This window comes from Aeromonas sp. SG16, assembly GCF_024436135.1.
GTDB classification, from domain to species: Bacteria; Pseudomonadota; Gammaproteobacteria; order Enterobacterales; family Aeromonadaceae; genus Aeromonas; species Aeromonas jandaei.
This window is the reverse complement of record NZ_JANFNW010000002.1, coordinates 573,511-631,181: the sequence shown is the minus strand read 5'-3', so window position 1 is coordinate 631,181 and position 57,671 is coordinate 573,511. Positions and strand designations below refer to the sequence as shown.

The 57,671-nt window shown below is 60.4% G+C and carries 49 protein-coding genes (2 of these 49 only partly in view); 30 read left to right on the top strand and 19 right to left on the bottom strand.

Annotated elements, in window-relative coordinates:
• Window positions 1-1,739, bottom strand: the 5' portion of a protein-coding gene (locus NOM67_RS09990; RefSeq protein WP_156852130.1) for an autotransporter assembly complex family protein. The gene continues 37 nt to the left of window position 1, outside the view; only the first 1,739 of its 1,776 coding nucleotides appear in the window; it begins with the start codon at window positions 1,737-1,739; its stop codon lies beyond the left edge, outside the window.
• 497 nt (window positions 1,740-2,236) lie between these two features.
• Here NOM67_RS09990 and NOM67_RS09985 point away from each other — a divergent pair, with 497 nt between their 5' ends.
• The 10 genes from NOM67_RS09985 to mltB all read left to right on the top strand — a co-directional run bounded on the left by NOM67_RS09985 (window position 2,237) and on the right by mltB (window position 11,938).
• The gene (locus NOM67_RS09985) at window positions 2,237-2,620 is read left to right on the top strand and encodes a hypothetical protein (RefSeq protein WP_255936511.1); all 384 of its coding nucleotides are present in this window, start codon (window positions 2,237-2,239) and stop codon (window positions 2,618-2,620) included.
• Between the two features lie 45 nt (window positions 2,621-2,665).
• Window positions 2,666-2,944: a peptidylprolyl isomerase gene (locus tag NOM67_RS09980; protein WP_042032429.1), complete on the top strand. Its 279-nt coding sequence runs from the start codon at window positions 2,666-2,668 to the stop codon at window positions 2,942-2,944.
• Between the two features lie 189 nt (window positions 2,945-3,133).
• Entirely contained in the window at window positions 3,134-3,808 is a 675-nt protein-coding gene (locus NOM67_RS09975; protein ID WP_071911737.1) for a DUF1499 domain-containing protein, read from the top strand.
• Window positions 3,809-3,819: 11 nt separating this feature from the next.
• Entirely contained in the window at window positions 3,820-4,398 is a 579-nt protein-coding gene (locus NOM67_RS09970) for a carboxymuconolactone decarboxylase family protein (protein ID WP_255936506.1), read from the top strand.
• On the top strand, window positions 4,398-6,566 hold the full coding sequence (locus NOM67_RS09965; protein ID WP_255936503.1) for an FAD-dependent oxidoreductase: 2,169 nt from the start codon (window positions 4,398-4,400) through the stop codon (window positions 6,564-6,566). Before NOM67_RS09970 ends, NOM67_RS09965 begins: the two co-directional genes overlap by 1 nt.
• Window positions 6,567-6,571: 5 nt before the next feature.
• Complete coding sequence (locus tag NOM67_RS09960; RefSeq protein ID WP_255936500.1) at window positions 6,572-7,756, top strand: ABC transporter substrate-binding protein; 1,185 nt, start codon at window positions 6,572-6,574, stop codon at window positions 7,754-7,756.
• The gene (locus NOM67_RS09955) at window positions 7,756-9,432 is read left to right on the top strand and encodes an ABC transporter permease (RefSeq protein ID WP_255936497.1); all 1,677 of its coding nucleotides are present in this window, start codon (window positions 7,756-7,758) and stop codon (window positions 9,430-9,432) included. The genes NOM67_RS09960 and NOM67_RS09955 overlap by 1 nt, the downstream gene beginning before the upstream one ends.
• A 23-nt stretch (window positions 9,433-9,455) precedes the next feature.
• A complete protein-coding gene (locus NOM67_RS09950; protein ID WP_255936539.1) occupies window positions 9,456-10,094 on the top strand; it encodes an ATP-binding cassette domain-containing protein in 639 nt (212 codons plus the stop codon).
• A 14-nt stretch (window positions 10,095-10,108) separates the two neighbouring features.
• Window positions 10,109-10,723 (top strand): CDP-alcohol phosphatidyltransferase family protein, encoded by a 615-nt coding sequence (locus tag NOM67_RS09945; RefSeq protein ID WP_139395199.1) that lies wholly within the window; start codon window positions 10,109-10,111, stop codon window positions 10,721-10,723.
• A 132-nt stretch (window positions 10,724-10,855) separates the two neighbouring features.
• Window positions 10,856-11,938: a lytic murein transglycosylase B gene (gene mltB, locus NOM67_RS09940; RefSeq protein WP_042032420.1), complete on the top strand. Its 1,083-nt coding sequence runs from the start codon at window positions 10,856-10,858 to the stop codon at window positions 11,936-11,938.
• Between the two features lie 89 nt (window positions 11,939-12,027).
• Here mltB and pgm read toward each other — a convergent pair whose 3' ends face one another.
• Both pgm and seqA read right to left on the bottom strand, forming a co-directional pair.
• Window positions 12,028-13,677 carry a phosphoglucomutase (alpha-D-glucose-1,6-bisphosphate-dependent) gene (pgm, locus tag NOM67_RS09935; RefSeq protein WP_106843191.1) on the bottom strand — a complete coding sequence of 550 codons (1,650 nt, stop codon included), beginning with the start codon at window positions 13,675-13,677 and terminating at the stop codon, window positions 12,028-12,030.
• Between the two features lie 58 nt (window positions 13,678-13,735).
• Complete coding sequence (gene seqA, locus NOM67_RS09930) at window positions 13,736-14,251, bottom strand: replication initiation negative regulator SeqA (protein ID WP_071911750.1); 516 nt, start codon at window positions 14,249-14,251, stop codon at window positions 13,736-13,738.
• Between the two features lie 292 nt (window positions 14,252-14,543).
• Between seqA and NOM67_RS09925 the strand changes: the two genes are divergently transcribed.
• Genes NOM67_RS09925 through fldA form a run of 4 tightly spaced genes read left to right on the top strand, consistent with a single transcriptional unit; the run spans window position 14,544 to window position 16,465 of the window.
• A complete protein-coding gene (locus tag NOM67_RS09925) occupies window positions 14,544-15,308 on the top strand; it encodes an alpha/beta fold hydrolase (RefSeq protein ID WP_255936538.1) in 765 nt (254 codons plus the stop codon).
• A gap of 55 nt (window positions 15,309-15,363) precedes the next feature.
• Entirely contained in the window at window positions 15,364-15,585 is a 222-nt protein-coding gene (locus NOM67_RS09920; RefSeq protein ID WP_005334296.1) for a DUF2788 domain-containing protein, read from the top strand.
• A gap of 19 nt (window positions 15,586-15,604) precedes the next feature.
• Complete coding sequence (gene ybfE / locus NOM67_RS09915) at window positions 15,605-15,901, top strand: LexA regulated protein (protein WP_005334297.1); 297 nt, start codon at window positions 15,605-15,607, stop codon at window positions 15,899-15,901.
• 39 nt (window positions 15,902-15,940) lie between these two features.
• Window positions 15,941-16,465: a flavodoxin FldA gene (gene fldA / locus NOM67_RS09910; protein WP_255936485.1), complete on the top strand. Its 525-nt coding sequence runs from the start codon at window positions 15,941-15,943 to the stop codon at window positions 16,463-16,465.
• Window positions 16,466-16,534: 69 nt separating this feature from the next.
• On the opposite strand, the gene NOM67_RS09905 is transcribed toward fldA, so the two are convergent.
• Complete coding sequence (locus NOM67_RS09905) at window positions 16,535-17,008, bottom strand: DUF4442 domain-containing protein (RefSeq protein ID WP_033113452.1); 474 nt, start codon at window positions 17,006-17,008, stop codon at window positions 16,535-16,537.
• A gap of 243 nt (window positions 17,009-17,251) precedes the next feature.
• Between NOM67_RS09905 and fur the strand changes: the two genes are divergently transcribed.
• Window positions 17,252-17,680 carry a ferric iron uptake transcriptional regulator gene (fur, locus tag NOM67_RS09900; protein ID WP_033113453.1) on the top strand — a complete coding sequence of 143 codons (429 nt, stop codon included), beginning with the start codon at window positions 17,252-17,254 and terminating at the stop codon, window positions 17,678-17,680.
• Between the two features lie 115 nt (window positions 17,681-17,795).
• Here the strand turns inward: fur and glnS are convergent, their stop codons facing one another.
• From glnS to nagE, 3 genes are all read right to left on the bottom strand, one after another.
• Complete coding sequence (glnS, locus tag NOM67_RS09895; protein WP_042032417.1) at window positions 17,796-19,457, bottom strand: glutamine--tRNA ligase; 1,662 nt, start codon at window positions 19,455-19,457, stop codon at window positions 17,796-17,798.
• Between the two features lie 343 nt (window positions 19,458-19,800).
• Window positions 19,801-22,464 carry a beta-N-acetylhexosaminidase gene (locus tag NOM67_RS09890; RefSeq protein ID WP_255936479.1) on the bottom strand — a complete coding sequence of 888 codons (2,664 nt, stop codon included), beginning with the start codon at window positions 22,462-22,464 and terminating at the stop codon, window positions 19,801-19,803.
• Between the two features lie 122 nt (window positions 22,465-22,586).
• Entirely contained in the window at window positions 22,587-24,065 is a 1,479-nt protein-coding gene (gene nagE, locus NOM67_RS09885; RefSeq protein WP_043851328.1) for an N-acetylglucosamine-specific PTS transporter subunit IIBC, read from the bottom strand.
• A gap of 272 nt (window positions 24,066-24,337) precedes the next feature.
• On the opposite strand from nagE, the gene nagB reads away from it, so the two are divergent.
• The 3 genes from nagB to NOM67_RS09870 are packed head-to-tail and all read left to right on the top strand — an operon-like array spanning window position 24,338 to window position 27,512.
• Window positions 24,338-25,138 carry a glucosamine-6-phosphate deaminase gene (nagB, locus tag NOM67_RS09880; RefSeq protein ID WP_255936476.1) on the top strand — a complete coding sequence of 267 codons (801 nt, stop codon included), beginning with the start codon at window positions 24,338-24,340 and terminating at the stop codon, window positions 25,136-25,138.
• A 9-nt stretch (window positions 25,139-25,147) separates the two neighbouring features.
• Window positions 25,148-26,293 carry an N-acetylglucosamine-6-phosphate deacetylase gene (gene nagA, locus NOM67_RS09875; RefSeq protein WP_255936474.1) on the top strand — a complete coding sequence of 382 codons (1,146 nt, stop codon included), beginning with the start codon at window positions 25,148-25,150 and terminating at the stop codon, window positions 26,291-26,293.
• A 4-nt stretch (window positions 26,294-26,297) separates the two neighbouring features.
• Window positions 26,298-27,512: an ROK family protein gene (locus tag NOM67_RS09870; RefSeq protein ID WP_255936471.1), complete on the top strand. Its 1,215-nt coding sequence runs from the start codon at window positions 26,298-26,300 to the stop codon at window positions 27,510-27,512.
• 69 nt (window positions 27,513-27,581) lie between these two features.
• Here NOM67_RS09870 and NOM67_RS09865 read toward each other — a convergent pair whose 3' ends face one another.
• Entirely contained in the window at window positions 27,582-29,198 is a 1,617-nt protein-coding gene (locus tag NOM67_RS09865; RefSeq protein WP_255936469.1) for a phosphoethanolamine transferase, read from the bottom strand.
• A 230-nt stretch (window positions 29,199-29,428) separates the two neighbouring features.
• On the opposite strand from NOM67_RS09865, the gene NOM67_RS09860 reads away from it, so the two are divergent.
• The 9 genes from NOM67_RS09860 (at window position 29,429) to NOM67_RS09820 (ending at window position 40,381) form a co-directional block, all read left to right on the top strand.
• Complete coding sequence (locus NOM67_RS09860) at window positions 29,429-30,664, top strand: HD-GYP domain-containing protein (RefSeq protein ID WP_042032413.1); 1,236 nt, start codon at window positions 29,429-29,431, stop codon at window positions 30,662-30,664.
• Between the two features lie 353 nt (window positions 30,665-31,017).
• Window positions 31,018-32,688 (top strand): sensor histidine kinase, encoded by a 1,671-nt coding sequence (locus NOM67_RS09855; protein WP_255936466.1) that lies wholly within the window; start codon window positions 31,018-31,020, stop codon window positions 32,686-32,688.
• Entirely contained in the window at window positions 32,685-33,389 is a 705-nt protein-coding gene (gene btsR, locus NOM67_RS09850) for a two-component system response regulator BtsR (protein ID WP_156852141.1), read from the top strand. The genes NOM67_RS09855 and btsR overlap by 4 nt, the downstream gene beginning before the upstream one ends.
• A gap of 140 nt (window positions 33,390-33,529) precedes the next feature.
• Window positions 33,530-34,951, top strand: a complete 1,422-nt coding sequence (locus NOM67_RS09845) for a carbon starvation protein A (protein ID WP_041208399.1) — start codon at window positions 33,530-33,532, stop codon at window positions 34,949-34,951.
• Between the two features lie 210 nt (window positions 34,952-35,161).
• A complete protein-coding gene (locus tag NOM67_RS09840) occupies window positions 35,162-35,500 on the top strand; it encodes a DUF3302 domain-containing protein (RefSeq protein WP_033113465.1) in 339 nt (112 codons plus the stop codon).
• Between the two features lie 3 nt (window positions 35,501-35,503).
• Complete coding sequence (locus tag NOM67_RS09835; protein WP_033113466.1) at window positions 35,504-36,541, top strand: HlyD family secretion protein; 1,038 nt, start codon at window positions 35,504-35,506, stop codon at window positions 36,539-36,541.
• Between the two features lie 104 nt (window positions 36,542-36,645).
• A complete protein-coding gene (locus NOM67_RS09830) occupies window positions 36,646-38,406 on the top strand; it encodes a DEAD/DEAH box helicase (protein ID WP_124243377.1) in 1,761 nt (586 codons plus the stop codon).
• A 132-nt stretch (window positions 38,407-38,538) separates the two neighbouring features.
• Complete coding sequence (gene dacB / locus NOM67_RS09825; RefSeq protein ID WP_156852142.1) at window positions 38,539-39,975, top strand: D-alanyl-D-alanine carboxypeptidase/D-alanyl-D-alanine-endopeptidase; 1,437 nt, start codon at window positions 38,539-38,541, stop codon at window positions 39,973-39,975.
• 139 nt (window positions 39,976-40,114) lie between these two features.
• A complete protein-coding gene (locus NOM67_RS09820) occupies window positions 40,115-40,381 on the top strand; it encodes a GrxA family glutaredoxin (protein ID WP_033113477.1) in 267 nt (88 codons plus the stop codon).
• Between the two features lie 76 nt (window positions 40,382-40,457).
• Here the strand turns inward: NOM67_RS09820 and NOM67_RS09815 are convergent, their stop codons facing one another.
• Window positions 40,458-41,303, bottom strand: coding sequence for an endonuclease/exonuclease/phosphatase family protein (locus tag NOM67_RS09815; RefSeq protein WP_042032407.1), 846 nt, complete (start codon window positions 41,301-41,303; stop codon window positions 40,458-40,460).
• 105 nt (window positions 41,304-41,408) lie between these two features.
• Between NOM67_RS09815 and NOM67_RS09810 the strand changes: the two genes are divergently transcribed.
• Window positions 41,409-41,633, top strand: coding sequence for a hypothetical protein (locus NOM67_RS09810; protein ID WP_005337874.1), 225 nt, complete (start codon window positions 41,409-41,411; stop codon window positions 41,631-41,633).
• Here NOM67_RS09810 and yciA read toward each other — a convergent pair whose 3' ends face one another.
• From yciA to NOM67_RS09785, 5 genes are all read right to left on the bottom strand, one after another.
• Window positions 41,634-42,038, bottom strand: a complete 405-nt coding sequence (yciA, locus tag NOM67_RS09805) for an acyl-CoA thioester hydrolase YciA (protein ID WP_033113469.1) — start codon at window positions 42,036-42,038, stop codon at window positions 41,634-41,636.
• A 59-nt stretch (window positions 42,039-42,097) separates the two neighbouring features.
• Window positions 42,098-42,946 (bottom strand): NAD-dependent epimerase/dehydratase family protein, encoded by an 849-nt coding sequence (locus NOM67_RS09800; protein ID WP_255936453.1) that lies wholly within the window; start codon window positions 42,944-42,946, stop codon window positions 42,098-42,100.
• Between the two features lie 392 nt (window positions 42,947-43,338).
• Window positions 43,339-44,172, bottom strand: a complete 834-nt coding sequence (locus NOM67_RS09795) for a hypothetical protein (protein ID WP_201967484.1) — start codon at window positions 44,170-44,172, stop codon at window positions 43,339-43,341.
• 310 nt (window positions 44,173-44,482) lie between these two features.
• Window positions 44,483-48,058, bottom strand: a complete 3,576-nt coding sequence (nifJ, locus tag NOM67_RS09790) for a pyruvate:ferredoxin (flavodoxin) oxidoreductase (RefSeq protein WP_255936449.1) — start codon at window positions 48,056-48,058, stop codon at window positions 44,483-44,485.
• On the bottom strand, window positions 48,055-49,701 hold the full coding sequence (locus NOM67_RS09785; RefSeq protein ID WP_255936447.1) for an NAD(P)-binding protein: 1,647 nt from the start codon (window positions 49,699-49,701) through the stop codon (window positions 48,055-48,057). The genes nifJ and NOM67_RS09785 overlap by 4 nt, the downstream gene beginning before the upstream one ends.
• Before the next feature lie 428 nt (window positions 49,702-50,129).
• On the opposite strand from NOM67_RS09785, the gene NOM67_RS09780 reads away from it, so the two are divergent.
• Entirely contained in the window at window positions 50,130-51,932 is a 1,803-nt protein-coding gene (locus tag NOM67_RS09780) for an MOSC N-terminal beta barrel domain-containing protein (RefSeq protein ID WP_255936445.1), read from the top strand.
• Between the two features lie 80 nt (window positions 51,933-52,012).
• Here the strand turns inward: NOM67_RS09780 and htpX are convergent, their stop codons facing one another.
• From htpX to bioB, 5 genes are all read right to left on the bottom strand, one after another.
• The gene (gene htpX / locus NOM67_RS09775) at window positions 52,013-52,885 is read right to left on the bottom strand and encodes a protease HtpX (protein WP_041208392.1); all 873 of its coding nucleotides are present in this window, start codon (window positions 52,883-52,885) and stop codon (window positions 52,013-52,015) included.
• 111 nt (window positions 52,886-52,996) lie between these two features.
• Window positions 52,997-53,677 carry a dethiobiotin synthase gene (bioD, locus tag NOM67_RS09770; RefSeq protein WP_255936536.1) on the bottom strand — a complete coding sequence of 227 codons (681 nt, stop codon included), beginning with the start codon at window positions 53,675-53,677 and terminating at the stop codon, window positions 52,997-52,999.
• 58 nt (window positions 53,678-53,735) lie between these two features.
• Window positions 53,736-54,551: a malonyl-ACP O-methyltransferase BioC gene (bioC, locus tag NOM67_RS09765; RefSeq protein WP_255936442.1), complete on the bottom strand. Its 816-nt coding sequence runs from the start codon at window positions 54,549-54,551 to the stop codon at window positions 53,736-53,738.
• Entirely contained in the window at window positions 54,544-55,740 is a 1,197-nt protein-coding gene (gene bioF / locus NOM67_RS09760) for an 8-amino-7-oxononanoate synthase (protein WP_255936440.1), read from the bottom strand. Before bioF ends, bioC begins: the two co-directional genes overlap by 8 nt.
• Complete coding sequence (bioB, locus tag NOM67_RS09755; protein WP_156852152.1) at window positions 55,737-56,825, bottom strand: biotin synthase BioB; 1,089 nt, start codon at window positions 56,823-56,825, stop codon at window positions 55,737-55,739. Before bioB ends, bioF begins: the two co-directional genes overlap by 4 nt.
• A 221-nt stretch (window positions 56,826-57,046) precedes the next feature.
• On the opposite strand from bioB, the gene bioA reads away from it, so the two are divergent.
• A protein-coding gene (bioA, locus tag NOM67_RS09750) for an adenosylmethionine--8-amino-7-oxononanoate transaminase (protein ID WP_198037926.1) crosses the window boundary here: on the top strand, window positions 57,047-57,671 show its start. It continues 650 nt past the right edge of the window; only the first 625 of its 1,275 coding nucleotides appear in the window; the start codon lies at window positions 57,047-57,049; its stop codon lies off the right edge, out of view.

Here is a 57,671-nt window from a genome sequence, read left to right as displayed (position 1 = left end):
GGCTTGTCCTCTTCCGATACCCCGACCGCCAGATCCAGCCTGACCTGACCGATAGGGGTCACCCAGCGCACACCGACACCGGTACCAATCTTCCACGGCTCGCTGTAGTCGTTGGTGGCGGTACCGCCATCCACAAACAGGGCTCCCAGCCATTTGTCGCTGAAGCGGTAGTTGTACTCCATGCTGGCGACGCTGGTGTAGCGGCCACCGGTCAGCTTGCCGTCCGAGCCGGTCGGCGAGATGGTCTCGTAGCCAAAGCCGCGCACCGTCTGATCACCACCGGTAAAGAAACGCAACGACGGCGGCACCAGCGAGAAGCTGTCGCCTATGATGGCCCCCTGCTCGGCACGCATCAGGAATCTGTGGTTATCCCCCAGAGTACGCAGCCATTTGCTGCGCCCCCACACCCGCATAAAGCTGATGTCGGAGCCCCAGGTGGGGTCGGAGAACTCCAGCGTCAGCTGCTGGCGATCCCCCCAGTCGGGCACCAGACCGCCACGCACCCGCAGCCGCGACCAGGAGACTCCGGGGATCAGCAGCAAGCTGTTCCCCTCGTCGGCACCCTGGGTATAGATTTCGTTTTCCAGCCGGATAAAGACGTCACGGTCCCAGCTCTCCGGCCGCCGCGTCCAGCGGTGCACACCGACGGTCGTCAGGTCAGAGCGGGTATCGTTGTTGTCCTTGTACTGGTAACCGGTCTGGATCGAGTAGTAGTCCCGCAGCGGGTTGCCCACCGGGATCTGGTAGTCGAAGCTGAGCTCGGCCTCCGGCTGGGAGACCTTGGCGGTGGCAAAGAGGCGGTGGCCATAGCGGTTGACCCAGGGCTTCTCCCAGGTGGCGCTCATCCGCGGCCCCACGTCGGTGGCGTAGCCGATACCGGTCTCGATCTCGTGATCGACCCGGTTGTCCAGCGTCACCGAGATAGGCACCCGATAGTTGCTCGCCTCGCTCAGCACCGGCTTGATATCGACCTGACGGAACAGCTTGGTGGAGGAGACATCCTGCGACATCTCGGCCAGACGAATGGCGAGATAGGGGTCACCGCTCTTGATGTTGATAAGCGGCCGAATAAGATGGAGCGCCTCGGGGGTGGCGTCGTAGCGGATCTCGCCAAAGTGGTAGCGATGGCCTGACTGGAAGAGGATGTAGATCTCCGCCGTCCCCTTGTCCGGGAACACCTTGACCTGACTCTTGCCCAGCTTGGCATCGAAGTAACCGCGGGCCAGCCCGAGGCTGCCCAGATCCGCCTTGATCGACTCATATTTGGCATGGTTGAGGGGGTCACCCTCTTTGAGCGGCAACTGATCGAGCAGGGCGCTGTAGACCTCGTCGCTGCCGGCATCCCCCTCCAGCAGAATATCGAGGCGCGAGACGATGACCGGTTCCCCCTTGTCCACCTCAATCATCACTTTGGACGGGGCTTTCTTGTCGCGGCTCAGGGTGATCTTGGGCTGGTAGTAGCCATACACCTGCAGCGCCTTTTGCACGCTCTCGGTGATTTTGGCGCGAGCCGGGCGGTATTGCCGCTCCTGATAGACGGGCAAGGCGTTGAGGTAGGCTTCAACGTTATCCTTGTTCTCCCCTTTCAGCCCCTTGACCTGATAGGTGAGCTTGGCAGCCAGTGCGGGGGTGGCCATCAACGACAGCATAAGGCCCAACCCGAGCACCAGGAGGCTACGTCGAAGGGCTGAGCCAAAGAGCGAACTCCCTGTCAGCAGGGACGGATTGCATCCTGTCAAAGGTCAATATTCCTGAAAATTGGTTAAGATGGCGGAGCGGCTCACGGCACATCGGAAGCAGAGAAACGGAGCGCCCCAGCAAATTGCGAGCCCTATCCTAACATAGGCACCGGCTGGCAACAGTGCGGCATCCGTGGCAAATTCACCATATCTTTGAAGGCGTTGGCTACAAATCATCCGCTCTGGCGCACATCGCCGGGTTAAAAAACGCCGACCCCAGCCTTCATTTCACCCCAATGCCGCGCTTACCAGTTCCACATACCCGCTACGTCCGGATTCCCGCCAGCAATGGAACGTAAAACAACATGCGACAGGGTTTGTCGGCAGCCGGGTTCCATAGCGCGCTTTTGCGGCAGAATCTCGTCGAATGGGTGTGCCCCGGAGCACACAACCCATTTCGGTTAAGAAATGCTCGTTCAGGGCAATCGAATTATCCCGCTCCCCTTGTCGCCCCCCCTGCCCCACACTTGAAGTCAGCAATTTAAAGGAGACACATCATGCATGCACGTAGCGAACAGATGGCTGACTATATTGCCGATCGTCTCGAGTTCATTACCTTTCTCGCCTGTTGCAGCGCCCTGCTGGCCCTGCTGACCGGCATGAGTGGCCAGCAGGCGCTGGCCTTTACCGCCCTCAACCTGCCGTTTGGCCTCGGGATCCTGCTAGCCATGGCTCTGCTGGCACCGCTGCCCGCTTACTGGCGCCTGCCGGGGATCACCCTGCTGCTGGCAGCCGGCGCCCTGATGACCCTGCAACTGGGCGGCAAGTGGCTCAATCCGCTGGCCATCTGGAGCCTCTACGCCCTGCTCGGGCTGGAGATAATCTGGCAGGCACGGCCCAAAGCTGCACTGGCGGCTGACGGACGCGGCCAATTGAGGTAACCTTGCGCCCCCGATTTGCCAACCCCAATACCCGAGGAGCGCCCGATGAAAAAAGCCTGTGCCCAGCACATTCTGGTCAAGACCGAAAAACAGTGTCTGGAGATCAAGGAGAAGATCGAAAAGGGCGCCGACTTCGGCCAGATGGCCAAGCGCTTCTCCACCTGTGCCTCTGCCAAACGCTGCGGCGATTTGGGGGAGTTCAACAAAGGGGATATGGTCAAGCCCTTTGACGATGCGGTATTCAAGGGCGAGCTGCTCAAGGTACTGGGGCCAGTGCGCACCAAGTTCGGCTTCCACCTTATCAAGGTGCTCTATCGCAACTGATCAATCCCGTCAGCGCGACCCAATCCCCTTCCAGCGAGGCCCGTTTGCAACGGGCCTCGCGCTGTTTTACCGTCTCCCTTGACTCATGGGCCAAAAGCCCCCTGAGCCCATACGAATTTACTAACGTTATCAGGCTATTAAGTTTATTCTTCTCGGCACGTTCCGCACTTCGAGGATGGATCCCGCGCTATGCCCAGCTTATACAGGTGGCCACTGCTGGCCTGGTTGCTCCCTTTGGCAGGGGCTCTTGGCAGCCGCTTTCATCTCTGGCCCTGGTGGCTCGGGTTTACCCTCTGCCTGCTTGGCGCCATCATCTCTCTGGTGTTGCTGGTGCGCCTGCCCTGGTGCCGCAGCCGACACGCCAATGGCTGGGGCGCCGTGCCGCTGCTGTTGCCTCTGGCCTTTGTGGTACAGGCGCTGCGCGTACCGCTGGTCAACGATGTCAGTACGGATCCTTACAACCCACCCCTGTTGCGCTGGGCCAGCGAGCTCAGAACGGCGCAGGATCTGCCGATTAATCCGGCTCCGTTGAAAGCATTTGAGGGTAAACCCGGTCCTCTCTATACCAAGGCCTCCCCGGCCGAGGTGATCACCGAGGCCCACGCCCTGATGGAGCAGCTCGGCTGGCAGGTGCGGCCAAGCCCTGATGGCCTCGATGCGGTGGCCACCACCGGCTGGTTCGGTTTTCAGGATGATGTGGCGCTGCGAGTCTTTGTCGGCCCCAGCGAAACCCGCATCGACATGCGCTCAGCCTCCCGTCAGGGCCAGAGCGACCTGGGTACCAACCGGGCACGGATCGAAGATTTTCTGATCCGCCTCAACGAGCGGCTGGGTCAGGCCTACAAACCCAATTTGAAGCAATAAGAAGGTCATCAATGCGCGTCGAGGTGAAACCCGATCGGGAATATGCCTGGTTTATCCGCCCCTTTTTCTGGCTGCAACAGCGCAACTACGGTCAGGTGCTGATTCCGGGCAAGTGCTGGGGCCGATCGCCACGCCTGTTTGCCGCCGTCGCCACCCTCTATGGCGTCATCAACCGCAAGCGCTCTCCCATCGATCCCGTGCTGCGCTCTCTGGTGACGGTGCGGGTCTCCCAGCTCAACTGGTGCCGCTTTTGCGTCGACATCAATGCCATGACCCTCATCAAGCGCGCAGGCTCCAGCGAGAAGGTGGAGGCGCTCGCCAACTGGCGCGAAAGCCCGCTGTTCGACGAGCGGGAGCGGGCCGTGCTCGACTACACCGAGGCGATGACTGGCCTCGATGGGGTCAGCGATGAGCAGGCCGCCCGTCTCAAGCCCTGGTTCGACGACGACGCCATGGTGGAACTGACCGGCCTCATCGCCTTCCAGAACATGTCGGCCAAGTTCAACGCCGCCCTCGATATCGCCCCGCAGGGATTCTGCCAACTGCCTGTGCAGCCAGTGCGTCCGCAACCGGATAGCAAGGACGCCTGATGAGAGGAGCCCGCCTGCTGCTGGTGCTGATGATGGGCTGCCTCATCGGCGCCTTTTTCGCCTTCGACCTTGGTCACTACCTGAGCCTGCCCCAGCTGCAGGCCCGTCAGGCCGAGCTGGCCGCCCTGGTCGACCGCCATTTCGTCAGCGCCACCCTGCTGTTCGTCGCCGTCTATGTGGTGAGCACAGCCCTCTCCCTGCCCGGCGCCAGCCTGCTCACTCTGGCCGGCAGCGCCGTGTTTGGCGTTGCCTGGGGGCTGCTGTTGGTCTCCTTTGCCAGCAGCATTGGCGCGACCCTGGCCTTTCTCATCGCCCGCTTTCTGCTGCGCGACTGGGTCGAGCGGCGCTTTGGTGACAAGCTGGCCAACTTGCAGGCCGGCATGCAGAAGGAAGGGGCGCTTTATCTGCTGAGCCTGCGCCTCATCCCCATCTTCCCCTTCTTTCTGGTCAACCTGCTGATGGGGCTCACCCCTATCAGAGTCAGCACCTACTACTGGGTGAGCCAGCTTGGCATGCTGCCCGGCACCTTCGTCTATGTGCTGGCAGGCAGCGAGCTTGCCAACCTCACCAGCACCGGCAATATCCTCTCCCCCGGCCTGATGGTGGCACTGACCCTGCTCGGCCTGATGCCGATGTTGCTCAAGGGCCTGCAGCGGCGTCTCGCCCTGCATCGGCTGCACGCCCCCTACCGCAAACCGACCCGCTATGACTACAACCTGCTGGTGATTGGCGCCGGGGCCGGCGGTCTTGTGACCAGCTATATCGCCGCAGCGGTGAAGGCCAAGGTGGCGCTCATCGAGAAGCACAAGATGGGCGGCGATTGCCTCAACAGCGGCTGCGTCCCCTCCAAGGCGCTGATCCGAAGTGCCCGCTTTGCCGCCGAACAGCGACGAGCCAGTGAACTGGGCTTTGGCCCAAGCCTAGCCAGCGCCGATTTCGCCGCCGTCATGGAACGGGTCGCCCGCGTCATCAAGGAGGTCGAACCCCACGACTCCATCGAGCGCTATCAGGGGCTGGGGGTGGAGTGTATCCAAGGGGAGGCAAGCCTGGTCTCCCCCTGGGAGGTGGAGGTTAACGGCCAACGCCTTGCCAGCCGTCATATCGTTATCGCCACCGGCGCCCGGCCGCTGGTGCCCAAGCTGCCGGGCCTTGAGCAGGTGCCTTGGCTCACCTCCGACACCCTCTGGCAACTGCGCACTGCGCCGCGCCAGTTGCTGGTGCTGGGCGGCGGCCCCATCGGCTGCGAGCTGGCCCAGAGTTTTGCCCTGCTTGGGGTGCCCGTGACCCTGGTAGAACTCTCGGATCAGCTGCTGCCCCGCGAAGAGCGGGAGGTGGCCGAGCTGCTGACGGAACAGCTGGCCCACGACGGCGTACGGGTGCTCACCGGCTGGCGCGCCGAGCGAGCCGACTATCTGCCTGCGGCTGAGGGGGATCTCCCCATCCGGCTGCAACTGCGCCGGGGCGACGAGATGCAAACCATTGCAGGGGATCAGCTGCTGCTGGCACTGGGTCGGGTCGCCAACGTCAGCGGCTTCGGGCTCGAAGAGCTGGGGGTGGAGCTGACCCCGCGCGGCACGGTGGCGGTTGATGATTTCCTTGCCACCAACTACCCCAGCATTCTGGCGGTGGGGGACGTAGCGGGCCCTTACCAGCTCACCCATGCCGCCGCCCATCAGGGCTGGTATGCGGCGGTCAACGCCCTGTTCAGCCCGTTCAAGCGCTTTCGGGCTGACTATCGGGTCATGCCGGCCGCCATCTACACCACGCCAGAAATCGCCCGGGTCGGCCTCAACCAGAAAGAGGCCAGGGTGCAGGGCATCCCCTTCGAGCTGACCCGCTTCGAGCTGGCCGAGCTGGACAGAGCCATCGCCGATGGCGAGCGTCAGGGCTTTATCGAGGTGCTCACCGTACCCGGCAAGGATCAGATCCTGGGTGCCACCATAGTGGGCACTCACGCCGGCGAGCGGATCGCCGAGTTCGTACTCGCCATGCGCCACCGCCTCGGCCTTGGCAAGATCCTCGCCACCATTCACGCCTACCCCACCCTTATGGAGGGGAACAAGTATCTGGCGGGCGAGTGGCGACGGGCCCGTCAGCCCGCCACCCTGCTGGCTCTGCTGACCCGTTATCACCGCTGGCGCCGCGGCGCCAGACCCAACTCCAGGTAACCCGGATGCGACACTCATTGCCCTCGTTCAAACAGCTGTTGTGCGCCCTGCCCCTGCTGGCAGGCACTCTTCTCGTCACTCAGGCCAACGCCGCCGGCAACCCGCTGTGGCAGCAGACCCTTGATGAGGCCAAAGGGCAGACCGTCTACTTCAATGCCTGGGGCGGCAGCCCGGAGATCAACGCCTATCTGGTGTGGGCCGGGCAGGAGCTGGCGCGCGACTATCAGGTCAAGCTGGTGCAGGTGAAGGTGGATGACATAGCCCAGAGCGTCAGCCAGCTGCTGGCCAACAAGCAGGCGGGCAAGCAAACTGGCGGCCCCATCGACCTGCTCTGGGTCAACGGCGAGAACTTCAAGGCGCTCAAGGAGCAGGGGCTGCTCGGAGCCCCCTTTACCTGGGAGCTCCCCAACATGGTGCTGGTAGACAACAGCCTGCCGGTGAGTGAGGACTTCACCCTGCCGGTGGACGGGCTGGAAGCCCCCTGGGGCATAGGCCAGCTCAATCTGATGGTCGACACCGAAGAGGTCACCAGCCCCCCCACCTCGGCTGCAGCCCTGCTTGCGTGGGCCAAGGCCCACCCCGGCCGCTTCACCTATCCCAAGCCGCCCCAGTTTCACGGCTCCAGCTTTCTCAAGCAGATCTTGCTGGAGCTGACGCCGGATCCCGCCCCTCTCTATCGGGAGGCGACCGATGCCGAGTTCATCAGGGTCACAGCTCCACTCTGGGCCTGGCTCGATGAGCTGCACCCGGCACTCTGGCGCAAGGGCAAGCTGTTTCCGGCCAGCGCCGCCGAAACCCGCCAGCTGCTCGATGATGGCGAGCTGGCGATGGCCATCAGCTTCAACCCGCAGGAGGCGCAGAGCGCCGCCCAGATTGGCGCCCTGCCCCCCAGCGTCGAGGCGGTCGCCATGGCAAAGGGGTCGCTCACCAACAGCCATTTTCTCGCCATCCCCTTCAACGCCAACGCCCGCGCGGGGGCCAAGGTGGTCGCCAACTTCCTGCTAAGCCCAGCCGCTCAGGCGCGCAAGGCTGATCCGGCGTACTGGGGTGATCCCAGCGTGCTGCGCAGCGATGCCCTGCCGGACTCCGCCAAGGGACAACCGGCTCTGCGCTTCAAGGCCGTGGCAGAGCCCCACCCCAGCTGGCAGCTCAAGCTCGAAGCCGCCTGGGCCGAGCGCTACGGCCACTGATGAGCCGGTTTGGCTACGCTCCCCTCGGTTGGCGCCCCCTGTTCACCGCAGGGTGTGCTCTGGTTTTTGGCCTTCCATTGCTGGCGGGGGGTTGGCTGCTGCAGGCTGAGGGGCTGACCCAACCCCATCTGCAATTGCTGCTGGCCCAACCGGGCCTGTGGCACTCGGCACTGCTGAGCCTGTGGATTGGCGCCGCCTCGACCCTCACCAGCCTGCTGCTGACCGCCCTGCTGCTGGCCCACAGTGACAGCCGGGCCTTCGGCTGGCTGCGTCGGTTGCTCTCGCCCTTGCTGGCGCTGCCCCACGTCGCCTTTGCCATCGGCTTTGCCTTTCTGCTCGCCCCCTCCGGCTGGTTGCTGCGCCTGCTCTCGCCGACCCTCACCGGGTTTGAACTGCCCCCCGACTGGCAAACCCTGCGCGATCCCGCCGGGCTTGGGCTCATTCTCGCCTTGACCCTCAAGGAGACCCCCTTCCTGCTGCTGATGGCGCTCGGTGTGCAAGACCCCGCCAGGGTGGCGCGCCAGCAGTGGCTGGGGGCGAGTCTGGGTTTCAGTGCCCCACAGATCTGGTGGCGCCTGCTGCTGCCGGCGCTCTGGCCAGCCCTGCGTCTGCCCCTCTACGCGGTGGCCGCCTACGGGGTAGCCGTAGTGGATCTGGCCCAGCTGCTCGGGCCCGATCTCCCCGCCCCGCTGGCCGTGCGCCTGTGGCTCTGGTATCAGGATCCTGATCTTCTCTGGCGCGGCGCCACAGCCAGCGGCGCTCTGCTGCTGCTCGCCATTACGGCGCTGCTGCTGGCCCTGCTGCGGCTGCTGGAGCTGGCCCATCGAACCTTTGGCAAACCCGGCTGGCTCGATGGCAGACGTTCAAAACCAAGCGCTCTTGGCCGCACCCTTGCCACGGGTAGCGTGGTGACCCTGTGCGCCATCAATCTTGCGGTATTGGGGGCGCAGCTGATCTGGTCGCTGGCCCGGCGCTGGCCTTTTCCCGCCCTCTGGCCGAGCCAGTGGAGCGGCCGTTATTGGCTCGACCTGCTGCCGACCCTGTCGCCGCTGCTGGCCACCAGCATCCTGCTGGCGCTGGCGAGCGGTGCTATTGCGCTGGCGATGGCGGTGCTGAGTCTGGAGGCACAGGCGCGCCGCCGCCCCTGGCCGCTCTGGCTCATCTGCCTGCCACTGCTGCTGCCGCAGGCCAGCCTGCTGTTCGGCATCCGGCTCGGGGTGGACTGGTTCAGTCTCGGATGGGGGGGCGATGGCATCGGCTGGGGCTGGGTGCTCTGGAGCCAGCTGCTGTTTGTCTCTCCCTATGTCTATCTCTGCCTGCACGGCCCCTATCGCCAGTTCGACCCGCGGATCACCCAGAGCGCCCTGCTGCTTGGGGCAACCCCGTGGCGAGCCTGGTGGCAGGTGAAAGGGCCGCTGCTGGCCCGTCCGCTATTGTTTGCTTTTGCGGTGGGGGCTGCAGTAAGCCTCGCCCAATACCTGCCGACCCTGCTGTTTGGCGCAGGCCGGGTGATCACCATCACCACCGAGGCAGTGGCCATCGGCAGCGGCCTCAACCGGCGGTTGGCGGGCCTCTACGGCCTGCTGCAACTGCTGCTGCCGCTCGTTATCTATCTGCTGGCGCTCTGGCTGCCGGCGCAACTCAATCCGGCGCTCAAGGGGGGCGGCTCACGATGAACAACAACCATGACAACAGCCCCATGCTGAGCACCACGCCTCTTCGCCTCTATCTGGAGGAAAACCTGCTGTTTTCGCTGCCCGCCCTGCAGGTGGCGCCGGGTGAGGTGCTGACCCTGATGGGCCCCAGCGGCTGTGGCAAGAGCTCACTGTTGGCGGCGCTGGCGGGGGTACTGCCAGCAAGCGGCCCGATCCGGCTGGAGGGGGACGTGATCCTTGGCGAGCGCCGGCTCACCCATCTGCCGCCCCAGGCGCGGCGCATCGGCATGCTGTTTCAGGATGATCTGCTGTTCGACCACCTGACGGTGGCGGAGAACCTGATGTTTGGCATGCCGGCCAGCGTGAAAGGGCACAGGGCGAGGCGAGAAAAGGCGGTGGCTACGCTGGCGCAGGTGGATCTGACAAGTCAGGCGGACAAGCTGCCGGGGGCGCTCTCAGGCGGCCAGAAGGCTCGCGTCAGCCTGTTGCGGGCCCTGCTGGCCGAGCCCGAGGCATTGTTGTTGGACGAACCCTTCTCCCGCCTCGACAAGCCGCTGCGGGCCGCCTTTCGCGAACTGGTGTTCGCGCAGATCAAGGCGCTGGCCATCCCCGCCATTCTGGTGACCCACGACGAAGAGGACGCGCCGGGCACCATACTTCAGCTCACCGAATCCCGTTTTTGACCGAGGAGTTCACCTTGTTTGACCGCCACCTGATCCCCGTTATCCGCAGCCCCCTCACCCGGCTCGCCAAACCGCTCTGCCGCGCCGGGGTCAGCGCCAACCAGATAAGCCTCACCGGCTTTGCCATCGGCATGCTGGCGCTGCCGCTGCTGGCCTTTGGCTGCTATCAGTGGGCGCTGGCGGCGATCCTGTTCAACCGGCTGCTGGACGGGCTCGACGGCGCCGTGGCGCGGGAGACCGGCATCACCGACTGCGGTGGCTTTCTCGACATCACGCTGGATTTCATCTTCTACGCCGCCGTGGTGCTGGGCTTTGCCCTCGCCGCCCCCGCCAATGCGCTGCCCGCCGCCACCCTGCTGTTTGCCTTTATGGGCACCGGCTCGAGCTTTCTGGCGTTTGCCATCATGGCGGGCAAGCGGGGCATCGACAATCCGGTCTACCACCACAAATCCCTCTACTATCTGGGCGGCCTCACCGAGGGGAGCGAGACCATCGCCCTGTTCGTGCTGATGTGCCTGTGGCCCGCCGCCTTCGCCCCGCTCGCCTACGGCTTTGCCCTGCTCTGCGCCATCACCACCCTGACCCGGCTCTGGAGCGGCTACCACACGCTACGTTCCCCCCGGCGCTAACCAGTGCCGCCCTCACCGGAGGGCTAATCCATCACGCGATGAATTGGCGATGGGTGCAGCGCACGGAACACTTGCGCCCGGATGACAATGTTTTACCATGGCGGCACTTTTATCAGTCTCCTTGAGAACCCTATGCGTCGCCTTGCCTCTCTTCTCACTCTGTCGTTGTTTCCTCTGCTCGGTGGCTGCAGCAGCACGCCGGCTGCCAAGCCCGTGGTCGTCCCCCAACCCAAGAGCGCCTTCATCAACCAGACGCCGTCGCGCAGCCCCGTTTACAGCCAGGGGGTGAGCAAAGGGGACTTCGCCAATCGCACCAATGTGGACAGATTCGTCCAGAAGATGGTCGAGAAGCACGGTTTTGACAGCGCCCAGCTGCATCAGGTGCTGGCGCAGGCAGAGCGCTACGACTGGATCATCCGTCTGATGGATGCCCAAGCGCCGACCACCGCCAAGCCCACCGGCCCGACCGGCGCCTGGAACCGCTACCGCGCCAAGTTCATCACCCCGGACAACGTACAGAACGGCGTCAACTTCTGGCGCGAATACGCGAGCGAACTCAATCGGGCGGAGCAGATCTACGGAGTGCCGCCCGAGATCATCGTCGGCATTATCGGGGTCGAGACCCGCTGGGGCCGGGTGATGGGCAAGACCCGCATTCTGGATGCGCTGGCCACCCTGGCGTTTGATTACCCGCGCAGAGCCGAGTTCTTCACCAGCGAACTGGAAGCCTTCTTGGTGATGACCCGCGATGAGGGGATGGATCCCACCGAACCCAAGGGCTCCTACGCCGGTGCCATGGGCTACGGCCAGTTCATGCCCTCCAGCTTCCAGCGCTATGCGGTGGATTTTGACGGCAACGGCCACACCAACCTGTGGGATCCGGTGGATGCCATCGGCAGCGTCGCCAACTACTTCAAGGCCCACGGCTGGGAGAAGGGGCAACCGGTGGCGGTGCGTGGTCAGGGCCAGCTGCCCGGCTATGAGCACGGCTTCCAGACCCGCTACCCGGTGGCTTCCCTGCGTCGCGCCGGGCTGACCCCCACCAGCAGCCTTGGCAACCACAGCGAGGCGAGCCTGCTGCGCCTCGATGTCGGCACCGGCTACCAATACTGGTACGGTCTGCCCAACTTCTACGCCATCACCCGCTACAACCACAGCACCCACTACGCCATGGCGGTGTGGCAGCTGGGGCTGGCGGTGAAGGCGGCGCGCTGACAAACCGCGATCAGCAGATAAAAAAGGAGCCTTAACGGCTCCTTTTTTATATCAATTACTTTATTTATTCACGGCAGATTGACCGGAAATCAGACCCCGGCCTTGGCTAGTGCCGCGGAGACGATCTGCTGGGCCTCCTGCTGGATGAGGTCGAGGTGCGCGTCGCCCTTGAAACTCTCCATGTAGATCTTGTAGATAGACTCGGTGCCGGAGGGGCGCGCCGCGAACCAGCCGTTCTCGGTCACCACCTTGAGGCCACCAATGGCGGCATCGTTGCCCGGCGCCTTGGTCAGCTTGGCGATGATGGGCTCACCGGCCAGAGTGGAGGCTTCCACCAGCGCCGGATCCAGCTTGGAGAGCACCGCCTTCTGGGCACTGTTGGCCGGGGCGTCGATACGGCGGTAGCTGGAGCGGCCAAATTTGGCTTCCAGTGCGTCGTAATGAGCCTGCGGATCCTTGCCGGTGACCGCCAGAATTTCCGCCGCCAGCAGCGCCAGAATGAAACCATCCTTGTCGGTGGTCCAGACGGTGCCATCTTTGCGCAGGAAAGAGGCGCCCGCGCTCTCCTCGCCACCAAAGCCGAACTCGCCGCTGTAGAGGCCATCCACGAACCACTTGAAGCCGACCGGAACCTCTTTCAGAGTACGGCCAATCTCGCCGGCAACCCGGTCGATCATGGAGGAAGAGACCAGCGTCTTGCCGACGGCTGCATCCGCAGACCAGCCGGTGCGATGGGTAAACAGATACTGGATTGCCACCGCCAGATAGTGGTTCGGGTTCATCAGGCCAGACTTGGTAACGATACCGTGACGGTCGTAGTCAGGGTCGTTGCCAAGGGCGATGTCGAACTTGTCCTTGAGGGCGATCAGGCTGGCCATGGCGAACGGGCTGGAGCAGTCCATCCGGATCTTGCCGTCTTTATCCAGGGTCATGAAGGAGAAGGTCGGGTCGACCTTGTAGTTCACCACCTCGATATTCAGGCCATAGGTCTTGGCGATGACGTCCCAGTAGGCGACGCCGGAGCCACCCAGCGGGTCGACACCGATCTTGATGCCCGCATTCTTGATGGCATCCATGTCCAGCACGTTCTTCAGATCATCCACATAGGGGGTGACATAGTCGTGCAAGGCCACGAACGGGCTCTTGAGCGCCTCGGCGAACGGCATCCGTTTCACGCCGGCCAGACCCGCCTCCAGAATGGCGTTGGCACGGTCCTCGACCCACTTGGTGATCTCCCCTTCAGCGGGGCCACCATGGGGCGGGTTGTACTTGAAGCCACCATCTTCCGGCGGGTTGTGGGACGGGGTGATCACCACGCCGTCGGCACGGGCAGCCGGTTTGCCGGCATTGTGGCGCAGGATGGCGTGAGAGATGACCGGGGTCGGGGTAAAACCGAGGCCGGCCTGAATGCGGGTTTCAACGCCGTTGGCCGCCAGCACTTCGACGGCGCTGGCAAAGGCGGATTCGGACAGAGCGTGAGTATCCATGCCGACAAACAGCGGGCCAGTGATGCCGGCCTGCTGGCGATACTCTACCAGGGCCTGGGTCACCGCCAGAATATGGGATTCGGTAAAGGCGCTGTGCAGGGCGCTGCCGCGGTGGCCGGAGGTACCGAAGGCAACTCGCTGCTCGGGGCGGCTCATGTCCGGCTTGTTGAGGTAGTAGGCGCTGACCAGACGGGGAATGTTGGTCAGGTCGCTTAAACGGGCCGGCTGACCGGCGTGGGAATGCTGAGCCATGGCGTTTTCCTTGCGTAATGGCGGCCTTGCCTAGCAAGGCCTGAGTCTTGAAAAACCGTTAGATTGCGCCGCACACCTGCGCAATCACCTCGTCGCCGTAGCCCATGCTGCTCATCAGCTGGGCCACCATGTTCTGCTTGCGACTGGTATTGGTGTTGGTGATCACCCAGAACGGGGTTTCCGGTACCGGCTTGGGCTTGGTGGTGCTGCCACTGGCGCGCAGAGCCTCGGGATCCCGCGAGAAATAGACGCGCTTGCGCCCCTTGATTTCGGTGGCCTGGGTAAACCCGACCGGATCATCCCGGTAGAGGGTACTCAGCACCTGCATGAAACGGTTGATGGACTTCTCTTCCTGCTGCAACTCGCCTGAGTCGAGCAGGGCTTGCAGCCCCTGCGGCGCGGCAACGGCACGGTGTGGTGCCGCCAAGGCTGGCTCGGCAACGGCGGCTGACGCTGCCCCCTGAGCAGGCTGTTCCAGCAGACGGCGCAGGATGTCGGAGGCACTCTCACCGATGTGCCGGGTCTGGCTGGCGATATAGAAGTAGAGATCGTCATCAAGCTCGATGGTTTTCATAGGGATGCGCTGGACTCGTCGAAATTCGGATGCGGCGATTATACATAGGCAAACCCGACAGCCCAAGGGAGGGGCTGGCAGATGTACATGAATCTCATCGAGAATACGGCATAATAGCGGCCCAAGTGTGTGATCGGCCGCACTGATAGCCGATCTGAACGGGATTTTTTAGAAAAAAAACCACACAAATTTCCCCTTCATCACACGAAATCCTTTTCTTTCCAGTGCGTTAAATCATATCGGCAACGCACTCATGACCGAACAAGGTGTCATTTTGCAACAAAAGAGCGTAGTGAACTTCAAAGAGCAGGGTCAGGGTCCGGCCGTCATTCTGATCCACGGGCTGTTCGGCAGCCTCGATAACCTGGGCCTGCTGGCCCGCGCCCTCGGCGAGCACTATCGGGTCATCAGCGTCGATCTGCGCAACCACGGCACCTCGTTTCGCAGCGACGACATGAGCTATCCGGCGCAGGCCGCCGACATACTCGCGCTGATGGATCACCTTGGGCTGGATCAGGCGGCGCTAGTCGGCCACTCCATGGGAGGCAAGGTCGGGATGCAGCTTGCCAAGCTGGCGCCCGCGCGGGTGAGCCGGCTGGTGGTGGCCGACATGGCGCCGGTCGCCTATCCCCACTCCCGCCACCAGAATGTGTTCGCCGGCCTCAACGCCACTCTGGCGGCACAGCCCCAGAGCCGCAGCGATGCAGAGCGCATTCTGGCCGAACATATCGAGATCGCCGGGGTGCGCCAGTTTCTGCTCAAATCCTTCGCCAAAGGTGACGATGGCTGGCAGTGGCGCTTCAATGTGCCTGCTCTTGAGGAGCACTACGCCAACATCATGGGCTGGCCCGAGGATGAGCGCCGCTTCGAGGGGCCAGTGCTCTTTATCAAGGGGGGGGATTCCGATTACATGCAGCCGCAATACAGCGAGGCGGCACTGGCCCAATTCCCGGCAGCAAAGGTGCGCGTCATCGCCGGAACCGGCCACTGGCTGCATGCGGAAAAACCGATGTTGTTCAACAAACTGGTTGTGGATTTCCTGTCCACAGGCGGTTAACAGTTCCAAATCCTTTGTGATATAGTGCGCCCGTCATAAGGAGTGTGCGCAATCCATGCTAAGTGAACATATCGACCTGATCGAAAGTTTGGGCCTCAAGTTATTCTTTGTGGCCATTTTCATATTGATTGGCCTGGCCATTCAGGACGTTCTCAAACGCGGCAACGTGCCCCGTTTCGGTCGTTTCATCGTCTGGTTGGTACTGTTTCTGGGTTGTGCAGGTTTTGTCGCCAAGGGGCTGATCGAACTGGGCTGGGAAGGCTCAGGACTAGGCTAACAATTTTCATCTGTGATGTATGGCCAAACAGCAAACTGATCGAACAACACTGGATCTGTTCGCAAACGAGAAGCGCCCCGGCAGGCCAAAGACCAACCCACTCCCCCGCGAGACCCAACTCAAGATCAACAAGCGTAACCAGCTTAAGCGCGATCGGGAGAATGGGCTGAAGCGGGTAGAGTTAAAGGTGGAGGCCGAGTTGCTGGAGCGCCTGAACCAACTTGCGTTGCAACAGAACATCAGCCGAGCCGAGCTGATCCAATCTATCCTGAAGCAACAGATTGAGTCCGCCTTTGCGGTGGATATTGCAGTCTGAGCGTCAAGCATTAACACCAAATACGGGTAACTAAACACTATGGCAAGTGTAGGTCTGTTTTTTGGCAGCGATACCGGTAACACCGAAGCTGTCGCCAAGATGATCCAGAAAGAGCTGGGCAAAAATCTGATTGAAGTCCGTGACATCGCCAAGAGCAGCAAGGCCGACATCGAGAGCTTCGATCTGCTGATGTTCGGCATCCCGACCTGGTACTACGGCGAAGCACAGGCCGACTGGGACGACTTCTTCCCCGATCTGGGCGAAATCGACTTCACCAACAAGCTGGTTGCTATCTTCGGTTGTGGCGATCAGGAAGACTACGCCGAGTACTTCCTCGACGCCATGGGTACCCTGCGCGACATCGTTGAAGCCAAAGGCGCCATCATCATCGGTCACTGGCCGACTGCCGGTTACGAATTCGAAGCCTCCAAGGCGCTGGTAGATGACAAGCATTTCGTCGGTCTGGGCATCGACGAAGATCGTCAGCCTGAATTGACCGCTGAGCGCGTCAAAGGCTGGTGCAAGCAGCTGCACGAAGAGATGTGCCTGGGCGAGCTGGAGTAATCTCCTCCCCCTGCTTGAAGCAACAAGGGCCCCGTCGGGGCCCTTGTTCTATCTGCAATTTGCGCTCGTTCACTCTCCCCTGTGCTCGGGCTTGGCCCGTACATAGAGGGTGCGCTTGACCTGCGCCACCAGCTCCCCCTGACCGTCCTGCACCGTCACCTCGAATTCGGGAAAGTACTTGATACCCCCCTCGGTCGCCGCCACGATTTCGGCCAGCTTGCCGTCGCTCAGGTTGAATTCCGCCACCAGCTTGCCCTTGCCCGGTTTGATGTAGTTGATGCTGCCCGCCTTGTCCCAGACGTAATAACGGTTCTTGAAGTAGCCCATCAGCATCAGCGGATAGATGGGATCTGTCATGGCAAACATGCTGCCGCCAAACTGGGTGCGGTTGGCATTCTTGTTCCACCAGCGGGATTTGAGGGTGACCCGGCAGTAGCGAAAATCATCGCTCAGGGTCTCTATCTTGATGCCGGCGCCCCAGAAAGGGGGCCAGGCATTGAGGGCGCGGCGCACCCAGGCCGCGTTGTCAAAAAGCCAATCCATGGATCTCATCCGACCAGACATGTGAAAGTTACATCTTATCAACATCTGCCATCCCGGCAAGTCGATCAAGGTGATTGATTATTTCAATCCAGACCCGGATGAGTGGCTAAACCCTTTGAATTTGCGGGTTTATTTTTAGGGAGGCTACGACCTATAATGACAGGCCAAGCGAGTTGAAGGTTGCCATTCCCGCGGCAGTCCATCAGAATAAACCCCACCTTCGAGAATGCGAATAAGTAGAATATGGCAGACAACAACCAAGCGTTAAAAAAGGCCGGGCTCAAGATCACCTTGCCCCGGGTCAAGATCCTGGAAATCCTGCAACAGCCGGACTGCCAACACACCAGTGCCGAAGATCTCTATAAACGCCTGATCGATCTGGGTGAAGAGATTGGCCTCGCCACCGTCTACCGCGTTCTCAACCAGTTTGACGATGCCGGTATCGTGACCCGCCATCACTTCGAAGGGGGCAAGTCGGTATTCGAACTGGCGACTCAGGAGCACCACGACCATCTGGTTTGCCTGGACTGCGGCAAGGTGATCGAGTTCTCCGACGAGGTGATTGAGCAGCGCCAGAGCGAGATCGCCAAAAAGCACAATATCCGTCTCACCAACCACAGTCTCTACCTCTACGGTCACTGTGCCAGCGGTGAGTGCAAGCACGACGACTAAGTCGGCTGCAACATCAGATCACGGACAATAAAAAAGCCAGCATCAGCTGGCTTTTTTATTGTCCGAAACAGGATAGAAGCACAACGGAGGGCAGAGTCTCCCCTGCCCCACGGTATCAGCCTTCTACCTTGCCCCAGGAGTCGCGCAGGGCAACAGTGCGGTTGAATACCAGATGCTCCGGGCTGGAGAGCTTGTTGTCGGCGCAGAAGTAGCCTTCGCGCTCGAACTGGTAAGCCTGCTCCGGCTTGGCGTTCTTCAGGGAGGCCTCGACACGGGCACCCTCGATGATCACCAGGGATTCCGGGTTCAGGGCCGCTTCGAAGTCCTCTTCGGCGCCCGGGTTCGGCACCTTGAACAGACGGTCATAGAGACGTACTTCTGCCGGCAGGGAGTGAGTGGCGCTGACCCAGTGGATCACCCCTTTCACCTTGCGGCCATCGGCCGGATCCTTGCCCAGGGTCTCGGGGTCGTAGCTGCAGTAGATGCAGGTAACCTTGCCGTCGGCATCCTTCTCGATGCGCTCGGCCTTGATGACGTAGGCATTGCGCAGACGCACTTCCTTGCCCAGCACCAGACGCTTGAACTGCTTGTTCGCCTCTTCTTTGAAGTCCGCTTCGTCGATAAAGATCTCGCGGGTAAAGTTCAGCTCGCGAGTACCCATCTCGGCGTTGCTCGGGTGAGCCGGGGCGGTCAGCACTTCATCGGCAGCCAGGTTCTCGATCACCACCTTCACCGGGTGCAGCACGGCCATGGCGCGCGGCGCATTCTCGTTGAGGTCTTCACGGATGCAGGCTTCCAGCATGCTCATCTCGACGATGTTGTCCTGCTTGGTCACGCCGATGCGCTTGCAGAACTCGCGGATGGAGGCCGGAGTGTACCCACGACGACGCAGACCGGAGACGGTCAGCATGCGCGGGTCGTCCCAGCCATCGACGTGCTTCTCGGTCACCAGCAGGTTCAGCTTGCGCTTGGACATGACGGTGTATTCGAGGTTCAGACGAGAGAACTCGTACTGACGCGGGTGGCAGTCGATGGTGATGTTGTCCAGCACCCAGTCGTACAGACGACGGTTGTCCTGGAACTCCAGAGTACAGATGGAGTGGGTGATCCCTTCCAGGGCGTCCGAGATGCAGTGAGTGAAGTCATACATCGGGTAGATGCACCACTTGTCACCGGTCTGGTGGTGGTGGGCAAACTTGATGCGATAGATAACCGGATCGCGCATCACCATGAAGGGAGAAGCCATGTCGATCTTGGCGCGCAGGCAGACGGAGCCCTCGGCAAACTCGCCGTTCTTCATCTTCTCGAACAGGGCCAGGTTCTCTGCCACGCTGCGGTCACGGAACGGGCTGTTCTTGCCCGGCTCGGTCAGGGTGCCGCGGTACTCGCGCATCTGCTCGGGGGAGAGCTCGTCCACATAGGCCAGACCCTTTTCGATCAGTTCAACGGCGTAGCCGTGCAGCTTGTCGAAATAGTCGGAGGAGTAGCAGATCTCGCCGTTCCACTGGAAGCCGAGCCACTGCACGTCCTGCTTGATGGACTCAACGTACTCGATATCTTCCTTCGCCGGGTTGGTATCGTCAAAGCGCAGGTTGCACTGGCCCTGATAGTCGCGGGCGATGCCGAAGTTCAGGCAGATGGATTTGGCGTGGCCGATATGGAGATAACCGTTCGGCTCGGGCGGAAAACGGGTATGCACGCTGCTGTGCTTACCGCTGGCCAGATCTTCATCAATGATCTGACGAATAAAGTTAGTTGGGCTGTTCGCCTGACTCATGGCTCACCTCAAAAAAGCGTCACTGGCGGAAGTTGTGCCGGCTGGCACCCTCATCCCCCCGCCGTCAAGCCGGATATGATCCCTCATTACGCGCCCTGCCTCAACCTGAATTTGGCAGTTCCGGGCTATTGGCGTGCTAAAAAGCGGGTCAAAGCAGCCTCGTCATGCCGGATGTATAAAAAAGCCCCGCACTGGGCGGGGCTGAAAGTGATGAAAAACAAAACAGACAATACACACACAACAAAGGCTCACACGCACAGTCAACCTTTCCCAAATCCGATAGACCATCGCCCTTGGGAAAGGCGGGTCTTGCGACCCACCTTGCGTTACGACATCTGTACTATCAGTTCAGCTCGGTGACGCGGCTGGTGCGCTTGCCATCGAAGCTGGTGGTACGCAGGTAGACCTTGCCATCCACGGTCGGCTTGGCGGCAGCGTCGTAGGCGCTCCAGCTCTTGCCATCCAGGCTGTACTGGATAGGCAGGCCCGGCAGATCCACGTTCGCTTCCAGCACACCGTTCACCACTTTGGCACCCGGTACGGAGAGGCGGTATTCAACACCGGCCTGATCCAGTTTCGGCAGGACGCGCTGACCCAGCACGTTGGCGAACTGGTTCCACTCTTTGTTCAGAGTGGCCTTGTTGACATGCTTGGTCTCGCCGGAGAACTCGCGACCTTTCACATAGTTCAGCTCGAAGCCACCCTTGTGCCATGCGCGCTCGGCCATGGAGAAGATACGCGGGTAAACCATGTACTCGTACTGAGCGTCGGTACGTACGGTTTCACTCCACTGCTGACCGGAGATCCCCTTGAACTTGACCGGATCCTGGTCACCCTTGGCCACGAAGGCGTTGCCATCGCGGTCAACCGAGGTCTCGGCGTTCTGCGGCAGGTTTTCCGGGGCGAAGGCGAACACCTTGCGGGTGTCGTTGAAACGGGTTGCCCAGTAGTAGCCACGCTCAGCCGGGTGCACCTCGTTCGGGAAGTCGAAGTAGAGGTAATCCGGGTTGGAGAGGACCACTTCGTAACCCTTGTGTGCCCACTTCATCGCTTCGTTGAAGCCACCCCAGTAGAGGGTTTCCCAGAAGTTGACACGGGTGTTGTCGGTGGCGAAGTCCTTGGCGCTGTTGGCGTACTTCAGACCATCTTCCCACGCCTGCAGGGTGGAGAAGCCGTGGCCCTTGACCATCTCGCCCACTTCCTTGGCGAAGTAAACCGGCAGCTCGGCTACGTCCTTGATCTTGCCATCGTCGATCATCTTCTGGCACATCGGGGACTTGCCAAACGGCTTGTCCTGCTTGCTGGAGTCGACGTTGCCTTTCCATGCCACCAGCTCTTCTTTCTTGGTGACAGCCGGATCCTGATAACCACCGCCCTGCATGATGTTCTTCGCTTCGTCACCACCGTAGTGCCATGCGGTCAGCGGCTGGCCGGCGGCCTGGTGCATCTGGGCAACTTCATCCATTACCTTGGCCACGAAGGTGGCAGCACCCGGCTGGCAAGGGTTGATGAAGGACATCTTGTCGTAGAACTGGACTGAGGTAACGTTGGAGGTATCAGCCGGGTCAGTCAGGCGGAACTGGTTGGCTTCGGCTTCTTTGCCCTCAGCCATCAGACGCTTGTAACGCGCTTCCATGGAGACCACGGCGGCACGGGCGTGGGCCGGCATGTTGATCTCGGGGATGACGGTCACACCGCGCGCTCTGGCATAACGCACCAGGTCGATATAGTCGGACTTGCTGTAGAAGCCGGAGCCCTGGTTGTCGCTGGTCGGGCCGGAGCCCAGTTGCGGCAGCAGGCACTTGGTTTCGGAGAGATCGTGGCAACGCTGGCTACCGACCTGAGTCAGCTCCGGCAGGCCCGGGATCTCGAGACGCCAGCCTTCATCGTTGGTCAGGCCCAGGTGCAGCACGTTGAGCTTCATGGCAGACATCTGGTCAACCAGCTTCTTCATGGTGTCCAGGCTGCGGAAGTGACGAGCCACGTCGGTCTGCATACCACGGTATTCAAAGCGCGGCGCATCTTCAACGGTCATCTGGCTAACCAGCTTGTCGTTGACCCCCAGGAGGGAGATCAGGGACTGAGCACCCCAGTAGGCGCCTTCGATGTCGTGACCCTGGATAACAGTGCCTTTCTTGCCGATGGTCATGTCATAACCTTCGGCCTGCTTGAGCTTGCTGCCCAGCTTGATGGTGACCGGGTAGCCGGTGTCGGAGAGGGTAACGCCCAGCTTGGTCAGTTGTGCTTTCAGGGCTTCGGCGCGATCGCTCGGCAGATCCAGGGCATTGAGCTTGATGGTAGAGAAGTCAACCTGCGGGCCAGCCTTGACCACCTGCTTCATCGGGGTCGGCAGGATCTGGTTGTCGACCTTGCCAGCCGGCAGCAGGGTGCTGGTCTGGTTGGCAGCGAAACGGGTCTCGCTGTTCATCAGGATGTTCTTGTCATCCTTGATGCGCTTCCAGCCATCAGCCGGCATCGGCTTCTCGTAGGTGGTGGCATCATCGATGTTGCTCATGCTGGCCAGCACTTTCGGCTCGGCACCTTCGCTGGCGACATACCAGTTCGGCATGATGTCAGATTCGAACAGTACCCAATACTCGACCACCAGCGGTACTTCGACGGTGGCATCCTTGGCGAACCCCTGGAACTTCTCGGTTGGCGTCAAACGATAGAGGTCGCCGGTCAGGTGAGTGATGGTGAACTGGTCGTTGTCCACACGCTGGATGCGGCGGATGGAGGAGACATAGATGCTCCAATCCTTGGAGGTGACGTCAGCACCGGTGTTGGTCAGGTGCAGCTTGGCAACGCCACAGCTCGCCCACTCGGAGCCCAGCGCCTGGCAATCGAGACCGGCACCGGCGCCATCGTTGGTGACCACTTCATACTTGACCACCAGGTTGTTGGCGAGGGAGTCGACCACGGCTTGCTTGGCGGCATCGGCTGCCTGGACCTGGCTGACGAAAACGGTAGACATGGCAATGGCTAACAGAGAATGTTTCAAGTTCATAACTGCTGCTCTCATTTGAAGTAAAGGTTGGATTTTCTTGGCTTTTTTTATATGGGGCCCCGAGGCGGGGCCCTTAGTTATGTCAACAATGGACTTAGACTTGAGGTGAGCGAGTCGCTCGATTAACGCAGGGCTTTCATCTCACCGGCGATGATTTCGGCCAATGGGCCCAGAATCACCTGCAGGTTCTGCTCACCGAGCTTGACCACACCGGCCGCACCCAGGGCTTTCAGCTTGCGCTCATCGACGATGCTGCGGTCTTTCAGGGTCAGACGCAGACGGGTGATGCAGGCATCGATGGTAACCAGGTTGTCCTGACCGCCCAACACTTCCAGATACTGCTTGGCCAGCTCGGTACGGTTGGTGGACTGGGCAGCAGCCGGAGCAGCAGCTTCATCATCTTCACGACCCGGAGTTTTCAGGTTCAGCTTGGCAATGACTACGCGGAACACTGTGTAGTAGAGGCCGAAGAAGACCAGACCCTGAGGGATCAGCATGTACCAGTTGGTTGCCAGCGGGTTGCGGCTGGAGAGCACCATATCCACCAGACCGGCACTGAAACCGAAACCGGCCATCCAGTGCATGGAGGCAGCGATGAACACGGAGATACCGGTCAGCACGGCGTGGATGACATACAGTACCGGAGCTACGAACATGAAGGAGAATTCGAGCGGCTCGGTTACACCGGTGAAGAAGGAGGCAAAGGCAGCAGCGATCATGATGGACGCAACTTTCTCTTTGTTCTCTTTCTTGGCGGAGTGGTAGATGGCCAGAGCGGCACCCGGCAGACCGAACATCATGATGGGGAAGAAGCCAGCCTGGTACATACCGACCACGCCTTTCACCTGATCCAGGCTCTTGCCAGCGGCCAGAGCGGCATCGATGGTAGCCTGACCACCCAGGAAGTTCGGGATGTCGTTGATACCGGCCACGTTGAACCAGAACACGGAGTTCAGGGCGTGGTGCAGACCAATCGGGATCAGCAGACGGTTGAAGAAGGCGTAGATACCGGCGCCGGTGGAGCCCAGGCTCACGATGGACTCACCGAAGGAGACCAGACCACCGTAGATTGCCGGCCATACTGCCATCAGGATGAAAGATACGACGATCATCACGACGGAGGTTACGATCGGTACCAGACGACGACCGGAGAAGAAGGAGAGTGCCTTGTGCAGTTCTACACTGCTGAAGCGGTTGTACAGCTCAGCGGCGATAACACCACACAGGATACCCACGAACTGGTTGCTGATCTTGGCAAACGCGGCAGGAACCTGCTCCACCGGGATGCTCTTGATCTGGGCCACAGCGCCCGGGCTCAGCAGGGTGGTAACGACCAGGAAGCCGACCAGACCGGCCAGCGCGGCAGAACCGTCTTTATCCTTGGACATACCGTAAGCAACACCGACTGCGAACAGTACGGACATGTTATCGATAATGGCTGCGCCCGCTTTAATCAGGAAGGCGGCCAACGCGCTCTCACCACCCCAACCATTCGGGTCAATCCAGTAGCCAACCCCCATCAGGATCGCGGCGGCAGGCAATACCGCTACCGGCACCATCAGGGCACGGCCGATCTTTTGCAAATAACCGAGAATGTTCACGGTTCCTCTCCTTAGTTAATGTTTTTCTAGAAATTAAGTGCTTATCACGTTTGACGCATAAGCCATCAAGGCTTGATTTGCAGTCTAGGGCTTTTATTTCGCTGCGCAAATTAATAAACCGATAATCGTGATCGTTATCACCCAAACAAGATAAAGGTGGTGGATAGATGTGGCTTAGTTCGCAATCTTTATTTACGCTATAAAACAACTTAAATTCGTCTTAGCCCATTGCCACCGTCAAGCCGGTCGCAACCCGACACAGAGGTATCCATATGCGCCTAATCCCGTTGAAGTCCGCCAGCCAAGTAGGCCTGTGGTCTGCCCGTTACATCGTTGACCGTATCAATGCGTTCAAGCCGACAGCAGACCGCCCCTTCGTACTGGGCCTGCCCACCGGTGGCACTCCGCTCAATACCTACAAGCGTCTGATCGAGTTGCACAAGGCTGGCGAAGTGAGCTTCCAGAACGTGGTCACCTTCAACATGGACGAGTACGTCGGCCTGCCGGAAGATCACCCGGAGAGCTACCACAGCTTCATGCACAACAACTTCTTCAGCCACATCGACATCCGTCCCGAGAACATCAACATTCTCAACGGCAATGCCGAAGATCTGGTGGCCGAGTGCAAGCGCTACGAAGACAAGATCAAGTCCTACGGCAAGATCAACCTGTTCATGGGCGGCGTCGGCAATGACGGCCACATCGCGTTCAACGAACCGGCCTCTTCCCTCTCCTCCCGTACCCGGGTCAAGACCCTGACCGAGGATACCCGCATCGCCAACTCCCGCTTCTTCGGTGGCGACATGGAGCTGGTGCCCAAGCTGGCGCTGACCGTGGGTGTCGGCACCCTGATGGATGCGGAAGAGATCATGATCCTGGTGACCGGCCACGGCAAGGCACTGGCTCTGCAGGCCGCCGTAGAAGGCAGCGTTAACCACATGTGGACCATCTCCACTCTGCAACTGCATCCGAAGGGAATGATGGTGTGCGACGAGCCCTCCACCATGGAGCTCAAGGTCAAGACCGTTCGCTACTTCCAGCAGCTGGAAGCCGCCAACATCGGCCGTCTGTAAGGAGCGCCCATGTACGCATTGACCAACTGCACTCTCTATACCGGCAGCTGCGTGCTGACCGGTTACGGGGTGCTTATCGAGGGCGACAAGATTGTCGCCATCTCCCGCGAGGCCGAGCTGCCTGCGGGTACCGAACAGATTGACCTCAAAGGCGCCAATCTGACCGCCGGTTTCATCGACGTGCAGCTCAACGGCTGTGGCGGCGTGATGTTCAATACCGACATCACCACAGAAACCCTGGCCACCATGCAGGCGGCCAACCTGAAATCCGGTACCACCAGCTTCCTGCCGACCCTGATCACCAGTCCGGATGCGGACATGAAGCAGGCCGTCGCCGTCACCCGCGACTACATGGCGGCGCACCCCAACGAGGTACTGGGCGTCCATCTGGAAGGCCCCTACACCAACCTCAAGCGCAAGGGTATCCACCCTGCCGCGCAAATCCGCCAGCCAGCGGACGAGATGATCGACTTCTTCTGCGCCAACGCGGACGCCATCGCCAAGATCACTCTGGCACCGGAGCGCAACGATCCGGCCCACGTTCGTCGTCTGGTGGATGCGGGAATCCTTGTCTCTGCCGGCCACACAGCCGCCAGTTATGACCAGGCGATGACTGGCTTTGACAACGGCATTCGCTTTGCCACCCACCTCTACAACGCCATGACCCCAACCCTCAACGGTCGCGAGCCGGGTGTCGTGGGCGCCATTTATGACCGCAAGGATGTCTACGCCGGCGTCATCGTCGATGGCCACCATGTGCACTGGGCCAACGTGCGTCTGGCACACAAGATCCTTGGTGAGCGACTGGTGCTGGTTACCGATGCCACTGCTGCGGCAGGGGCGCCGGAAGGGTTTGAGAAATTTGATTTTTGTGGCACCACCGTCTTTTTGCGCGATGGTCAGTGCATTGACGAGAATGGTACACTCGGCGGCTCCTCCCTCACCATGATTAAAGGGGTGGAGAATCTGGTCAAGCAGGTCGGATTACCGCTCGATGAAGCACTGAGAATGGCCAGCCTCTATCCCGCGCGCGCCATTGGATGGGACTCACGTCTCGGTAGTATCCAGGTCGGTAAAGTAGCCAACCTCACTGTCTTCGATCAGGACTTCACGGTCCGTGGGACCGTGGTTAACGGACACTACACACAACAGTGACATCATGACTGGCGGACAAATAGCAAACGTAGATCTTATCAAGCAGGTCAACAGTGCAGCCGTATATCGGCTCATCGACCTGCAAGGCCCCATCTCGCGGGTCAAAATTGCCGAGTTGAGTCAGCTGGCCCCGGCCAGCGTGACCAAGATAACCCGGCAACTGATCGAGCATGGCCTGATCAAGGAGACCTCTCCGCAAGCCTCCACCGGCGGGCGGCGAGCCATCTCGCTGACCACCATCAAGCATCGCTTTCAGTTTGTCTCCGCCAAGCTGGGCCGTGGCTACCTGCAGCTGAGTCTCTATGATCTCGACGGCAAGGAGCTCGACCAGCACGTCATTCAGGTGACCGAGATCGACCAGCAGCCCGTGGTCGACATGCTGCTGCGGGAAATTGGAGCCTTCATCGACACCAACGCCGAGCGCAGCCGCAATCTCATCAGCATCGCCCTCACCATGCCGGGTCTGGTCAATCCGGAATCCGGCATGGTCATCTATACCCCCAAGTACCAGATCCGCAATCTGGGACTGGCCAAGCTGCTTGAGAACCACTTTAACCTCCCCTGCTATGTTGGCAACGACACCCGCTCGCTGGCGCTGGCCGAACACTTCTTCGGCGAGTCCCGCGACTGCATGGACTCCATTCTGGTGAGCGTCCACCAGGGCACCGGCTCCGGGATCATCACCAAGGGTCAGGTGTTCCTCGGCCAGAACCGCAACGTCGGCGAGATCGGCCATATCCAGGTCGAGCCGCTCGGCAAACGCTGCCACTGCGGCAATTTTGGCTGCCTTGAGACCATCGCCTCCAACGAAGCGATCATCGACAAGGTGAAGGAGCTTATCAGCCGCGGCCACCAGAGCTCGCTGCAGGAGAAGCACATCACCATTCAGGAGGTGTGCAAGGCGGCGCTGGCGGGCGACGAACTGGCTCGCAGCGTCATCGAGAACGTCGGCGAACATCTGGGACGGGCGGTAGCCATCACGGTCAACCTGTTCAACCCGCAAAAGGTGCTGATCGCCGGCGAAATCACCGCTGCCGAAGAGATCCTCTTCCCGGCTATCCGCCGCTGCGTTGAGCACCAGTCCCTGCCTAGCTTCCACCGTGGCCTGCCCATAGTGAAAGCGCGCTTCCAGAACCAGCCAACCTATGGCGGATTTGCCTTGGTCAAACGTGCCCTGCTGGAGGGAGACCTGCTGCAGATCATCATGGAGCAGAAGTAAGTTATCTTTTGCAATAAAAAACGGCAGCCAGTGGCTGCCGTTTTTTATTGGGCGAATCTCGCCCCCTTATCACTGACTTCTGCAGGCTTTGAAAAGATCCAGATCCCCATCGTAGACCTTGGTCTGCACATCCATAATCCCCAGCATCGAGTGGAACAGGTTGTCGTGGGAGAAGCGCTTGCTGCTTGCCTCCCCGGCCAGGCAGCTCATATCCAGCTGACGGGCGGCCACCATTTGCGGAGAGAGCCAGGTCAGCAGGGGGACCTTGGTCTGATCGTCCGGCGCGAACTTGTAGGGTGTGCCGTGCAGGTAAAGTCCCATGGCACCCAGCGATTCGCCGTGATCCGAGAGGTAGAGCAGGCCGGTATTGTACTTGCTCTCCAGAGCCTTGAGCTTGTCGATAAGCTGCGCCACCACCTTGTCGGTATAGCGGATAGTGTTGTCATAGGTGTTGACCAGCTCCTCGTCGCTGCAGTTTTCAATGTCGCTGCGCGGGCAGTCGGGCACGAATACCCGATCACTGGCTGGATAGCGGCGATAGTAGGTCGGGCCGTGACTCCCCATCAGGTGAAAAACCACCAGCTTGTTGCCCTTCATTCGGGCGATCTGCTGATCCAGCCCCTCCAGCAGTACCTCGTCATAACAGGCCCCCCCCTTGCAGAAGGCCGGATAATCCTTTGGCGATATATCGATGGTCGGCACATTGCGGCATACCCCCTTGCAGCCGGCATCGTTGTCCTTCCAGAGCACCGAGATACCGGCATGCTGCAGCACATCGAGCAAGCCATCCTGAGCGTTCGCCTGCTGCTCGTCATAGCCACGGCGAGTCAGGTTGGAGAACATGCAGGGCACCGAAACCGCGGTGGCGGTGCCGCAGGAGCGCACATCCCGAAACGAGACGATCCCTTCCTCTTTGTCGGTAAAGCTGTTGGTCGGTTTGCCATAACCGTTGAGGGAGTAGTTTTTGCTGCGCGCCGTCTCCCCCACCACCAGAAACATCAGGGTCGGTTTATCCCCTTTGGCGATGACTTTGGCATCAGTCCCCAACGGTTGATAAGGAATGGGGGTAGCAAATACCACGTCGCGGGCATATTTGTAGATGCCGTTGACATAGTTGGCCGGCACGATCTGCTTGCCCAGGATCCGGTGATTGCGGCCGATCGAGACGTAATCCTGATAGTAAAGAGCCGCCACGCCTCCCACGAACAACAGCGAGAGGACCAGTGTGCCAGCCCTGATGGCCAGCCCCTTGTACCAGTTTGCTGGATAGCGCACCTTCAGCGACCAGAGCACCACCATGGGCAACACACCGGTCAGCAGGAACCAGAGCACGACCGGCACATTCAGGTAGGAGGTCGCCTCGCTGTTGTTGGTCTCCACTATGTTCTGGATCATACTGGCATCGAAGATGACGCCGTACTTGAGCATGGCGTAACTGACGATGGAGCCCGTCAGGATCAACAGCGAAAAGAAGGGTTTGAGCAACCAGCGGAAGGTAAAGGGGATAAAGACGGCGTTGAGTGCGGCAAGCAGCACCAGAGGAACCGAGATAACGAAACCGGCCCGGACATGCTCCAGACCACTGATGACAGAATAAAAACGAAGAAAGAAAGGCCAGTTCAGCACCAGTGCGAAAAAGAGCACCAGCAACAAATTCACCTTCATCACACCGAGCGTGATGCGCATAGAAGACTCCTGAATGCCGGACGACACAATAAATGGCGGGGCAACACTACCAGAAACAGTGCCGCCAGCGTAGAAGGCAAAAATTAAGCGCGAATTAAGAGATAACGCAGCGCTCCGTGCGCATCATCACAGCCTCGCGTCCAGTCAGCCGTTACCTTGGTTTTTTTGTTGTCTATCCATCGGATTTTGCTAGCTTGTTGGGTAGGCATTCAAGAAATGCGAGTTGATCAATGGCACTGATCGAAGCCTCTATAGAACAGCTGAGGGTTGGCCACTTTATCCATCTTCCCACCGGATGGACAAACCATCCTTTTATGTTCAATGCCTTCAAGATCAAGGATCAGCAACAGCTGGACATCATTCGCCACCTTGATCTGAACCTCATGATGGTAGACCCCGACAAGAGCGATCTACCGATCGAGCCGCTGTTGCGCGGCGATGTGCCCGATGCCGGCCCCGACCTAGAAGAGCTGGAAGAGCTGATCGCCTCGGGCCCGCCCCCCTTTGACGAAAAAGCCTTCCGCCGCTCCATGCGTGCCGCCGACAAGGCATTTGGCCAGTCGATGAGCGAGTTGCGCGATGCATTGGGCTCCCTCAACCTGAAACCGGACGAGGGGCTGGCCAATACCGCCCAGATTGTTCGCAATGCCGCCCTCCAGCTCAGTCAGCATGAAGGGCCGCTTGGACTGCACCTGATCCGCAACCCCCACACCGACATTTTGCTGCAACACAGCCTCAACGTGGCCTTTATCGCCATGCTGATGGCACGCGAGCTGGGCATGAACCCCATTGAACTGGAAGAGACCGGTCTGGCCGGACTTATCCACGATATCGGCGAGCTCAAGATACCGAGTCAGATCATCCAGAAGCGTGGGGAGCTCAGCAAGGCAGAGCAGAATTTTCTCAATATGCACCCGCAATACGGTCTAGACATGCTGACCCAGCTCAATGCCTTCGAGCCCAAGATCCGTCAGGTGGCACATCTGCATCATGAACGGCTCGACGGCAGCGGCTATCCGCTGGGGATCAAGGGAGGGGAGATACCACCGCTGGCACGTCTGATCGGACTGGTGGACTTTTATGACGAGCTGCTGCATCCGCGCAGCAGCGCCAATCCGGCGGCGCCCAGCCAGGCCATCAGCCAGCTCTACAAACTTTCCCAGAAGAAGTTCGATCAGACGCTGGTCAAGCTGCTGGTCAAGGTGCTGGGGGTTTATCCACCGGGATCGCTGGTGAAACTCTCGGACGAAACGGTGGCGCTGGTGTTGTCCACCGAACCGACCATGCCGCTCAAACCGAAAATTCTCACCTATATCAAGGGGCAGCGCCCGGAAGCCGTACCGATGATCGATCTGCGCGAAGATGAGCGCACCATCACCGCCTTTATCAAGCAGGAAGAGCTGGATGAGGGGCAACGGCTCTTCTTCAATCTGACCCGTCGCTTCTGTTACTACTTTGCGTTTTGAGTTATCCCCAGAAGCTGGGGATAACTCATTGGACAAACCGGAATAATTGCTCGAAGACCCGCCGAAAGGTTGTCATCTGACCATGTATAAAAAACGCCCAGCCATTGGGCCGGGCGGAGCATGCCACCTCCGTGTGGCGTATCCAGCGGATACATTCATGCTCCATCCACCAATACCAACCCCGGTGCGCTTACACAAATATCAATTTAACTTGCTGATTTAATATGGTTTTATCCAGCCGTTCTGGCAAACTGGCAGACCGTGCTGCCCCGTTCGGCAGCCAGAACAAGATCCTGATCACACTTATGCACGGACTGGCGATTATTTCACCCGACTTATGAGGAGCGTTTTTTATGCAGTTGGTTCTCTCCTTGCTGCAACAGATGAGCGTCAGTCTGGTGATCGCCTACCTCTTTTCCAAAAGCCCGCTGCTGCGCCCGCTTGCCAACTATTCTGTCAGACTACCTCACAAGGTACTGATATACATTATTTTTTCCAGCTTTTGCATCCTTGGCACCTATGTCGGCCTAGACATTGATGACGCCATCGCCAATACCCGGGCCGTCGGTGCCGTACTGGGCGGTTTGCTGGGTGGTCCGCTGGTGGGATTTCTGGTCGGGCTGACCGGGGGTTTGCACCGTTATACCCTGGGAGGATTTACCGATCTCGCCTGCGCCATCTCCACCACTTGCGAAGGGCTCTTGGGCGGCATAGTGCATTGGCGTCTGATGCGGGCCGGCAAGATGGATGCACTGTTCGAGCCGCGCATCGCCTTCTTTACCACCCTCTATGCCGAAATCCTGCAGATGGTCATCATCCTGCTGGTGGCGACCCCGTTCGACAAATCCCTGCTGTTGGTGCGCACCATCGCCACCCCGATGATTTTGGCCAACTCCTGCGGTGCAGCGCTCTTTATCAGCATGATCCGCGATCAGCAGCAGATGTATGAGAAGTTCTCCCGGGTCTTCTCCGCCAAGGCGCTCAATATCGCCAACCGCACCGTGGGGATCATGAGTCAGGGCTTTACCCCCGAGGCAAGTCACAAGATAGCCCGCATCATTCAGGAGGAGACAGGCGTCGGCGCAGTGGCCATTACGGATACCGACAAGATCCTCGCCTTTATCGGCACCGGCGAAGATCACCACTTACCGGGCACGCCCATCACCTCAGCCATCACCATGCGCGCCATAGAGCGCAACAAGGTGTTGTTCGCCGATGGCAATGCTCAGCCCTATCGCTGCAGCCTTTCGCCTCAATGCCAGTTGGGCTCGGTACTGGTGATCCCGCTGCAGGGGCACAAAGGGGTGATCGGCACCATCAAGCTCTACGAGCCCAAGAAGCGGCTCTTTCTCAAGATCAACCACACCCTGGGAGAAGGGATCGCCAACCTGCTGTCACAGCAGTTGCTGGCCGGTCGGCTGGAGCAGCAGCAGCGGCTGCTGGTGCAGTCCGAACTCAAACTGATCCAGGCCCAGATCAATCCCCATTTTCTGTTCAATACCCTCAACACCATCAGCGCCATCACCCGACAGGATCCGGGCAAGGCGAGGGATCTGCTGCTGCATTTGTCGCGATTTTTCCGCAAGAATCTCAAGCGCCAGAGCGGCCTTACCACCCTGCAGGAGGAGCAGGAACACTGCCGCTCCTATCTGGAGATCGAGCTGGCCCGCTTTGGCGATCGACTGACGGTGCAAAACGATATTCCGGCCCATCTGGCCACGCTGCAGTTGCCAAGTTTCACCCTGCAGCCCCTTATCGAAAATGCCATCAAGTACGGCATATCCACCCTGCTGGATAAGGGGTGCCTGCATCTCTACACGGAAGAGACACAGGAGACAGTAACCATCCATGTGGAGGACAACGCCGGTGCCTGGCAGCCACGACCGGCCGGGGATGGACTGGGAATGACCATAGTTGATCGGCGTCTCAAGAGCGCCTTTGGCGAACGCTACGGGGTGACCGTGAGCTGCGAGCCGGAACAGTGGACGCGCGTCTCCGTCACCTTGCCCAAGGAGCAACCATGATCCGGACCCTGATTGTCGATGATGAACACTACGCCCGCGAAGAGCTGAAACAGCACCTTGCCTGTGATCCCGCCATCGAGATAGTGGGGGAAGCAGGCAATGCCATCGAGGCGCTGCCGCTTATTCAGCGCCTCAAGCCAGACGTGGTCTTTCTCGATATCCAGATGCCCAAGCTGAGCGGTATGGAGTTGGTCGCCATGCTTGACCCCCTGCCCCGCATCGTCTTTGTCACCGCCTTTGACGAGTACGCCATTCAGGCCTTCGAGGAGAACGCCTTCGACTACCTGCTCAAGCCGGTAGAACCGGCCCGGCTGGCTAAGACCCTCACCCGTCTCAAGCAGGATATCTCCCCGCAACCGGTTGAAGCGCTGGCCCCCGCCATCCGCCATATTCCCGGCTATCTGCACAACCGGGTACGGCTGCTGCCCATCGAGCAGGTGGAGTATGCCTTCTCCGATCTGGGCGGCGTCCATGTCGCCTGTCAGGGCGAACTGTTCCACACCCAGCTCACCCTCAAATCCCTGGAGGAGAAGAGCCCGCTGCTGCGCTGCCACCGTCAGTATCTCATCGCCCCCGACGCCATCTTCGAGATCCGGCTGCTCGATAACCAGCTGGCGGAGATAGTCACCCCGAGCGGCGCCCGGGTGCCGGTCAGCCGCCGCTACCTGAAAGAGCTGAAGGAGCGACTAGGGCTGGAGTGAACCGTGGAGTGTGCGCCTGATCACAGCCGCCGACCGCTCGGCACGCCATGGCGCCGCTCATCTTTTTTCACCTGCCATTAACAGCCCAACGTCCTAGAGTGGCTGCGCACACCTAAAAATAACAATGCAGGAGCGTAGCAATGATCTGGTTCTTCCTCTGTGTCGGCTTACTTGTGGCCGGCTACTTCATATACGGCAAATTCATCGAACGGATATTCGGCCCGAAACCGGAGCTGAAAACCCCCGCCATCACCATGGCTGACGGGGTGGACTATGTCCCCATGTCGGACAAGAAAGTCTATCTGGTTCAACTGCTCAACATCGCCGGCGTCGGCCCCATCTTCGGCCCCATTCTGGGTGCCCTCTATGGCCCGGTCGCCATGCTCTGGATCGTCTTCGGCTGCATCTTCGCCGGTGCGGTTCACGACTACTTCTCCGGCATGCTGTCGGTGCGCGCCAGAGGTGCCTCGGTACCGACCGTAGTCGGTGAGCATCTGGGCAATGCCGCCAAACACTTCATGAACCTGTTCGCCGTGGTGCTGCTAATGCTGGTGGGCGTGGTGTTCGTGCTGAGCCCGGCAGGGCTGCTCGCCAACCTCACCTCCACCGATCTGGTCTACTGGATCATGGCGATTTTTGCCTACTACATCCTCGCGACCATAGTCCCCATCGACAAGATCATCGGCCGTTTCTACCCCATCTTCGGCGCCCTGCTGGTCTTCATGTCGGTCGGCCTTATAATCGGCCTGATTGTCTCCGGCAAAGGCTTCTACAACACCGGGATGGACTTCTCCAACCTGCACCCGACCGAGCTGCCGCTCTGGCCGCTGCTGTTCATCACCATCGCCTGTGGCGCGGTATCCGGCTTCCACGCCACCCAGTCACCGCTGATGGCGCGCTGCATGCAGAACGAGAAGTCCGGCCGTTTCATCTTCTACGGCGCCATGATCGGTGAAGGGATCATCGCCCTTATCTGGTGCACCCTGGGTCTCTCCTTCTACGACAGCACCGAAGCGCTCAACGCCACCATGGCCAACGGCGGCCCGGCTGCCGTAGTGCACGAAGTCTCCACCAGCCTGCTCGGCACCGTGGGCGGAATTCTGGCCATTCTCGGTGTGGTGATCCTGCCTATCACCTCCGGCGACACCGCGTTTCGCAGTGCACGCCTCATCGTGGCGGACTTCCTGAAGTTGACCCAGAAACCGATGGCCAAGCGTCTGCTGATCGCCATCCCCATGTTCATCCTTGGTTTCATCATTTCCAAGGCCGAGTTCGGGGTGATCTGGCGCTACTTCGGCTGGGCCAACCAGACCACCGCCGTCATCATGCTGTGGGCCGCAGCCGCCTTCCTCATCAAAGAGGGCAAGCTGCACTGGGTCTGCACCATCCCAGCCATGTTCATGACCGCCGTGGTGTTTACCTACCTGGCCAACGCCCCCATCGGGTTCGGGCTGGAGATGGGGATCTCGACCATCATTGGTCTGGCCGCCACTACCGTGATTACCGTGGCCTTCCTGGTGAAATTCCGTCAACCGCTGGTCAGCAACCCCAGCGAAGGGTGATGCCGGTATCCGGTTGTAAAAAAGGGGCCAGCTGGCCCCTTTCACATTGACAAAAAAGCCAATAAAACAACTCGTTATTCCCTTAAGCTCCTATACAGCACAAGCCCTTAAGATTCCGTGCGGCCTGACGATAAATATGTGATTTTCAATTGCTTTCCCGAATATATGAATCAATGATAAAGCTGTGCTTGAAGCCAGTGGAGGTTATGCATGTTCCTTGATTACTTTGCCCTTGGCCTGCTCGTCTTTGTCGCGCTGGTCATCTTCTACGGAGTCATCGTGATCCACGATATTCCTTACGAAATCGCCAAACATCGGAATCACCCTCATCAGGATGCCATCCATGTTGCCGGCTGGGTCAGCCTGTTTACGCTGCACGTGTTGTGGCCGTTCCTCTGGATCTGGGCCACCCTCTACCGCCCGGATCGGGGCTGGGGCTTTAACCAGCGCCTGCAAAAAGATGAAGATGATATCGCGGCCCTCAGAGAGGAGCTGGCTGAGCTGAAAGGCCGTCTCAACCATATCGAACAGCAAGAGCAACAGGGATAAATCATGGACCTGCTACTGATCCTGACCTACACGGCACTCTGCGTGGCCATCTTCAAAATCTTCCGGATCCCGCTCAACAAGTGGACTGTTCCCACCGCAGCGCTGGGTGGCGTGATCCTCATCGGCACCCTCATCATGCTGATGAACTACAACCACCCCTACTCCGAGATGGCACGTAACTACTACCTTTCCACCCCCATTGTGCCGCTGGTCAAGGGCCGGGTGGTCGAGGTGCCGGTACAAGCCAACCAGCCGGTGAAAAAGGGTGACGTGCTGTTTCGCCTTGATGACGAGCCCTTCAAGCTGAAGGTGGAAAGCCTGACTGCCCGGCTCAATGCCAACAAGGATCAACTCAAGTCGATCGATGCCAGACTGCGCTCCGCCAAGCTGGATCGGGATCGCGCCAGCGACCTGATGCGCCGTGGCGTCGGCAAGCAGCGCGACCTCGACGTAACCCAAGCGAGCGTGGACGAGATCGCCGCCCAGATGGATCAGCAACGCGCCATGCTGGAAGATCTGCAGGCCCAGCTCGATGAAGCCAAATACCAGCTGGCCCAGACCGTGGTCTATGCCCCGAGCGATGGCCATGTGGTGCAGCTCGCCCTGCGTCCCGGCATGATCGCCACCCCCTTCATGTATCGTCCGGTGATGACCTTCATCCACAAGGATGAGACCGCCTATGTCGGCTGGTTCTGGCAGAACAGCATGCAGCGTCTGGCGGTGGGTGACGAGGCCGAAGTGGTGATCGACGGTATCCCCGGCAAGATCTTCAAGGGCAAGGTAACCGCCGTGATCCCGGCCATTGCCGCCGGCAACGTGCAGGCCAACGCCATGCTGCTGGATCAGACCAGCGCTATCCGCCCGGGCCGCATGCCGGTGCTCATCTCCATCACCGACCCCGAGTGGGCCAAGTATCAGGTGATTGCCGGTGCCAGCGGACAGGCCGCTGTCTATACCGAGTACTTCCACCACGTCTCGGTGATGCGCAAGGTACTGCTGCGCATGGCAAGCTGGATGAACTACATCTTCCCCTTCCACTAAGCACACAATCTATTCAGCGGGCCGGCATCATGCCGGCCCGCTGTTTTTGTGGCGGCAAGATCCCTATAATGGCGCCATCCTGCCCTGCCCCGCGCCAAACCTGCATGTTCGTTCTCAGACCCTACCAGACCGACGCCGTCAACGCCGTTATCAGCCACTTTCGCAAACACCCGGATCCCGCCGTGGTAGTGCTGCCCACCGGGGCCGGCAAGAGTCTGGTGATCGCCGAACTGGCCCGCAAGGCACGTGGTCGGGTGCTGGTGCTGGCCCACGTCAAGGAGCTGGTGGAGCAGAACCACGCCAAGTACGAGGCGTGGGGGCTCAAGGCCGACATCTTCGCCGCCGGGCTGGATCGCAAGGAGGCAAGCGCACAGGTGGTGTTTGGCTCGGTGCAGTCGGTAGCGCGCAATCTGGCTGCCTTCGACGGGGCGTTTTCGCTGCTCATCATCGACGAGTGCCATCGGGTCTCGCTGGATGACGACAGCCAGTACCATCAGGTGATCGACCATCTCAAGGCTGCCAATCCGGCCCTCAAGATCCTCGGCCTCACCGCGACCCCCTATCGCCTCGGGTTAGGCTGGATCTACCGGCGCCACTACCACGGCATGGTCAAAAGCCACGGCGAGCGGCTGTTCGGCGACTGCGTGTTCGAGCTGCCGCTGCGCTTTATGGTCAAGAACGGCTATCTGACGCCGCCGCGCATGGTGGATGCCCCCATCGTTCACTACGACTTCAGCAAGCTGGTGCCGCGGGAGAATGGCCTCTTCAGCGAGGCGGAGCTCAACGGCGAGCTCAAGCGGCAGGAGCGGGTTACACCCCATATCCTGAGTCAGGTACTGGAGTATGCCGCCGACCGGCAGGGGGTAATGATCTTTGCCGCCACCGTCGAACACGCCCGTGAAATCCACGGCCTGCTTGGTGCCCGAGGCCAGCAGGCAGCCCTTATCACCGGTGAGACGCCGGGGCCGGAGCGCGATGCCCTCATCAACGCCTTCAAGGCGCGCGAGCTCAAGTTTCTGGTCAACGTGGCGGTGCTCACCACCGGCTTCGATGCCCCCCATGTCGATCTTATCGTGATGCTCAGGCCCACCGAGTCGGTCTCGCTCTATCAGCAGATCGTCGGGCGGGGCTTGCGTCTCTCGCCGGGCAAGGAGGATTGTCTGGTGCTCGACTACGCCGGCAACAACTTCAACCTGTTTGCCCCCGAAGTGGGGGAGCCTCGCCCCCACGCCGGTACCGAGCCGGTGCAGGTGCCCTGCCCCGCCTGCGGCTTTGCCAACACCTTCTGGGGCAAGACCGACGAGGATGGCAAGGTGATCGAGCACTACGGCCGCCGCTGTCAGGGACTGTTTGAAGATGACGAGGGCAACCGCGAAGAGTGCGACTACCGCTTTCGCGCCAAGATCTGCCCCGCTTGCGGCAGCGATAACGACATCGCCGCCCGCCGCTGCCAGAGCTGCGATCAGCTGCTTGTGGACCCTGACGACAAGCTTAAAGAGGCGCTCAATCTCAAGGATTGCATGGTGATCCGCTGCGCCGGTCTCACCTTCACCGCAGGGCGCGGCAAACAGGGGGAGCGGCTGGAGGTGATCTATCACGATGAGGATGGTCTCACCCTCAATGAGTACTTCGGATTTCACTCCGAGGGCGCGCGGCGCTTGTTTCAACAGCACTTTGTGCGTCATCATTGGCCCGCCCCGGGTCTGGAGCCCGAATTTGCCACCCTGGCGAGCGTGCTGGCGGCAGAAAGCCAGTTTCGCCATCCCGATTTCGTCATCGCCCGCAAATCGGGGCGCTTCTGGCAGATAAAAGAGAAAATTTTTGATTATGAGGGTCGCTATCGCACCGCCAACTCGCTGGCGTGATGGCCAGTGGCGACCGGCATAAATCGTATGAATTGCTTTGCCACGGCCGATCCTGCATCGGCGGGTGAAACAAGGTTGAATTATCAGGGCCAGTGCTATCAGTCTGGCCCCTTCGTCACATTAGAGGATGTTATGCAGCGGCTGTTGTTTGGTTTTTGTGCTCTTTTCTCTCTGGCGGCTCACGCCGCCCCGCTGACGCCCCCTCAGGGTGGCCAGTACGCCATCATAGTGCAGGGCAACAACGGCGTTGAATTTGCCCGTCATGCGGATCAGATGATCGCCCCCGCCTCCACCATGAAGGTGCTCACCGCGCTGGCGGCCCGCCTTGAGCTGGGTGCCGACTTCCGTTTTGCCACCGACATTCAGGCCCAGCCCGGCGCCAAGCAGGGCAACGTCATCAATGGCGATATCTGGATCAACTTCGTCGGCGACCCCACTCTGTCACGGATGGATCTGCTGGCCCTGTTCAAGCAGCTTGGCGTCAACCAGATCAAGGGCAACGTCTACGTCAACACCGGCGCCTACAACGGCTATGAGCGCGGCAACGGCTGGTCGTGGGGGGATCAGACCCTCTGCTTCGCCGCTCCCGTCTCCTCAGTCATCATCGACAAGAACTGCGCCTACGGCACCATTACCGCCACCCAGATCGGCAAACCGGCGGTCGGCAACGTGGCCACCGGCGTGCCCATCGGCATCGGTGCCGACAACGTGGAAGTGATGAGCTACGCCGACATGGCGCGCCAGTTCTGCGCACTGGAAGTGGACATGGCCAAGGGCAACTTCTACGAGCTCAAGGGCTGCATCACCCCGAACAAGGATCCGCAGGGTCTGCGCTTCGCCATCCACGACGTGGAAGCCTGGGGCTGGGACAACATCCGCTGGGCGATGGACCGTGCAGGCATCAAGCATGACGGCCTGCTGCGGGTCACCCACAAGGCGCCGGACAACGCCGAGACGCTGGGCACCCACTACTCGGTCTCCCTGCCGGTAATGCTGGCCAAGATGCTGAAGAAATCGGACAACCTCTATGCCGATACCTTCCTCAAGACCGTGGGCCGCCACTACTACAACAAGCCGGGCAGCTATCGCAGCGGCACCATGGCGGTGCGCGCCATCCTGACCAAGAACGGTATCGATCTGGGCAACGCCACTCTGGCCGACGGCTCCGGCCTCTCCGCTCACAATCTCATCAGCGCCCGCCAGATGCTGTCGGTGCTGAACTTCATCCAGAAAAATGATGCCGAGCTTGGCCTTATCAAGCTGCTGCCAAGCTCGCAGGTGGATGGCACCCTGGCGTGGCGGCGCAGCGTCACCGCCCCCATGATGAAAAACAAGGTGCATGCCAAGACCGGCACCATCACCGGCACCTCCAACCTGGTGGGCTTTATCGATACCGCCGGTGGCCAGCGCAAGGCGTTCGTGATGTTCCAGCGCGGCCTGTCGCAAGACCCGGCGACCCATGATCGCTACCGCGCCAGCAAGGCTCCCTGGCCCTGGACCGTGTTCGAGAAGGGGGTGCTGGAGAGCATCTACCAGCAGCAGCCGATCCAGATTGCCGACGAGAACTGAGGCAATAGAATCACTCGAATCACGGTATCGACAATTTAAACTTTAAGTCGTGACGAGGGGGGGATATGCTGTCCCCTGCCTCTTATCAATGGCCTGACCTGACGGTTTCACACAACGGCCTCACCAACGGAGAGAAAAGATGTTTGCAGTGATTTTTGGTCGCCCCGGCTGCCCCTATTGCGTTCGTGCCAAGCAGATTGCCGAGCAGCTGGTTGAACAGCGCGATGATTTCAAATTCCGCTACGTCGATATCCACGCCGAAGGCATCACCAAAGAAGATCTGGCCAAGAGCGCCGGCAAGCCGGTCAACACAGTGCCCCAGATCTTCCTGGACGAGCAGCACATCGGTGGCTGCACCGATTTTGAAGCCTACGCCAAAGAGCATCTGGGCCTCTATCAGCAGTAATGCCTCTGTCGCTGGCAACAGCGCAAAAAAATCCGGCGCCATTGGCGCCGGATTTTTTTATGGGGCAATCACAAGATTACGGCGTCAGCGACTGGGCGGCAAAGCGCGCAATGATGGGATTGTGATCGGAGGAGTCGGTCGCCGGTGAACTCACCTCGACCAGATCCAGATTGCGGTAGTAGAGATGATCCAGCGGACGACCGAAAGCGGTGCGGCGCAAGTCAGGCACCGGCACGGCCTCCTGCAGACCCAGCTCTTCAACCAGCTTGCTCAGCCAGAACTGGCGCTTGTCGCTCCAGGTGTTGAAATCACCGGCCAGGATCACCGGCCCCTGATGGCGGCGCACCAGCGCGGTCAGATCGTTGAGCTGCTCGCGGAAGGTGGCCATCCCCAGTTCGAAGTTGACCGCATGGAGGTTGATCACCAGCACGCCGTCAGGATCGCCCTGCAGCGGATAGAGGCTCACCAGCCCGGATTTGGGGATGCGCAGCAAGGGCTCGGGGGAGCGCACGCCACAGACGAACGCCTGCGGGGTCTTGGCTACCGTCATCACCCCGAACGACACGCCGCCCTGGGTGAAGGCCTGCAGCTGTTGCCACTGGAAATCACCGGCGCGCAGCCAGTCGAGCATCTCGGGGCGGGTGGCCGACTCTTGCAGCAGCACCAGATCCTGCCCCTTGGCGTAGCTGTCCATCCCCTCGCGCCAGTTCTTGCGCTGTCCCTTGTAGAGGTTCCAGACCGTGATGCCAAATTCACGGGGCAGCGCCGTGGTCGCCAGCGCCACCAGCGGCGGACGCTGGCAGTCGATACCCGGCACAATCCCATCGGCCGTGACCAGATGGTTCTGATCCGGCACCTCGAAACAGCCTACCAACCCCAGGGTCAGCAGGGAGGTGCCAAGAATGCGATAACTATTTTTCATCGGCTAAACCGCCCGCCTTTGCTTTGTATCTTGACCATCACAAACGTCATCAACGCCGACTAAGCTGATAGTCCCTGTTCCACTCAACCAGAAGGACGCTGTCTCATGGCGAAAGAACTTCGGTACAACGTGACGTTTTATGATCAACAAGGAAACTGTCATCAAGTGGAGCTGGCCACCGTCTACCAGATAAGACGTGACCCGCAGTGCGATCTCTGTCTGTTCGACACCCTTCAGTATGTAGGGTCAGAGGAGATGCTGGAACGCATGATACGGCAAAAAACCGGGCTTGAGCAGGAAATATCCATCATCAACGCCCGGCTTATTTGATCAGGCACTCACCGGAACCGGGCGGGATTTGCCGTGTTCGTCGATGGCGACATAGGTGAAGATCCCCTCGGTCACACAGTAACGTTGGGCGTCGTTTTCCCGCAGTACCGGCTTGACCCACACCTCCAGCTTGAGCTTCATGGAGCTGCGGCCGATCTTCATGCAGCGGCCGTAGCAGCAGACCACATCACCCACCTTGACCGGACTGTGGAAGGTCATGCCTTCGACGGATACGGTACAAATACGTCCTTTTGCCAGCTCCTTGGCCATAATGCCCCCACCTATATCCATCTGGGACATGATCCAGCCACCAAAGATGTCGCCATTGGGGTTGGTATCGGCTGGCATTGCCAGGGTTCTCAGCAACAACTCCCCATCGGGGTGACGTTTTGTATCTACCATCATTACCGCCTCTCTCTCATGGATGGCGGCATGATAGGGGGCGATCACCCCCTTGGCAAACCTCAATTGCCCGAGGCGGCGAGCTCGGCAAACCAGTGGGCCGGATCGGGCCAGCGATAGTTGAATCCCATCTGCTGACAAATCAGCTGACCGTCGATGGGCTGAAATTCACCGGCAGGCTCGATAAAGACCGGCACGGGCAGCCCCTGCTGGCGCGCCGCAAAGGGGTAGAACTGCTCGCGGCGCGGATGCACCGGCGCACTCAGGTTGAAGACATCCCCGTCCTTGCCCCGCTCCAGCAGCAAGATGCAGGCCGCCACCACATCGTCCAGATGAACCAGATTGACCGACTGGGCGCCGCCATCCAGGGTCTTGCCCGCCAGGAAACGGCCGGGATGGCGATCCGGGCCATAAAGGCCGGAGGGGCGCACTATCATCACCGCCTCGAAACCGGCCGCCAGTACCGCCTGCTCCGCCGCCAGCATCCGCTCGCCACGGGCATGACGCGGTTTGGGCTGCTCACCCTCTTCTTGGCCCGCCCCCCATACCGAGGTGGCACTGACAAACAGCACCCGCCGGGTGCCGTGCGCTTTGGCCAACGCGCAGGCCTTTGCCACCGCCTGCGAATAATCATCGGTCTTGCTGGGCGGTACGCAGATAACCAGCGATTCGCAGGGGATGGGCCACGGCGCTTGTTGATCAGCAACGGACATCTCGGCAGAGCCCATGTTGGCAGAGATGGTCAGCGGATAGGCGTTGATCCCCTCCCCCTGCAAACGGGCCGCTTTTTCGGTGCTGCTGACCGTCACCGCCACCTGCTTGCCAGCCGCCAACAGGGCTCGCGCCAGCGGCAGCCCGAGCCACCCCGCCCCCAGAATGCCGATCGTCCCGGCGAAATGTTGCTCTGTCATCGTCCCTTCTCCTGCTTGACGCTATGTGCCCCGCAGCTTACCTGCCTTGGCATAAAAAGAAAGCTTTGACCTGCAGATAGACAAATGCCGCCAATAGTTGCGGCATATCGTTTCTATTAGTGAGTGATGTCGTAAGTCATATCGGGCGTCATATTTTTTCCAACTCTCTTTCCCTCGATCACTCAACCTTCTTTCCCTGCGCCATCGATGCGAATTAAAAACTGAATATGTAACTTCTCAGTTATCTCGAGAGGGTATAACCTGTTGCTAGGGGAAACATAACTCCCGGCCAAAGGACTTATAACGCAATAACACAACTACAACTACCGCAGTTTCTTGGAATTAGAAGCGCCAAACGTTGATAGTTATTCTTGAAGCCTTTGTTATATACATTATGACAAACCATTTTTAATTAAATTAAACACTCTATCAAACAACCCATACATTTTGCTGTCAACCCCTTCCTTGTTAAATATATTTTTCTCAGATTCAATTTTTTTAAGCTTGAGACCATTTATAGGCGTTAAAACAAACATACCAGTCAGTTTGTTTTCATTAGAATAAGCCATTATGGCATTTCCTGAGTAAGCTCGAATAAGCACTCGACCTAATTCATCCGAAAAATATTCTTTTTGGTTTGATGCTGAAACATTACCAGCAGCATGCGCAGCGACAGCTAGGTAAAAACATATTAATACAACACGCCCAATCGATGCCTCACCAAATACTTTATATCTCTGAGTTAAACCACCATAACCCCTGGACCACTCAATAACTTTACTTTGAGCATCACTATACGAACCATAATTTTTTATTTCAAAAAATGGCATTATTATCTGAAACCACATATTCATAAAAGGGATAGTCAGAAAGAAAACCTTCTTATACCACTCTGCATCAATCAAAAGACATAATATCACCGCAGGAATAAAAATAACCCCATATGAGTCAAAAACTTTAGCTATTGGTTTATCCGCATACTTATCATTAATAACCGTAGTAACCAGATCTAAAACTTGATAAACCAATCCCGTCAGACCTACAATAGACAAACATGCTAAAATTATTGACTTAACCTCAACCTGTAGTAACCCTTCTGGAACTTCAAAATATGAGAGATAGCTTCTCTCAAAAATATATGCCACCAAATAGGACATTGCGGTTATAACTAGTCCTGCTATAGCTTCATTACTAAAAATGATATTAGTACTACGTTGTTCTTTCAATTTAAAACCTCAATTATCTACAGAAAACATATTGCTTCGTATATCGTGCCCAGTTCTGTCAGACAGTTCAATAAAAATGACATGTCTTTTCAATATTTTACTGTCGGCATCTTCAAGATAGCCCTACCCTTACTATCGGATAAATGGAAGCTCTCCCTTTATAGACAATCTATTGTATCACTCCCAACCAAGTTTTATAAATTTACAACATTGTAGGTGGTGCATATATTCGTAAGCCAAGAACCCTTTGCTATCAATATAAAAATAGCGGGCCAACGGCCCGCTTGGTTATATTTCACTCATCCAATCCTCACACCGGCGGATGGAAATGGCTGGCTTCGCGGGTGGCCATCTCCTCGTAAGTGGCCCACTTCTGCCACGCCACTTTTTGCGCCACCTGCATCAGCCGTTCGGCCTCCTCCGGATGGCTCTGGGCCAATACCCGATAACGGGTCTCCTCCTGCCGGTATTCAGCGAGGGGGATGGAGGGGCGCAGGCTGTCAAGACTGAAGGGGTTCTGCCCCGCACTGCGCAATACCGGGTTGTAGCGCATCAGCGGCCAGTGACCGGAGGCCACGGCGCGTTTTTGCTGGGTCAGGCCAAACTCCATATCGATACCGTGGGCGATACAGTGGCTGTAGGCGATGATAAGCGACGGGCCCGGATAGGCTTCGGCCTCACGCAAGGCCTGCAGCGCCTGCTGCGGGTTGGCACCAAAGGCGATACGGGCAACATAGACGTTGCCGTAGGAGATGGCCTGCAACGCCACATCCTTCTTGGCCAGCGTCTTGCCTCCCGCCGCGAACTTGGCGACGGCGCCGAGCGGGGTCGATTTCGACATCTGGCCGCCGGTGTTGGAGTAGACCTCGGTATCCATCACCAGCACGTTCACATCGCGGCCGGAGGCGAGCACATGATCGAGCCCCGATGAGCCGATGTCATAGGCCCAGCCATCGCCGCCGATAATCCAGACCGAGCGGCGCACCAGCTGATCGATAAGCGACAGCAGCTCGCGGGCCTTGCCGGATTTCACCTCTTCCAGCCGCTCCCGCACTTGCGCGACCCGGGTGCGCTGGGCACGGATCTCCGACTCCAGCCGCTGCGGCGCGCTAATCAGGGTATCGACCAGCTCGGCGCCCAGCTCCCCCTTCATCGCTTCAAGGGCCGCCACCGCCTGACCGTGATGTTGATCGGCGGTGAGACGAAAGCCAAAGCCAAACTCGGCGTTGTCCTCAAACAGGGAGTTCGACCAGGCCGGCCCCTTCCCTTCACCGTTCTTGGCCCACGGGGTGGTCGGCAGGTTGCCGCCGTAGATGGAGGAGCAGCCGGTGGCGTTGGCCACCAGCATGCGGTCGCCAAACAACTGGGTCAGCAGCTTGAGGTACGGGGTCTCGCCACAACCAGCGCAGGCACCGGAGAACTCGAACAGGGGTTCGAGGAACTGGGTGCCGCGCACCGTGGAGAAATCCACCCGCTCGCGAGCAGGCCAGGGCAGGCTCTCGAACCAGCGCAGTGCCTGCTTCTGACCAGCCAGATGGGGGGCCTTGTCCATCATGGCGATGGCGCGCTCGCCTTCATGGCTCTCATCCGCTCCTGCCCGCACCGGACAAGCCTGCACGCACTGGCCACAGCCGGTGCAATCTTCCGGGTAGAGCTGCAAAGTGTAGCGGCTGTCGGGGAAGCCCTTGGCGGTGACGGGCACCGACTGCGCCGCCTCGGGGGCGGTCGCCAGCCAATCCTGATGGTAGAACTTGGCCCGCAGCGCCGCGTGGGGGCAGACAAAGACGCAGTTGCCGCACTGGATGCAGATATCGGAGTGCCAGATCGGGATCTCGCGGGCGATATCCCGCTTCTCGAAGCGGCTGGTGGCGGTGGGGTAAGTGCCATCCACCGGCAGCATGGAGACAGGGATCAGATCGCCGCGCCCCGCCAGCATCTCGCCAGTGACCCGCTGGACAAACTCGCTGCCACCCGGCGCCAGTGGCAGCGGATAGTCGCTGATCTGCTCCTCACCGACCGGGATGGCCACCTGATGGAGGTGGGCCAGGGTGTCGTCCACCGCCGCGAAGTTGCGCTCGACCACTTCGGGCCCCTTGCGGGCATAGCTCTTCTCGATGCTCTCCTTGATCAGCGCAATCGCCTCATCCCGCGGCAAGATGCCAGCCAGCGCGAAGAAACAGGTCTGCATGATGGTGTTGATGCGATTGCCCATGCCGTTGCGCTCGGCCACCCGATCCCCATCGATGCAGTAGAGGCGGATATCGAGGGCGCGGATGCGGGCACGCAGCCGCTCGGGCAGCTCGGCCCAGACCTGCTCAGGCTCATAGGGAGCATTGAGCAGCAGGGTCGCCCCTTCGGCGGCGTGCTCCAGCAGATCGACCGACTCGACAAAACCCCACTGGTGGCAGCCGATAAAGCTCGCCTGCTCGATAAGCCAGGGGGCATCGATGGGCTCGGGGCCAAAGCGCAGGTGGGAGACGGTGCGCGAGCCCGACTTCTTGGAGTCGTAGACGAAGTAGCCCTGGGCGTGGAAGCCCTCCAGCTCGCCGATGATCTTGATGCTGTTCTTGTTGGCGCCGACTGTGCCGTCGGCACCGAGGCCGAAGAAGAGCGCCCGTACCCGGCTGGCAGGCTCCAGATCGCCTATGGGGTGCCATGCCAGACTGAGGCCCGACACATCGTCCACTATCCCCACGGTAAAGCGCGGGCGCGGCGCATCGGATGCCAGCTCCTCGAACACGGCAGCGCACATGGCGGGGGTGAACTCTTTGGAAGAGAGGCCATAGCGGCCGCCACTGAGCCAGGGTAGCCGCTTGATAAGGCCGCGCTGCAAGCCGTCGATAAGGGCGCTCTGCACATCCAGCAGCAGCGGCTCACCGCCTGCCCCCGGCTCCTTGGTACGATCCAGCACTGCGATGCGCCGCACGCTCTGCGGTAGCGCATCGAGCAGCGCCTGTACCGGGAAGGGGCGATAGAGGCGAATGACCAGCACCCCGGTCTTGCGATCCTGCCGATTGAGCCAATCCACAGTCGTGCGGGCGGTGGCCGCTCCCGAGCCCATCAGCACGATGACATCGGTGGCATCGGGCGCGCCGTGATACTCCACCAGCCGGTAGTGACGACCGGTCAGCTCGCCCAAGTTGTCCATGCACTGCTGCACCCGCGCCGGTACCGCCTCGTAGAAGGGGTTGACGCTTTCGCGGGACTGGAAATAGGTATCCGGGTTCTGGGCGGTGCCACGCATCACCGGATGATCCGGGTTGAGGGCCCGCGCACGGTGGGCGCGTACCCAGTCGTTGTCGATCAGCGCGCGAATTTCATCTTTATGCAGCGCGGTGATCTTGTTCACCTCGTGGGAGGTACGGAACCCGTCGAAGAAGTGGATAAAGGGCACCCGGCACTGCAGGGTGACACTGTGGGCGACCAAGGCCAAGTCCTGCGCCTCCTGCACCGAGCCGGAGGCAAGCATGGCAAAGCCGGTGCTACGCGCCGCCATCACATCCTGATGGTCGCCAAAAATCGACAGCCCCTGCGCCGCCAGCGAGCGGGCCGCCACATGGAACACCGCCGAAGTCAGTTCACCGGCGATCTTGTACATATTGGGCAGCATCAGCATCAGCCCCTGGCTGGCGGTGAAGGTGGTGGCGAGCGCCCCCGCCTGCAGGGCGCCGTGTACCGTGCCAGCAGCCCCCCCTTCACTCTGCATCTCTACCACGGTGGGGATGTTGCCCCACAGGTTGGTCTGCCCCTCCGCCGCCCAGGCATCGGCCAGTTCGGCCATGGTCGAGCTCGGGGTGATGGGGTAGATGGCACACACTTCGCTCAGCTGGTAGGCCACCCGGGCCGCGGCTTCGTTGCCGTCAACCATGATCAGTTCATGTTTCATTGGGACTCCTCCGGTTGGCGCAGCTCGATGGCGTGGCAGGGACACTGGTCGTGGCAGGCACCGCAGCCGGTGCAGCGCTCGGCATCCACCTGATAGCCTTTTCCCGGCCCCAGCTTGGCGATGGCCTGCTCGGGGCAGCTGCCATAGCAGCCGTCGCACTCGAAGCAGTTGCCGCAGGAGTAGCAGCGCGCCGCCTCGTAGCGGGCGGCCACCTCATCCAGCCCGCCGATGATCTCGCCAAAGTCGTCCCGCGCCGAGGGCGGTTTGACCGGCTGACTGCTGGCCGGGGCATGGGTCTGGAACCAGAGTTGCAACTGCTCCGGCCCCACCAGCGGGTAGGAGAGCGGTTTGTGATAGTGGCGACCACGCAGCCAGGCATCCATATGGCGTGCCGCCTTCTTGCCGTGACCGGTGGCGATGGTGACGGTGCGCTCGGAGGGCACCATGTCGCCGCCGGCAAACAGACCCGGCACATCCGTCATCAGGTTCTCGCCAACCTGTACTACCCCCTCTTTGTTGACCCGCACGCCGGGGATGCTCTCCAGCACCGAAAGATCGACCTCCTGACCGAGCGCCAGAATAAGGGAATCCGCTTCGAGGGTTTCAAACTTGCCGGTGGGTACCGGTTTGCCCTCGGCATCCAGCGCCATCACCTCCACTTCAATATTGGTGCTATCGAGCTGGCGGATGGTGCGCAGCCAGTTGATCTTGATCCCCTCCTCTTCGGCCTCGTCGGCTTCAAAAGCGTGGGCTGGCATATGGTCCCGGTCGCGGCGGTAGATGATCATCGCCTCCTCGACCCCGAGGCGGCGGGCGGTACGGGCCGCGTCCATGGCGGTGTTGCCGCCGCCGTAGATGGCTACCCGCCGTCCCAGTTTGGGCGGTGGCAGTCCTTTCTCTTCGGCCAGACTGGCCTGCTCGAGGAAACTCACCGCATCGAGGATCTTGCCCGCCTCCCGGGCCGGAATATCGACCCGCTTGGCCAGATGGGCGCCGATGGCCATAAAGACGGCATCAAAGCCCCCCTCGTCGCGCTCACGCAGCACATCCTCCACCTTGTGGTTGAGGGTCAGGGTCACTCCGGCCGCCACGATGCGGGCCACCTCCCGATCCAGCACATCGCGAGGCAGACGGTAAGCGGGAATACCAAAGCGCAGCATGCCGCCCGCCAGCGGCCCGGCTTCGCGGATCTCCACCTGATGACCGAGCCGGTTGAGGTGCCAGGCGCAGGAGAGGCCGGAGGGGCCGGCGCCGATCACCAGCACCTTCTTGCCGCTGGCAGGGGCTGGTGGCGCTGGCTGCCAACCGCGGGCCAGCGCTTCGTCGCCGAGGAAGCGTTCGATGGCATGGATAGAGACGGATTCATCCACCTGACCGCGGTTGCAGGCGCTCTCGCAGGGGTGATAGCAGACCCGGCCATGAATGGCGGGCAAGGGGTTCTCTTCGATCAGGGTCTGCCAGGCCGCTTCAAAGCGACCGGCCTGCGCCAAAGAGAGCCAGGCCTGGATATTTTCTCCGGCCGGGCAGGCGTGATTGCAGGGTGGCAGGGCCGGCCGCCAGACGGGTAGCCGGGTACGCACCGGGCCTGTTCCCGTTTTCAGGGAGAGATCCGGCAAGGGGGTCATGTCCAGTTGTTTGCTCATACATTGCTTTCTTCTTTTTGTGTGACAGGCCCCACCCGATGGCGCTTGATACCGTGTAGCCGAGGCGGACGGTGGCCGGATGAGGAAGAAGCGAAAGCGTTAGAAACTGGGAACTGAGTCGATAATGGCGGCTTTTTTGTACTGATTAGCGAATCAGGATCAAAAAATGTTGCATTTAATGGGTGGTTTTAAACAGAACGTGACCGGGATAACATCTTTCCCGCTTGACTCCACTCCTTACCTCGCAACGGTTGCGGCCAAGCGGGCAAAAACCGGATAGCCCGGTTGTCCCTCTGCGTTTTTTTGCAAAAAAAACTGCATCTATCGAACCCGCATCTCTGCGCCCCGCAAAGAGATTGCCCCTCGCAGTGGGAACCGTTATGTTCCCCTTTTTCCAGGCGAAAGCGCCGCTTCACAAGGATACGAAGATGCCAAGGCTAGACAGCATTCACCTCTACCCCATCAAATCGACCGCCGGCATGTCTCAGGCGCGCGCCCGGGTCACCCAGGAGGGGCTCGCAGGGGATCGCCGCTACATGGTGGTCAAGCCTGATGGCACCTTCATCACCGCCCGTACCCACCCCCAATTGCAGCAGGTGGTTGCAACTCCAGTTGCAGGCGGCCTGCAACTGAACTATCCGGGGTTCGAGCCGCTCGCCCTGCAAGAGTCCGACTTCAGCCGAGCCCAGCAAGCGACAGGGGTCTGGGGCGATCGCTTCACCGCCCTGCATACCACCCCCATCGCCGACAGCTGGCTGAGCCGAGTCGCTGGCGAACCGGTAGCGCTGCTTTGGCTCGGCACAGAGTCCAACCGCTTTCGCGAGAAGACCGGCACCCGGGTCAGCTTTGCCGACGGTTATCCGCTGCTGCTGATAAGTCAGGCTTCGCTGGATGATCTCAATCTGCGCTCCGATGCACTGCACCAGATGAGCCAGTTTCGCACCAATCTGGTGGCGAGCGGCACCCGCCCCTTCGAGGAGGACAGCTGGGTACGCATCCGCATCGGCGAGGTGGAGTTTCAGGTCGCCAAGCCCTGCAGCCGCTGCATCATGACCACAGTGGAAGCGGGCACCGATCGCTTCAATGCCCTCAAAGAGCCGCTGGCGACCCTTACCCGTTACCGGCGAGGCGAGGATGGCGAGGTCTACTTCGGCCAGAACCTGATCGCCCTGAACGAGGGGTGGATTGAAGCGGGTAGCGAGATCGAGGTACTGGAGCGCAAGCGCCCAGCCCCCTACCCTGACGGCGCACCGAAAAAACGCGAGCTGATCTGCGTGGCCCGCGAACCGCTGGCGCGGGATCTGGAAACCTTCTGGTTCGAAGCCGCCGATGGCGAGCCGCTGCCCGACTACCTGCCGGGCCAGCATCTGCCCATCAGCCTCGATATCAAAAACGAGCGGGTTCAGCGCCGCTATACCCTGAGCTCCACACCGGATCGGCCGGAGCGCTACAGCATCAGCGTCAAGAAGGTGGGGGGCGGCCGCATCTCCCACTGGCTGCACCAGCAGATGCAGGTGGGCAACACCCTGCTGGCCGCTGCGCCGGCTGGCGAGTTTCACCTTGGTGCCGAGCGCTCGCTTCTGCTGCTCTCGGCAGGCTCCGGCGTCACCCCCATGCTGGCGATGGCCCGTACTCTGGCCTTGCGCGGCGAGCTCGGCGACGTGCACTTTATGCACCTGTGCCGCAGCGAAGCGGATATTCCCGCCGCCAGCGAGCTGCACGCCATGGCGCAGCAGGGGATGACCCTTACCATTATCCTGAGCCAGCCGGACAGTCACTGGCAGGGGCAGAAAGGGCGGCTCGGCGATGAGCATCTCGCGCTGGTCAAAGGGTTGGCCGGACGGGAGGTGTTTATCTGCGGCCCCCACGGCTTTATGGCCGATGCGGCGGCAAAAGTGGCAGCGCGCGGCGTACCCGCTGCACGCATCAGACAGGAGAGCTTTGGCGGCGCCATTCTCTCGGTTGCCCGCGCTCATCAGCCAGTGCAACTGCGCATCGGCGAGCGGGAGTTTGCCGGCAACAATCAGGGCACCATCCTCGATCAGGCCAGCAAGCAGGGGGTAGATCTCCCCTGGAGCTGCCGCGCCGGCATCTGCGGCAGCTGCAAGCAAACGCTGGTCTCGGGCGAGGTGGAACATCCCGACGCCCCCGCCATCAGCGCCGCCGAGCGGGCCGAGGGCAAGATCCTCACCTGCTGCGCAGTGCCGCTGACCGACCTCGTCATCAAATAAGGTGATCGAGCCGCGATAATGCGCGGACAATAAAAAACGGCTGCCGAGGCAGCCGTTTTGCTTGGTAGAAACTGGCGAGATTAACCGCGCAGAGCGGCGATCCGCTGCTCGATGGGCGGGTGGCTCATAAACAGCTCGCTCATGGAGCGCTTGCCGTTGATGCCAAAGGCCATCATGGAGCCTTCCAGCTGCGGCTCGGCACCGCGGGAGAGGCGCTCAAGGGCGGCGATCATCTTGTCACGACCGGCCAGCTTGGCGGCACCGGCATCGGCGCGGAACTCACGCTGACGGCTGAACCACATGACGATGATGGAGGCGAGCACGCCAAACACCATCTCCAGCACGAACACGGTGATCATGTAGGCAAAACCGCCAGTGCTGCTGCTCTCTTCATCGTTGTTGGAGCTGAAGAAGTTGCTGATAACGCCAGCCACGATGCGGGCGAAGAACATCACGAAGGTGTTCACCACCCCCTGGATCAGGGTCAGGGTCACCATGTCGCCGTTGGCCACGTGACTCACCTCGTGGGCCAGCACCGCTTCGGCCTCGTCGCGGCTCATGCTGTAGAGCAGGCCGGAGGAGACAGCCACCAGCGAATCATCGCGGCGAGCACCGGTAGCAAACGCGTTCATCTCGGGAGAGTCGTAGATCCCCACTTCCGGCATCTGGATCCCGGCTTCACGGGCCTGACGGGCCACAGTGCTCACCAGCCAGTGCTCGGTCTCGTTGCGGGGCTGCTCGATCACCTGGACGCCATAGCTGCGCTTGGCCATCCACTTGGACATCAGCAAGGAGATAAAGGAACCGCCAAAACCGAACACGGCACAGAAGACCAACAGGCCGGAAATGCTGGACTTGTTGATACCCAGAACCGAGAACAGGATATTGAGTACCACCCCCAGCACCAGCATGACGGCCAGGTTGGTCACCAGGAATAGTATTATTCGCTTCATATTGACTCCTTGTGAGAATAACGGACATGGCCGGGGTTCATTGAACCTCCCTATCACCATGTTATGGATGGCATTTTAGGGAGATTCGATGAATGTTCGCTGAATATGCCGTCACAGCAGTGGCGAGATATCGAGTCGGCCCTGCAGGTTAGCTTCAAACGGATTGTTTATAAAGGGAATTTCCCCCAGAAAGGGCGCCGGCAACAAGCCCCTGAGGGTGTCCAGATTTTCCTGATAGTGGCTCATCGAGCTGTGCAGCCGATTAATAACCCAGCCTGCGACCGGCAGCTGATCGTTGCGGATGGCGGCAAAGGTGAGCAGCGCATGGTTGAGGCAGCCAAGCTTGGCCCCCACCACCAGAATCACCGGCATGTTCTCCTGCTTCACCCAGTCTGACAGCAGGTGCTTGCGATCCAGCGGCAGATACCAGCCCCCCGCCCCCTCGACGATGGCAAGCTCGGCCCCCGTTTGTTCAATCTTGCGCAGCCCCTCGCTCAGCCCCTGCAGGCTGATGGGCTGGCGCGCCTCGCTGGCCGCGATGTGCGGCGCAATCGGCGGCTCGTAGGCATAGGGGTTGACCGTCTCGTAGGGCAGCGGCAAGCTCGCCGCCTCCTGCAACAGGACGGCGTCGAGGTTGCGCAGCCCCTCGGGCGTGCGGGCACATCCGGCCGAGACCGGCTTGTAACCCGCACACTTGATTCCCTGTGCGCTGAATTCCCGCAGCAGGGTGCGCGCCACCAGCGTCTTGCCTGCGTCCGTGTCGGTGCCGGTGATAAAGAATGACTTCATAATGCTCTCTCCTTGGCAGGAGAGGGCCCAACGCGCCCCTCCCCCTCATACTCTGGCTGGTTCAGCAAGGTTTGCCGAGCCGGCCCAGACAGACCCGGTAACTGGCCACCAGCTGGCCATCGGGCTGACGAAATGCTTCATACGCCTGAGCCAGCCGCTGCAATCTGGCGCGACCGCTCAGTCCAGCCGGTGCACAGCGGGCACACTCATCATTGATCTGATTTGCCCCGATCCCCTTGAGATCGCGCAACAACTGCGGCAATTCAAGATAGGCAAGATCCCAGTTTCTGCACTCAAGCCCCGGGGCAATGGCGCCCGCCGATAACAACGCCTGCTCCAATTGTGGCAGGCCAAGGAAGCGGTTGACATGGGCTCGGCCATCTACTTGCTGCCAGGCTGCGCGTAGTTGCCAGAGCGATTCATCGAGCAGGGTGGAAAAGAAGATCTGGCCACCGGGTTTGACCACTCGCAGCAGCTCGGCGAAGGCCTGCGCCGGTCGCTCGCACCACTGCAGCGCGAGGCTGGAGAATACCCAGTCAAAGGCGTTGTCGGCAAAGGGGAGCTGCTCGGCATCGCCGCATACCAGTCGGGCGCCGCTGCCACGCAAGGCCGCCTGCTCCAGCATGCCGGGAGCGAGATCCAGCCCGGTCAGCCCGGCGCAGCGGGTGGCAAGATGAGGCAGGAAGAAGCCGGTGCCGCAGCCCAAATCGAGCCCACAGCCCCGACGCTCCTCACATACACCAGCCGCGCTCATCAGCTCGAGCAGCGCCAGCCCCACCTCCTGCTGGAAGCGGGCGTGGGCGTCGTAGTGACGAGCCGCCGCCCCGAAACGACGGGCGAGCTGCGCCTTGTCCACCGTTTGAAAACGCTCAGCCATGGCAAGCCTCCCCAACCGTTGTTGCAGCAGGGCTGGCACCCAAGGCATCAAGCAGGCGATCCACATCCTGCTCGCGGTGGGCTGCACTCAGCGTAATGCGCAGCCGGGCCGTACCGACCGGCACCGTGGGCGGGCGGATGGCGCCAGCCCAGACGCCGCGATCCCGCAGTCGCTTGGCCAGTTGCAAAGCAGCAGAGCTCTCCCCCACCAGCAGCGGCTGGATGGGGGTATTGCTGGCCCCGAGTTGCCAACCCAGCGCCTGCGCCCCTTGCCGGAAGCGGGCGATCAGCTTACCAAGATGGGCGCGGACCTCATCGGCGGCGCGTACCAATTCGATGCTCTTGCTGACCGCGCAAGCCTGCGCCGCCGGCATATGGGTGCTGTAGACATAGTGGCGGGCAAAATTGACCAGATACTCCACCAGCTCGCGGCTGCCGCCGACAAAGGCACCGGCGACGCCAAGCGCCTTGCCGAAAGTGCCCATCTGAATGTGTACGCAGGCCGGGTTAACCCCTTGTGCGGCCAGCGTGCCGCGCCCCTCGGGCCCCAGCACGCCGAGACCATGGGCGTCGTCGATCATCAGCCAGTTGCCGCTCCGGGCTGCCAATGCCACGAGTTCACCCCAGGGGGCCTGATCCCCGTCCATGCTGAACACCCCTTCCGAAACAATCAGTCCGCGATTTGGCTCAAGCTGCCGTTCAAGGGCCGCCATATCGTTGTGGGCAAAGCGCTTCATCTTGCAGGGGAGCTGGCTGCCCATCTCCTGCAGGGAGGCGTGGTTGAGTTTGTCCTGCCACAGCAGGTGTTCCTTGCCAAGCAGCGCTTTGAGCACCGCCTGATTGGCTGAAAAACCGCAGTTGAAGAGCAGCACCGCCTCCACCCCCAACCACTCGTCCAGGGTTTCCTCAAGCTCTTGGTGGGCACGGCTGTACCCGGTCACCAGCGGCGAGGCGCCGGAGCCCGCGCCATAGCGCTCAATCCCCTCTTTGAAGGCGGTCTTGATGGCGGGATGATCCGCAAGCCCCAGATAGTCGTTGGCGGAAAAGTTGAGGTAGTCGCACCCCGCCACCCTGAGCCGCCCGCAACTCGCCCCGTCGGTCGCGATGCGGTTGCGCAGCAGACCCGCCTGTTCGCGCTCGGCCAGCGCAACGCCCAACCCAAAGGGGCCCGTTACTGCAGGGCCGTTCATGACTGCGCGGCCCCGGCTCGAGGGCGGGTAGCGTCATAAAAGAGATCGCTTGGTTCGCTCTGGCGGCTCACCTCGGCCAGCAACTCCTCTTCTTGAACCTGATCCGGCTTCTGGGCCCGCTGGGCGGGACGAATGCCGAGCCGCTTGAACAGCTGCATATCGCTGTTTTCGTCCGGGTTGGGGGTGGTCAGCAGTTTGCAGCCATAGAAGATGGAGTTGGCGCCCGCCATAAAGCACATGGCCTGCATCTGCTCGTTCATCTTCTCCCGCCCGGCGGAGAGGCGCACATGGGAGGTCGGCATCATGATCCGCGCCACGGCGATGGTGCGGATAAATTCGAACGGGTCGAGGTTCTCCTGATCCTCCAGCGGCGTCCCCTTCACCTTGACCAGCATGTTGATGGGCACACTCTCGGGGTGGCGCGGCAGGTTGGCCAGCGCCATCAAGAGGCCCGCCCGATCTTTCGCCTGCTCACCCATGCCGACGATGCCGCCGGAGCAGACCTTCATGCCGGCGCTGCGCACATGTTCCAGCGTATCGAGCCGATCCTGATAGGTGCGGGTGGAGATGATCTCGCCGTAAAACTCCGGCGAGGTGTCGAGGTTGTGGTTGTAGTAATCAAGCCCCGCGGCCCCCAGACGCGCCGCCTGATCGGCGGTGAGCATCCCGAGCGTCATGCAGGTCTCCATCCCCAGCCCGCGCACCTCCTCGATCATCCGGATGATGTAGGGCATGTCCTTCTCTTTGGGGTTGCGCCAGGCGGCCCCCATGCAGAAACGGGACGAGCCGTTGGCCTTGGCTTCGCGGGCCCGCTCCAGCACCTTCTCCACCTCCATCAGCCGTTCGGCCTCAAGACCAGTGTGATAACGGGCGCTCTGGGGGCAGTATTTGCAATCTTCCGGGCAGGCACCGGTCTTGATGGAGAGCAAGGTGCTCACCTGCACTTCGTTCGGGTCAAAGTGGGCGCGGTGGACACTCTGAGCCTGAAACAGCAGATCGTTGAATGGCAGGGCAAACAGGGCCTGAACCTCGGCGAGCGTCCAGTCATGACGAAGGGCGTGACCGCCCGTAGTGAGAGCATTCATACATGGCTTCCGGTTGTTATTGGTGGGATCCTGCGCCCGCGTTCCTTGCAAAAGGTCTTTGCAAGAGGTCCTTGCAAGAGCGTGAGCGCAAAACCCGCTGCCGAGCTCGTGCGAATAGTGATCTGCGCAGAGCCAAGTGGCTGAAATTGTTGGCTAGTGTAGAGAGCCCGCGTAGACTGTCAACACCGACCAGATCAAACGAATTGACAATAGAACAACAAATGACCAACCAAGAATTCGACCTGCACCATGTGTGGCACCCCTACACATCTCTCACTCACCCCCTGCCCTGCTATGAAGTGGCCAGCGCCAAGGGGGTGAAGATCACCCTCAGCGATGGCCGTGAACTGGTGGATGGCATGAGCTCCTGGTGGGCTTGCGTGCACGGCTATCAGGTGCCGGAACTGGACGCCGCCGCCACCACCCAGCTCGGCAAGATGTCCCACGTGATGTTTGGCGGCCTCACCCACGCCCCGGCGGTCGAGCTCTGCCGCAAGCTGGTGGAGATCACTCCGAAGGGGCTGGATCGGGTCTTTCTGGCGGATTCCGGCTCGGTAGCGGTGGAAGTGGCGCTCAAGATGGCGCAGCAGTACTGGCACGCCAAAGGGACGCCCAAGGCCAAATTTGTCGCCCTGCGCAGCGGTTATCACGGCGACACCTTCGGCGCCATGAGCGTCTGCGACCCGGATGGCGGCATGCACGAGCTCTACAAGGGATTCCTGCCCGAACATCATTTTGTCGAAGCGCCGAGCTGTCGCTTCCACGCCGAGTGGGACGAGCAGTGCGTGGTGGAGCTGGCCACACTCATGGCCGATAACCACGAGGAGATCGCCGCCATCGTGCTTG

Excerpts from the sequence above, each read along its gene's own strand:
- NOM67_RS09980 (WP_042032429.1), top strand. The coding sequence starts at position 2,666 with ATGAAAAAAGCCTGTGCCCAGCACATTCTGGTCAAGACCGAAAAACAG.
- NOM67_RS09855 (WP_255936466.1), top strand. The coding sequence starts at position 31,018 with ATGCAGTTGGTTCTCTCCTTGCTGCAACAGATGAGCGTCAGTCTGGTG.
- NOM67_RS09865 (WP_255936469.1), bottom strand. The coding sequence starts at position 29,198 with ATGCGCATCACGCTCGGTGTGATGAAGGTGAATTTGTTGCTGGTGCTC.
- nifJ (WP_255936449.1), bottom strand. The coding sequence starts at position 48,058 with ATGAAACATGAACTGATCATGGTTGACGGCAACGAAGCCGCGGCCCGG.
- glnS (WP_042032417.1), bottom strand. The coding sequence starts at position 19,457 with ATGAGTCAGGCGAACAGCCCAACTAACTTTATTCGTCAGATCATTGAT.
- NOM67_RS09955 (WP_255936497.1), top strand. The coding sequence starts at position 7,756 with ATGAGCCGGTTTGGCTACGCTCCCCTCGGTTGGCGCCCCCTGTTCACC.
- NOM67_RS09780 (WP_255936445.1), top strand. The coding sequence starts at position 50,130 with ATGCCAAGGCTAGACAGCATTCACCTCTACCCCATCAAATCGACCGCC.
- NOM67_RS09975 (WP_071911737.1), top strand. The coding sequence starts at position 3,134 with ATGCCCAGCTTATACAGGTGGCCACTGCTGGCCTGGTTGCTCCCTTTG.
- bioB (WP_156852152.1), bottom strand. The coding sequence starts at position 56,825 with ATGAATGCTCTCACTACGGGCGGTCACGCCCTTCGTCATGACTGGACG.
- btsR (WP_156852141.1), top strand. The coding sequence starts at position 32,685 with ATGATCCGGACCCTGATTGTCGATGATGAACACTACGCCCGCGAAGAG.
- NOM67_RS09840 (WP_033113465.1), top strand. The coding sequence starts at position 35,162 with ATGTTCCTTGATTACTTTGCCCTTGGCCTGCTCGTCTTTGTCGCGCTG.
- NOM67_RS09950 (WP_255936539.1), top strand. The coding sequence starts at position 9,456 with ATGCTGAGCACCACGCCTCTTCGCCTCTATCTGGAGGAAAACCTGCTG.
- NOM67_RS09890 (WP_255936479.1), bottom strand. The coding sequence starts at position 22,464 with ATGAACTTGAAACATTCTCTGTTAGCCATTGCCATGTCTACCGTTTTC.
- nagB (WP_255936476.1), top strand. The coding sequence starts at position 24,338 with ATGCGCCTAATCCCGTTGAAGTCCGCCAGCCAAGTAGGCCTGTGGTCT.
- NOM67_RS09860 (WP_042032413.1), top strand. The coding sequence starts at position 29,429 with ATGGCACTGATCGAAGCCTCTATAGAACAGCTGAGGGTTGGCCACTTT.
- NOM67_RS09815 (WP_042032407.1), bottom strand. The coding sequence starts at position 41,303 with ATGAAAAATAGTTATCGCATTCTTGGCACCTCCCTGCTGACCCTGGGG.
- fur (WP_033113453.1), top strand. The coding sequence starts at position 17,252 with ATGGCAGACAACAACCAAGCGTTAAAAAAGGCCGGGCTCAAGATCACC.
- yciA (WP_033113469.1), bottom strand. The coding sequence starts at position 42,038 with ATGATGGTAGATACAAAACGTCACCCCGATGGGGAGTTGTTGCTGAGA.
- NOM67_RS09810 (WP_005337874.1), top strand. The coding sequence starts at position 41,409 with ATGGCGAAAGAACTTCGGTACAACGTGACGTTTTATGATCAACAAGGA.
- NOM67_RS09820 (WP_033113477.1), top strand. The coding sequence starts at position 40,115 with ATGTTTGCAGTGATTTTTGGTCGCCCCGGCTGCCCCTATTGCGTTCGT.
- NOM67_RS09870 (WP_255936471.1), top strand. The coding sequence starts at position 26,298 with ATGACTGGCGGACAAATAGCAAACGTAGATCTTATCAAGCAGGTCAAC.
- bioC (WP_255936442.1), bottom strand. The coding sequence starts at position 54,551 with ATGGCTGAGCGTTTTCAAACGGTGGACAAGGCGCAGCTCGCCCGTCGT.
- bioF (WP_255936440.1), bottom strand. The coding sequence starts at position 55,740 with ATGAACGGCCCTGCAGTAACGGGCCCCTTTGGGTTGGGCGTTGCGCTG.
- NOM67_RS09920 (WP_005334296.1), top strand. The coding sequence starts at position 15,364 with ATGCTAAGTGAACATATCGACCTGATCGAAAGTTTGGGCCTCAAGTTA.
- mltB (WP_042032420.1), top strand. The coding sequence starts at position 10,856 with ATGCGTCGCCTTGCCTCTCTTCTCACTCTGTCGTTGTTTCCTCTGCTC.
- NOM67_RS09985 (WP_255936511.1), top strand. The coding sequence starts at position 2,237 with ATGCATGCACGTAGCGAACAGATGGCTGACTATATTGCCGATCGTCTC.
- pgm (WP_106843191.1), bottom strand. The coding sequence starts at position 13,677 with ATGGCTCAGCATTCCCACGCCGGTCAGCCGGCCCGTTTAAGCGACCTG.
- NOM67_RS09830 (WP_124243377.1), top strand. The coding sequence starts at position 36,646 with ATGTTCGTTCTCAGACCCTACCAGACCGACGCCGTCAACGCCGTTATC.
- htpX (WP_041208392.1), bottom strand. The coding sequence starts at position 52,885 with ATGAAGCGAATAATACTATTCCTGGTGACCAACCTGGCCGTCATGCTG.
- NOM67_RS09835 (WP_033113466.1), top strand. The coding sequence starts at position 35,504 with ATGGACCTGCTACTGATCCTGACCTACACGGCACTCTGCGTGGCCATC.
- NOM67_RS09965 (WP_255936503.1), top strand. The coding sequence starts at position 4,398 with ATGAGAGGAGCCCGCCTGCTGCTGGTGCTGATGATGGGCTGCCTCATC.
- nagA (WP_255936474.1), top strand. The coding sequence starts at position 25,148 with ATGTACGCATTGACCAACTGCACTCTCTATACCGGCAGCTGCGTGCTG.
- NOM67_RS09960 (WP_255936500.1), top strand. The coding sequence starts at position 6,572 with ATGCGACACTCATTGCCCTCGTTCAAACAGCTGTTGTGCGCCCTGCCC.
- ybfE (WP_005334297.1), top strand. The coding sequence starts at position 15,605 with ATGGCCAAACAGCAAACTGATCGAACAACACTGGATCTGTTCGCAAAC.
- NOM67_RS09845 (WP_041208399.1), top strand. The coding sequence starts at position 33,530 with ATGATCTGGTTCTTCCTCTGTGTCGGCTTACTTGTGGCCGGCTACTTC.
- NOM67_RS09970 (WP_255936506.1), top strand. The coding sequence starts at position 3,820 with ATGCGCGTCGAGGTGAAACCCGATCGGGAATATGCCTGGTTTATCCGC.
- fldA (WP_255936485.1), top strand. The coding sequence starts at position 15,941 with ATGGCAAGTGTAGGTCTGTTTTTTGGCAGCGATACCGGTAACACCGAA.
- dacB (WP_156852142.1), top strand. The coding sequence starts at position 38,539 with ATGCAGCGGCTGTTGTTTGGTTTTTGTGCTCTTTTCTCTCTGGCGGCT.
- seqA (WP_071911750.1), bottom strand. The coding sequence starts at position 14,251 with ATGAAAACCATCGAGCTTGATGACGATCTCTACTTCTATATCGCCAGC.
- NOM67_RS09785 (WP_255936447.1), bottom strand. The coding sequence starts at position 49,701 with ATGAGCAAACAACTGGACATGACCCCCTTGCCGGATCTCTCCCTGAAA.
- NOM67_RS09905 (WP_033113452.1), bottom strand. The coding sequence starts at position 17,008 with ATGGATTGGCTTTTTGACAACGCGGCCTGGGTGCGCCGCGCCCTCAAT.
- NOM67_RS09800 (WP_255936453.1), bottom strand. The coding sequence starts at position 42,946 with ATGACAGAGCAACATTTCGCCGGGACGATCGGCATTCTGGGGGCGGGG.